The organism is Lysinibacillus sp. UBA5990 (assembly GCF_002429815.1).
Classification (GTDB): domain Bacteria; phylum Bacillota; class Bacilli; order Bacillales_A; family Planococcaceae; genus Lysinibacillus; species Lysinibacillus fusiformis.
In genome coordinates, this window is sequence record NZ_DJAY01000003.1 from 115,343 (window position 1) to 173,013 (window position 57,671).

Annotated in this window: 65 protein-coding genes, 1 riboswitch and 2 other annotated features (2 of these 68 running past the window's edge); of the genes, 53 read left to right on the top strand and 12 right to left on the bottom strand. The window is 37.5% G+C overall.

Translation table 11 applies throughout. The annotated features are described in order from the left end of the window. Positions 1-68, bottom strand: partial view of an SRPBCC family protein gene (locus B3D94_RS02020; RefSeq protein ID WP_291754162.1) — the start only. 418 nt of this gene lie to the left of the window's left edge; 68 of the gene's 486 nt are visible here — the first part of the coding sequence; the start codon lies at positions 66-68; its stop codon lies off the left edge, out of view. Positions 69-204: 136 nt separating this feature from the next. Here B3D94_RS02020 and B3D94_RS02025 point away from each other — a divergent pair, with 136 nt between their 5' ends. Beyond that, positions 205-573 (top strand): YybH family protein, encoded by a 369-nt coding sequence (locus tag B3D94_RS02025; RefSeq protein WP_069482941.1) that lies wholly within the window; start codon positions 205-207, stop codon positions 571-573. On the opposite strand, the gene B3D94_RS02030 is transcribed toward B3D94_RS02025, so the two are convergent. Further along, complete coding sequence (locus tag B3D94_RS02030) at positions 566-1,360, bottom strand: sulfite exporter TauE/SafE family protein (protein ID WP_291754165.1); 795 nt, start codon at positions 1,358-1,360, stop codon at positions 566-568. The two genes, B3D94_RS02025 and B3D94_RS02030, sit on opposite strands and share 8 nt — an antisense overlap. A gap of 151 nt (positions 1,361-1,511) precedes the next feature. Here B3D94_RS02030 and B3D94_RS02035 point away from each other — a divergent pair, with 151 nt between their 5' ends. The 12 genes from B3D94_RS02035 to B3D94_RS02090 all read left to right on the top strand — a co-directional run bounded on the left by B3D94_RS02035 (position 1,512) and on the right by B3D94_RS02090 (position 11,755). Continuing rightward, complete coding sequence (locus tag B3D94_RS02035; RefSeq protein ID WP_069482940.1) at positions 1,512-1,976, top strand: DinB family protein; 465 nt, start codon at positions 1,512-1,514, stop codon at positions 1,974-1,976. Between the two features lie 10 nt (positions 1,977-1,986). Continuing rightward, on the top strand, positions 1,987-2,817 hold the full coding sequence (locus B3D94_RS02040) for a helix-turn-helix domain-containing protein (protein WP_069482939.1): 831 nt from the start codon (positions 1,987-1,989) through the stop codon (positions 2,815-2,817). Positions 2,818-3,021: 204 nt separating this feature from the next. Continuing rightward, positions 3,022-3,999 carry an ABC transporter substrate-binding protein gene (locus B3D94_RS02045; RefSeq protein ID WP_069482938.1) on the top strand — a complete coding sequence of 326 codons (978 nt, stop codon included), beginning with the start codon at positions 3,022-3,024 and terminating at the stop codon, positions 3,997-3,999. 104 nt (positions 4,000-4,103) lie between these two features. After that, a complete protein-coding gene (locus tag B3D94_RS02050; RefSeq protein WP_069482937.1) occupies positions 4,104-5,111 on the top strand; it encodes a FecCD family ABC transporter permease in 1,008 nt (335 codons plus the stop codon). A gap of 28 nt (positions 5,112-5,139) precedes the next feature. Continuing rightward, positions 5,140-6,135, top strand: a complete 996-nt coding sequence (locus tag B3D94_RS02055) for a FecCD family ABC transporter permease (RefSeq protein WP_069483440.1) — start codon at positions 5,140-5,142, stop codon at positions 6,133-6,135. 29 nt (positions 6,136-6,164) lie between these two features. After that, positions 6,165-6,947 carry an ABC transporter ATP-binding protein gene (locus B3D94_RS02060; protein ID WP_069483439.1) on the top strand — a complete coding sequence of 261 codons (783 nt, stop codon included), beginning with the start codon at positions 6,165-6,167 and terminating at the stop codon, positions 6,945-6,947. Further along, a complete protein-coding gene (locus tag B3D94_RS02065; RefSeq protein ID WP_069482936.1) occupies positions 6,944-7,714 on the top strand; it encodes an alpha/beta hydrolase in 771 nt (256 codons plus the stop codon). The genes B3D94_RS02060 and B3D94_RS02065 overlap by 4 nt, the downstream gene beginning before the upstream one ends. Before the next feature lie 128 nt (positions 7,715-7,842). Then, a complete protein-coding gene (locus B3D94_RS02070) occupies positions 7,843-9,411 on the top strand; it encodes a BCCT family transporter (RefSeq protein ID WP_069482935.1) in 1,569 nt (522 codons plus the stop codon). Positions 9,412-9,504: 93 nt separating this feature from the next. Then, positions 9,505-9,780, top strand: coding sequence for a hypothetical protein (locus B3D94_RS02075; protein WP_254664337.1), 276 nt, complete (start codon positions 9,505-9,507; stop codon positions 9,778-9,780). A gap of 198 nt (positions 9,781-9,978) precedes the next feature. After that, the gene (locus B3D94_RS02080; protein WP_291754180.1) at positions 9,979-10,620 is read left to right on the top strand and encodes a hypothetical protein; all 642 of its coding nucleotides are present in this window, start codon (positions 9,979-9,981) and stop codon (positions 10,618-10,620) included. A 78-nt stretch (positions 10,621-10,698) separates the two neighbouring features. Next, positions 10,699-11,178, top strand: a complete 480-nt coding sequence (locus B3D94_RS02085) for a hypothetical protein (protein WP_069482933.1) — start codon at positions 10,699-10,701, stop codon at positions 11,176-11,178. Positions 11,179-11,218: 40 nt separating this feature from the next. After that, complete coding sequence (locus B3D94_RS02090; protein WP_069482932.1) at positions 11,219-11,755, top strand: YfiT family bacillithiol transferase; 537 nt, start codon at positions 11,219-11,221, stop codon at positions 11,753-11,755. Positions 11,756-11,853: 98 nt separating this feature from the next. Here the strand turns inward: B3D94_RS02090 and B3D94_RS02095 are convergent, their stop codons facing one another. Together B3D94_RS02095 and B3D94_RS02100 are read right to left on the bottom strand one after the other, a co-directional pair. Next, on the bottom strand, positions 11,854-12,468 hold the full coding sequence (locus B3D94_RS02095; RefSeq protein ID WP_069482931.1) for an exosporium glycoprotein BclB-related protein: 615 nt from the start codon (positions 12,466-12,468) through the stop codon (positions 11,854-11,856). A gap of 172 nt (positions 12,469-12,640) precedes the next feature. Beyond that, on the bottom strand, positions 12,641-13,822 hold the full coding sequence (locus B3D94_RS02100; RefSeq protein WP_291754184.1) for a hypothetical protein: 1,182 nt from the start codon (positions 13,820-13,822) through the stop codon (positions 12,641-12,643). Between the two features lie 235 nt (positions 13,823-14,057). On the opposite strand from B3D94_RS02100, the gene B3D94_RS02105 reads away from it, so the two are divergent. From B3D94_RS02105 to B3D94_RS02120, 4 genes are all read left to right on the top strand, one after another. Then, positions 14,058-14,696 (top strand): hypothetical protein, encoded by a 639-nt coding sequence (locus tag B3D94_RS02105; protein ID WP_069482929.1) that lies wholly within the window; start codon positions 14,058-14,060, stop codon positions 14,694-14,696. A gap of 86 nt (positions 14,697-14,782) precedes the next feature. Beyond that, the gene (locus tag B3D94_RS02110; RefSeq protein WP_069482928.1) at positions 14,783-15,361 is read left to right on the top strand and encodes a hypothetical protein; all 579 of its coding nucleotides are present in this window, start codon (positions 14,783-14,785) and stop codon (positions 15,359-15,361) included. Continuing rightward, positions 15,348-15,632 (top strand): hypothetical protein, encoded by a 285-nt coding sequence (locus tag B3D94_RS02115; protein WP_069482927.1) that lies wholly within the window; start codon positions 15,348-15,350, stop codon positions 15,630-15,632. The genes B3D94_RS02110 and B3D94_RS02115 overlap by 14 nt, the downstream gene beginning before the upstream one ends. Positions 15,633-15,643: 11 nt before the next feature. Continuing rightward, positions 15,644-16,363, top strand: coding sequence for a hypothetical protein (locus tag B3D94_RS02120; protein WP_291754189.1), 720 nt, complete (start codon positions 15,644-15,646; stop codon positions 16,361-16,363). 116 nt (positions 16,364-16,479) lie between these two features. Here the strand turns inward: B3D94_RS02120 and rpmG are convergent, their stop codons facing one another. Further along, positions 16,480-16,629, bottom strand: coding sequence for a 50S ribosomal protein L33 (gene rpmG, locus B3D94_RS02125; protein WP_291754192.1), 150 nt, complete (start codon positions 16,627-16,629; stop codon positions 16,480-16,482). Positions 16,630-16,804: 175 nt separating this feature from the next. Here rpmG and B3D94_RS02130 point away from each other — a divergent pair, with 175 nt between their 5' ends. Next, positions 16,805-17,992 (top strand): GTP-binding protein, encoded by a 1,188-nt coding sequence (locus B3D94_RS02130; protein ID WP_291754195.1) that lies wholly within the window; start codon positions 16,805-16,807, stop codon positions 17,990-17,992. A 19-nt stretch (positions 17,993-18,011) separates the two neighbouring features. On the opposite strand, the gene B3D94_RS02135 is transcribed toward B3D94_RS02130, so the two are convergent. Together B3D94_RS02135 and B3D94_RS02140 are read right to left on the bottom strand one after the other, a co-directional pair. Then, on the bottom strand, positions 18,012-18,554 hold the full coding sequence (locus B3D94_RS02135; protein ID WP_193833304.1) for an isoprenylcysteine carboxyl methyltransferase family protein: 543 nt from the start codon (positions 18,552-18,554) through the stop codon (positions 18,012-18,014). A 1-nt stretch (position 18,555) separates the two neighbouring features. After that, entirely contained in the window at positions 18,556-19,638 is a 1,083-nt protein-coding gene (locus tag B3D94_RS02140; protein ID WP_291754199.1) for a type III polyketide synthase, read from the bottom strand. A gap of 396 nt (positions 19,639-20,034) precedes the next feature. Between B3D94_RS02140 and rsgA the strand changes: the two genes are divergently transcribed. The 4 genes from rsgA to metG all read left to right on the top strand — a co-directional run bounded on the left by rsgA (position 20,035) and on the right by metG (position 24,274). Continuing rightward, positions 20,035-21,105 carry a ribosome small subunit-dependent GTPase A gene (gene rsgA / locus B3D94_RS02145; protein WP_069482922.1) on the top strand — a complete coding sequence of 357 codons (1,071 nt, stop codon included), beginning with the start codon at positions 20,035-20,037 and terminating at the stop codon, positions 21,103-21,105. 20 nt (positions 21,106-21,125) lie between these two features. Further along, positions 21,126-21,551, top strand: a complete 426-nt coding sequence (fosM, locus tag B3D94_RS02150; protein ID WP_291754201.1) for a FosM family fosfomycin resistance protein — start codon at positions 21,126-21,128, stop codon at positions 21,549-21,551. 15 nt (positions 21,552-21,566) lie between these two features. After that, positions 21,567-22,214 carry an HAD-IA family hydrolase gene (locus tag B3D94_RS02155; RefSeq protein ID WP_069482920.1) on the top strand — a complete coding sequence of 216 codons (648 nt, stop codon included), beginning with the start codon at positions 21,567-21,569 and terminating at the stop codon, positions 22,212-22,214. Between the two features lie 106 nt (positions 22,215-22,320). Next, positions 22,321-22,582: a binding site (T-box leader), on the top strand. A 57-nt stretch (positions 22,583-22,639) separates the two neighbouring features. After that, on the top strand, positions 22,640-24,274 hold the full coding sequence (gene metG, locus B3D94_RS02160; protein WP_291754204.1) for a methionine--tRNA ligase: 1,635 nt from the start codon (positions 22,640-22,642) through the stop codon (positions 24,272-24,274). Positions 24,275-24,320: 46 nt separating this feature from the next. On the opposite strand, the gene B3D94_RS02165 is transcribed toward metG, so the two are convergent. Next, a complete protein-coding gene (locus B3D94_RS02165; protein WP_069482918.1) occupies positions 24,321-25,892 on the bottom strand; it encodes a 2-isopropylmalate synthase in 1,572 nt (523 codons plus the stop codon). Positions 25,893-25,983: 91 nt separating this feature from the next. Then, positions 25,984-26,222: a binding site (T-box leader), on the bottom strand. Between the two features lie 197 nt (positions 26,223-26,419). Between B3D94_RS02165 and B3D94_RS02170 the strand changes: the two genes are divergently transcribed. Continuing rightward, positions 26,420-27,169: an HAD family hydrolase gene (locus tag B3D94_RS02170; protein ID WP_291754208.1), complete on the top strand. Its 750-nt coding sequence runs from the start codon at positions 26,420-26,422 to the stop codon at positions 27,167-27,169. A 65-nt stretch (positions 27,170-27,234) separates the two neighbouring features. On the opposite strand, the gene B3D94_RS02175 is transcribed toward B3D94_RS02170, so the two are convergent. Beyond that, positions 27,235-28,929: a methyl-accepting chemotaxis protein gene (locus tag B3D94_RS02175; RefSeq protein WP_069482916.1), complete on the bottom strand. Its 1,695-nt coding sequence runs from the start codon at positions 28,927-28,929 to the stop codon at positions 27,235-27,237. Between the two features lie 311 nt (positions 28,930-29,240). On the opposite strand from B3D94_RS02175, the gene B3D94_RS02180 reads away from it, so the two are divergent. The 5 genes from B3D94_RS02180 to B3D94_RS02200 all read left to right on the top strand — a co-directional run bounded on the left by B3D94_RS02180 (position 29,241) and on the right by B3D94_RS02200 (position 32,406). Beyond that, a complete protein-coding gene (locus B3D94_RS02180) occupies positions 29,241-29,735 on the top strand; it encodes a DUF1648 domain-containing protein (protein WP_069482915.1) in 495 nt (164 codons plus the stop codon). 149 nt (positions 29,736-29,884) lie between these two features. Further along, complete coding sequence (locus B3D94_RS02185; protein WP_069482914.1) at positions 29,885-30,535, top strand: YdeI/OmpD-associated family protein; 651 nt, start codon at positions 29,885-29,887, stop codon at positions 30,533-30,535. 34 nt (positions 30,536-30,569) lie between these two features. Beyond that, the gene (locus tag B3D94_RS02190; RefSeq protein ID WP_291754215.1) at positions 30,570-31,007 is read left to right on the top strand and encodes a DUF1801 domain-containing protein; all 438 of its coding nucleotides are present in this window, start codon (positions 30,570-30,572) and stop codon (positions 31,005-31,007) included. Beyond that, on the top strand, positions 31,004-31,381 hold the full coding sequence (locus B3D94_RS02195) for a VOC family protein (protein ID WP_069482912.1): 378 nt from the start codon (positions 31,004-31,006) through the stop codon (positions 31,379-31,381). Before B3D94_RS02190 ends, B3D94_RS02195 begins: the two co-directional genes overlap by 4 nt. A 44-nt stretch (positions 31,382-31,425) precedes the next feature. Further along, positions 31,426-32,406, top strand: a complete 981-nt coding sequence (locus B3D94_RS02200) for a GNAT family N-acetyltransferase (protein WP_193833297.1) — start codon at positions 31,426-31,428, stop codon at positions 32,404-32,406. Between the two features lie 49 nt (positions 32,407-32,455). Here the strand turns inward: B3D94_RS02200 and B3D94_RS02205 are convergent, their stop codons facing one another. Then, a complete protein-coding gene (locus B3D94_RS02205) occupies positions 32,456-32,893 on the bottom strand; it encodes an Rrf2 family transcriptional regulator (protein ID WP_069482910.1) in 438 nt (145 codons plus the stop codon). Between the two features lie 190 nt (positions 32,894-33,083). Here B3D94_RS02205 and hmpA point away from each other — a divergent pair, with 190 nt between their 5' ends. The 11 genes from hmpA to B3D94_RS02260 all read left to right on the top strand — a co-directional run bounded on the left by hmpA (position 33,084) and on the right by B3D94_RS02260 (position 40,730). Continuing rightward, positions 33,084-34,250 carry an NO-inducible flavohemoprotein gene (gene hmpA / locus B3D94_RS02210; protein ID WP_069482909.1) on the top strand — a complete coding sequence of 389 codons (1,167 nt, stop codon included), beginning with the start codon at positions 33,084-33,086 and terminating at the stop codon, positions 34,248-34,250. A 173-nt stretch (positions 34,251-34,423) separates the two neighbouring features. After that, positions 34,424-34,684 (top strand): metal-sensitive transcriptional regulator, encoded by a 261-nt coding sequence (locus B3D94_RS02215; RefSeq protein WP_008175248.1) that lies wholly within the window; start codon positions 34,424-34,426, stop codon positions 34,682-34,684. Positions 34,685-34,728: 44 nt separating this feature from the next. Continuing rightward, entirely contained in the window at positions 34,729-35,070 is a 342-nt protein-coding gene (locus B3D94_RS02220) for a rhodanese-like domain-containing protein (RefSeq protein WP_069482908.1), read from the top strand. Between the two features lie 11 nt (positions 35,071-35,081). Then, positions 35,082-35,381 carry a rhodanese-like domain-containing protein gene (locus tag B3D94_RS02225; protein WP_069482907.1) on the top strand — a complete coding sequence of 100 codons (300 nt, stop codon included), beginning with the start codon at positions 35,082-35,084 and terminating at the stop codon, positions 35,379-35,381. A gap of 63 nt (positions 35,382-35,444) precedes the next feature. Continuing rightward, complete coding sequence (locus tag B3D94_RS02230; protein ID WP_258269444.1) at positions 35,445-35,993, top strand: sulfurtransferase TusA family protein; 549 nt, start codon at positions 35,445-35,447, stop codon at positions 35,991-35,993. A gap of 16 nt (positions 35,994-36,009) precedes the next feature. Next, on the top strand, positions 36,010-36,405 hold the full coding sequence (locus B3D94_RS02235) for a DsrE/DsrF/DrsH-like family protein (RefSeq protein WP_291754228.1): 396 nt from the start codon (positions 36,010-36,012) through the stop codon (positions 36,403-36,405). Between the two features lie 82 nt (positions 36,406-36,487). After that, positions 36,488-37,615 carry an MBL fold metallo-hydrolase gene (locus tag B3D94_RS02240; RefSeq protein ID WP_193833294.1) on the top strand — a complete coding sequence of 376 codons (1,128 nt, stop codon included), beginning with the start codon at positions 36,488-36,490 and terminating at the stop codon, positions 37,613-37,615. A 144-nt stretch (positions 37,616-37,759) separates the two neighbouring features. After that, on the top strand, positions 37,760-37,987 hold the full coding sequence (locus B3D94_RS02245; RefSeq protein ID WP_069482904.1) for a sulfurtransferase TusA family protein: 228 nt from the start codon (positions 37,760-37,762) through the stop codon (positions 37,985-37,987). Between the two features lie 68 nt (positions 37,988-38,055). After that, positions 38,056-38,841, top strand: a complete 786-nt coding sequence (locus B3D94_RS02250) for a sulfite exporter TauE/SafE family protein (RefSeq protein WP_069482903.1) — start codon at positions 38,056-38,058, stop codon at positions 38,839-38,841. A 2-nt stretch (positions 38,842-38,843) separates the two neighbouring features. Then, positions 38,844-39,548 (top strand): DsbA family oxidoreductase, encoded by a 705-nt coding sequence (locus B3D94_RS02255; protein WP_069482902.1) that lies wholly within the window; start codon positions 38,844-38,846, stop codon positions 39,546-39,548. A 231-nt stretch (positions 39,549-39,779) separates the two neighbouring features. Next, positions 39,780-40,730, top strand: coding sequence for a c-type cytochrome (locus B3D94_RS02260; RefSeq protein WP_069482901.1), 951 nt, complete (start codon positions 39,780-39,782; stop codon positions 40,728-40,730). Positions 40,731-40,766: 36 nt separating this feature from the next. Here the strand turns inward: B3D94_RS02260 and B3D94_RS02265 are convergent, their stop codons facing one another. Then, positions 40,767-42,461: an FAD-dependent oxidoreductase gene (locus tag B3D94_RS02265; protein ID WP_291754236.1), complete on the bottom strand. Its 1,695-nt coding sequence runs from the start codon at positions 42,459-42,461 to the stop codon at positions 40,767-40,769. 249 nt (positions 42,462-42,710) lie between these two features. Here B3D94_RS02265 and B3D94_RS02270 point away from each other — a divergent pair, with 249 nt between their 5' ends. Continuing rightward, complete coding sequence (locus tag B3D94_RS02270; RefSeq protein ID WP_291754238.1) at positions 42,711-44,699, top strand: ABC1 kinase family protein; 1,989 nt, start codon at positions 42,711-42,713, stop codon at positions 44,697-44,699. Positions 44,700-45,047: 348 nt separating this feature from the next. After that, on the top strand, positions 45,048-46,184 hold the full coding sequence (locus B3D94_RS02275; protein WP_291754241.1) for a C40 family peptidase: 1,137 nt from the start codon (positions 45,048-45,050) through the stop codon (positions 46,182-46,184). An 84-nt stretch (positions 46,185-46,268) separates the two neighbouring features. Here B3D94_RS02275 and ytvI read toward each other — a convergent pair whose 3' ends face one another. Continuing rightward, the gene (gene ytvI, locus B3D94_RS02280; protein ID WP_069482898.1) at positions 46,269-47,327 is read right to left on the bottom strand and encodes a sporulation integral membrane protein YtvI; all 1,059 of its coding nucleotides are present in this window, start codon (positions 47,325-47,327) and stop codon (positions 46,269-46,271) included. An 89-nt stretch (positions 47,328-47,416) separates the two neighbouring features. Here ytvI and B3D94_RS02285 point away from each other — a divergent pair, with 89 nt between their 5' ends. The 12 genes from B3D94_RS02285 to B3D94_RS02340 all read left to right on the top strand — a co-directional run. Continuing rightward, the gene (locus tag B3D94_RS02285) at positions 47,417-47,968 is read left to right on the top strand and encodes a hypothetical protein (RefSeq protein WP_069482897.1); all 552 of its coding nucleotides are present in this window, start codon (positions 47,417-47,419) and stop codon (positions 47,966-47,968) included. Positions 47,969-48,055: 87 nt separating this feature from the next. After that, positions 48,056-48,601 (top strand): glutathione peroxidase, encoded by a 546-nt coding sequence (locus B3D94_RS02290; protein ID WP_069482896.1) that lies wholly within the window; start codon positions 48,056-48,058, stop codon positions 48,599-48,601. Positions 48,602-48,703: 102 nt separating this feature from the next. After that, positions 48,704-48,902, top strand: a riboswitch (cobalamin riboswitch). Between the two features lie 162 nt (positions 48,903-49,064). Further along, the gene (locus tag B3D94_RS02295; RefSeq protein WP_069482895.1) at positions 49,065-49,622 is read left to right on the top strand and encodes a hypothetical protein; all 558 of its coding nucleotides are present in this window, start codon (positions 49,065-49,067) and stop codon (positions 49,620-49,622) included. Further along, a complete protein-coding gene (locus B3D94_RS02300; protein WP_069482894.1) occupies positions 49,606-50,556 on the top strand; it encodes an ABC transporter substrate-binding protein in 951 nt (316 codons plus the stop codon). The genes B3D94_RS02295 and B3D94_RS02300 overlap by 17 nt, the downstream gene beginning before the upstream one ends. A 135-nt stretch (positions 50,557-50,691) precedes the next feature. Further along, positions 50,692-51,456, top strand: coding sequence for a tyrosine-protein phosphatase (locus B3D94_RS02305; protein WP_291754248.1), 765 nt, complete (start codon positions 50,692-50,694; stop codon positions 51,454-51,456). A 136-nt stretch (positions 51,457-51,592) separates the two neighbouring features. Continuing rightward, complete coding sequence (locus B3D94_RS02310; RefSeq protein ID WP_069482892.1) at positions 51,593-52,960, top strand: MATE family efflux transporter; 1,368 nt, start codon at positions 51,593-51,595, stop codon at positions 52,958-52,960. Positions 52,961-52,962: 2 nt separating this feature from the next. Further along, positions 52,963-53,796: a putative RNA methyltransferase gene (locus B3D94_RS02315; protein ID WP_069482891.1), complete on the top strand. Its 834-nt coding sequence runs from the start codon at positions 52,963-52,965 to the stop codon at positions 53,794-53,796. A 79-nt stretch (positions 53,797-53,875) separates the two neighbouring features. Further along, entirely contained in the window at positions 53,876-54,478 is a 603-nt protein-coding gene (locus tag B3D94_RS02320; protein ID WP_291754252.1) for a lysophospholipid acyltransferase family protein, read from the top strand. A gap of 61 nt (positions 54,479-54,539) precedes the next feature. Next, the gene (locus B3D94_RS02325; protein ID WP_193833282.1) at positions 54,540-55,001 is read left to right on the top strand and encodes a low molecular weight protein-tyrosine-phosphatase; all 462 of its coding nucleotides are present in this window, start codon (positions 54,540-54,542) and stop codon (positions 54,999-55,001) included. 202 nt (positions 55,002-55,203) lie between these two features. Further along, positions 55,204-55,923 carry a YebC/PmpR family DNA-binding transcriptional regulator gene (locus B3D94_RS02330; protein WP_008175214.1) on the top strand — a complete coding sequence of 240 codons (720 nt, stop codon included), beginning with the start codon at positions 55,204-55,206 and terminating at the stop codon, positions 55,921-55,923. Between the two features lie 70 nt (positions 55,924-55,993). After that, positions 55,994-57,289: an arsenic transporter gene (locus B3D94_RS02335; RefSeq protein ID WP_069482888.1), complete on the top strand. Its 1,296-nt coding sequence runs from the start codon at positions 55,994-55,996 to the stop codon at positions 57,287-57,289. Between the two features lie 76 nt (positions 57,290-57,365). Further along, positions 57,366-57,671: the 5' portion of a methyl-accepting chemotaxis protein gene (locus B3D94_RS02340; protein ID WP_069482887.1), read on the top strand. The gene runs 1,443 nt beyond the window's last position; 306 of the gene's 1,749 nt are visible here — the first part of the coding sequence; the start codon lies at positions 57,366-57,368; the stop codon falls past the right edge of the window.

A 57,671-nucleotide genomic window follows, 5' to 3' on the forward strand; every position in this document is an offset into this window, starting at 1 on the left:
GCATGGGGGAGCGGGCGTTTAAATGTAGCAACATGGTAATTGGATTGTTCTTCAATAGAAGCTAGCATAGTATCCTCCGTCTTTTATGTGATTTTTCCCTTATTATAGGTGTTCTTTATGAACTGTTCAAAGAAGAACATAAATAATTACATTATTTATATGATGTTAGATTTAGGATAATATTGTTAAAAAGGGGGCGTGAATATGACACATGAACAAGCATTAAAACGTTATATCCAAGCAACAAATACCCATGATTTTAATGAGGTAAAGGATATTTTGCACCCACAGGCTGTATATTGGTTTTCGGATAAAACATGTACAACTACAGAAGAAATTGGTGCTTACTTCAATCACGCATGGAATGTAATTCAAGAAGAGGTCTATTCAGCAACTGATATAACATGGCTAACCGTTGATGAAAAGACAGCTACCTGTCTTTATACATACCACTATGAAGGCCATCATAATGGAGAATTTGTATCAGGTAGCGGTAGGGCGACAAATATTTTTACGTTGATGAATGGTGAATGGAAGTTAATTCATGAACATTTGAGTGGTAATATTAAATGATTTTCCATAACATCTGAATAATCAACAACGGAATAATGACAGTTAGTAGTAACTTGGCTACTTTTACTGAAATATGTGGCAGCACTAAGAGGCCTAATTGAGAACCTATGATAGAGCCTAATGCTATGGCAATTGCAAAGTGCCATTGAATAAAACCAGTTTGATAAAAAACAATAAAAGCTCCTGTACAACTCCCAAAAAGCAGTACACGTGTGAGTTGTACGGCTTTTATGTAAGTTTGGTGGCAACGCAAATAATATAAAATACTAAAAGTTGAAGAACCAGGGCCAAAGCCACCATCATACATAGCGATAAAAAAGGGCTGCCAAAGGAAGGACGTTGTATGCTCTGTATGATTCTCAGTGTCAGTCCAAGCCTTATTTTTAAAAGTGACGACTAATGCGAAAATCAGTAGGATACAGGCTATAAAATTCATAGTTTGTTCAGATAGTGACACGGCTAGAAGTGCACCACAAACCCCTCCTATACCTGCAATAGCTATGTATTTTATAATAGCTTTCAAGTGTAGCTCCTTATGGTACAGTAAATAAAAAATGCTAGATAAAGCCGATATACCAGTTGAAAATTTATTTGTCGCAATACTAGTTTGAATGGGTATGCCGACCAGCATCATTGCAGGGAGTGTGATCAGTCCTCCACCTCCCACAAGTGTACCGATAAAGGCAGCTATCATACCAATACATATGAGTGTCAAAGAAATTTTTGTATAGTAAAGCCCCGCCAAACTAAGGAGTACAAAGAACGATACCAGCAAAATTTTTTTCATAAGCTACTCTCCTCACTTAAATAGCTTTAGGGTAAAGGTTTTTAATATATAAATCTAATATATTATTTTTGAGTATATATAAATTTATTTTATCTTTTGGAGGACTAAGGTGAGATTGCTATAAACTGAAGAAGAAAGAGGGGGAAATCCAATGCTGCGAGATAAAAAGTCGATTATTAAACATTATGAACAATCTCTTATTTGGGTAAAGGATTTGAGGAATTTATCTGAGGGGCAATGGCGTATGCCAATTGAATCTGGAAAATGGTCGGTTGCAGAGGTAATAGGGCATCTTACCCCATGGGATACATTTATATTAGAACATCGAATACCATATTTATTTAAAAATGCATCTTTACCAAAAGGGCCAGATATCGAGGATATGAACACGAAGGCAGCTCAGAAAAGTCGTGAACAGCATTTAGAAAAAACGATTACTGAGTTTGTTATGACAAGGCGTCAATTGCTACAGACCATTCAGCAATTTACAGATGAGCAATGGCACCAGTCGTTCAGTATTGGGCAGTCTAACATAACGATTGCGGCTTATTTTGGCGGATTAATTGAACATGATTTACATCATTTTTCACAAATTCAGAGGGTTTTACATGTATAGGAGCTAGCACATGGATATCAAGTATTTAATAGATTACTTTGCACAAGCATCTGTAAAATTTACTGATGTCTTTACGAAAAGAATGGAGCCAGGAGAAGTTGATCGAGGGAGAACTACTGCACCAGGAAAGTGTGGAATTATTGTGCCGCTTGCAGGCAGTGCTATTTTTAGCTTGAATGGAACGCCTTATGTGATGGAACCAGGAGTAATAGTGCATGCTGGCCCTCAAATGCCAATTGAAGTGGACGTAACGAGCCAGAAGGTTTGGGAATATGCTGTAGTCCATTATAATCTACCTATGGATGAGGCGGCACTTTATCCACTAGCTGAGCAACATTTTCTCATTAAAACAGGCCACAATACGCAAATTATTACCCAAGTTCAGCAACTGGTAGAAAGCTATTCCTTCCCAGGGAGTATGGCGGTATTTAAGTCCAAGACATTATTCATGAATTTGCTGGAACACATTCTTATAGCGGCAAAAGTGAAGGTTCTGGATAATGCTAATGAATTGATGGAGCAGGCTTTACAATATATACATGAGCACTACGCGGAGCAGCTTTCGGTATCAAATATTTCTAGTGAATTTGAAATTGAACGGCGTCGATTTGCCTATTTATTTGAACAGCATACAGGTATGAATCCAAGCACATATATAACGGAATACCGGATAAGACGTGCAAAGGACTTACTAGAATATGGTGGAATCACTATAGCTGAAATTGCAGAATGTGTTGGCTATATAGATTGTTTTTATTTTAGTAGGGTATTTAAAAAGTGCACAGGTTTATCGCCTTCAGCCTATCGAAAGTTAAAAATAGAGGAAGCCAAATACGTATAAATGACTGTTTCTTATAAAAAAGAAGCAGTTTTTTTATTGATTAAATCGGCAAAAGTCCATGTCGTTTTCGAAATCGTCCATTCACAATCTATTTTCACTTTGTTAGGATAGTATCCGTAAATGATAATGAGTATCAATTATATATTGACATACATATGAAAACGATTATCATTATCAATATGAGCTCGTTAGGAGAGAATATCAATGAATAAATATTTTAAAATGTGTGCGCCAGCACTTTTAGCACTATCATTAGCTGCATGTGGAACAGATAAGGCAGAGGAGTCTACGACAAATAATACAGCTGAAACAAGTGCAGCAGAATCACAGACAGAACAAGCTAAGACACAGACAATTACGTACTTAGGTGAGAAATATGAGCTTCCAGCAGAAGTGAAAAATATTGTCGCTGCAAGTCTTGAATCTATGGAAGACGCCGCAATGCTTGGAATTAAGCCAGTAGGTGTACTTGAAGTGGGTGGTAAAGTGCCGGCATATCTAGCATCTGATTTTGAAGGCGCTACACTTGTAGGAAATAAAATGGAGCCGAATGCAGAGGCCATTCTTAATTTGGATCCAGATGTCATTGTGGGTACTTCAAAATTCCCTGAAGAAACGGCTGAAAAGTTGAATAAAATTCAAACAATGATTCCTTATTCACATATTTCAACAAACTGGAAGGAAAATTTGACATTGCTTGCACAGCTAGCTGGTAAAGAAGAAGATGCTAAAAAAATTATCTCTGACTATGAGGCAAAAGTTGCTGATGCACAGGTGAAGTCGAAAGAGCAATTAGCTGATAAGGAAGTATTAATCATCCGTGTTCGAGGTGGTGTCATGTACATTTATCCAGCTGGTGTTTATTTAAATCCTGTTTTGTATGAAGATTTAGGTGCACCAGTTCCAGAAGTAATTACGACAGCTAAAGCGCAAGCAGAATTATCGCTGGAAACATTAGCTCAAGTAAATCCAGATGCTATTTTCCTTCAATTTGAGGAATCAGAAAATAAGGATACTCCAAAGGCATTAGAGGAGCTGCAAAAAAATCCAATTTTCACTAGCTTAAAGGCATCACAAAATAATGAAATTTATGTCAATGCAATTGACCCATTGGCACAGGGTGGTACGGCTTGGTCTAAGGTTAAATTCTTAGATGCCGCAGCTGAAAAATTACTTAAATAGTATACACTGGCTGGTAGTAGATTTGGTGATATCACCGGGCTATTACCAGCCTTTTGTTCAGTAGAAGTATGGATAAGAAAATGGTATAGAAAAAGGTGTGAAAGTTGAAAAAAACAAACATAGTGTCATTTTCAATATTAGCGGTATCTCCTGTCCTTATTGCCCTTGTTGCACTTGTTTCTGTTATGTATGGAACAAAGGATATTAGTGTAATCACTGTGTGGCAGGCAATAGCAGCATTTGATCCTGCCAATGTTGATCATCAAATTATACGGACAGGACGTATTCCTAGAATAGCCGCAGTATTGTTGGTTGGAGCATTTTTAGCAGTTGCGGGGGCAGTTATGCAGGGAATTACACGCAATTATTTAGCATCTCCGTCATTGATGGGTGTCAACGATGGCTCTGCATTTGTTATCACATTAGCTATTGTCTTTTTCCCAGGACTGCCGAATTATCAAATGATTTTATTGTCAATGTTAGGTTCTGCAATGGGGGCAGGTATTGTTTTTGGCTTTGGCTCATTAATTCGAAATGGTTTATCACCAGTAAGGCTAGCCATTATTGGAACCGTAATTGGGACATTTTTAAGCAGTATAGCTACAGCGATTGCGATGTATTTCCAAGTATCACAAACAGTCAGTGCTTGGTATAACACTAAGGTACATATGGTAGATTTGGATATGTTGATGCTTTCAATTCCCTTTGGATTAACTGGTTTATTTTTGGCCTTATTATCTGCAAGGGCCATTACGATTACCTCGCTAGGTGAGGATATTGCAATGGGACTAGGTCAAAAAACAAAAGCAGTACGGATTATTAGTATGCTAGCTGTCGTATGCTTGACAGGAACAGCTGTGGCTCTCGTTGGAAAAATAGCTTTTGTAGGGTTAGTTATTCCGCATATTACTCGTTTCCTTGTTGGGGTAGATTATCGCTATATCATCCCTTGTGCGGCGGTTATTGGTGCATTTTTCTTGGTGCTTTGTGATGTCCTTAGCCGTTTTGTCAATTATCCGTTCGAAACACCAATTGGAGTCTTAACAGCATTAGTTGGTGTACCATTCTTCTTATATTTAGTTCGTAAGCACGGAGGTGAAAAACGTGCGTAAAAATACCTCAAGTGTATTCTTTTTAACTATGTCGATGCTTTTACTTTTGATTTTAGTTGCAAGTTATCTACATATTACAAATGGTGTTTTTAATATGTCAGTGATGGATGTCATAAAAACATTATTACGTATTGAATCTAATCCAAAATTCGATCTTGTTATTTTTGAATTCCGCTTACCACGAATTGTCATAGCCGGACTAGTTGGTATTGGTTTAGGAATGGCTGGAGTTGTTTTACAGGGTATTACGCGAAATGGGCTCGCAGATCCAGGCATATTAGGGATTAATGCAGGAGCTGGTGCCGCGGTCGTAATTTTTATGTTTTTCTTTCAACTAAAATTAGTGAGTGCAGATATGAACAGCTGGCTATCCATTTTAATGATGCCATTGTTCGGTTTTATCGGTGGAACAATTGCGGCTATATTGATTTTTACATTTGCTTTGAAAAATGGTCATCTCGATATGCAGCGATTAATATTAACTGGGATTGCCATTAACAGTGGATTTGGCGCTTTATCATTGTTTCTATCTTTAAAAATGAGTGCGCAGGATTTTGAATCTGCTGCCATTTGGATGGCAGGTTCCATTTACAATGCGAATTGGATTTTTGCTCTTACTATGTTACCTTGGCTTTTAATTTTAGGAATTTATGTGCATAGAAAATCGTATTTACTTGATTATTTTCAGCTGGAAGAGGATAGCATTACAAGCTTAGGGATTGCTGTTGAAAAAGAGAAAATGAAGCTGTTATTAGCCAGTGTGGGACTAGTTAGTGCCTGCGTATCTGTATCAGGAAGTATTGGTTTTATTGGTTTAATGGCACCACATATCGCCAAGCAACTTGTTGGTATTCAGCACCGCTATGTCATGCCAGTAAGTGCATTGATTGGTGCAGGCTTGTTAATCCTAGCTGATTTTATCGGCAAAACGGTATTCGCACCGTCTGAGCTGGCTGTTGGAATAGTAGTGTCGATTATAGGAATTCCATATTTCTTGTATTTACTTGTAAAATCTAAGGCATAGGAGGAAACGGTGTGCAAACTGCATTTAGAATGGAAAATTTAGCTTCGGGTTATGAGCAGGTTCGAGTGTTTGAAGGTTTAAATTTAACGATTGAAGAGGGCAAGGTCACAACGATTATCGGACCGAATGGCTGTGGTAAATCAACGCTCCTCAAAACGATAGGACGAATTTTAAAAAAGCAACAGGGCACGGTATACTTGCAGGAGCAAAATATGCAAAATTTATCGACCAAGGATATTGCACAGAAGCTAGCAATATTATCACAGACACCCATCGCACCGGGGCAATTAAAAGTCGAAGAGTTAATTGCTTATGGCCGTTATCCACATCGCAACAATGTCAATCGTTTAACAAATAAGGATGAAGAAATGATTGAGTGGGCGTTAACGGTTACAAATACGGTAGAATATCGAAATCGAGAGCTGGCACAGCTTTCTGGGGGACAGCGTCAGCGTGTATGGCTCGCTATGGCATTAGCACAGGAAACAAATATATTGTTGCTTGATGAGCCGACTACATATTTAGATATGGCCCACCAGTTGGAAGTACTTGATATCGTGAAAAATTTAAATGAACAGCATCAATGTACAATTGTCATGGTTCTTCATGATATAAATCATGCTGCTAGGTATTCAGATCATCTTATCGCCATGCGGAAGGGTGTTATCATGCAAAACGGGACGCCACAGGAAATTTTGAGCGCAGAAGTGATGCGCCAAGTCTTTAACATCGACGCACGTATTATGGAAGATCCGGCAACGAATACACCTGTATGCTATGGCTATGACATATTGAAGGAGGAAAACAAATGAATCCAACAGAAATAGATTACTCAACACAGCAAATGACTTCAAAATTGGCAGACTATACGTATGGGATTAACGTTTATGTACCAAATGAGGAAGCGCCAATTGAAGGCTTTCCTGTCATCTATGTATTGGATGGTTCTTCTTATTTTTCTCTTGTTAAGGAAGCAGTTCGATTGCAAAGTCGTAATGCGCCAAAAACGGGTATTTTACCATCCATTGTTGTTGGTATCGGGCATGGTGAAGATATGCGTGAACGACGATTTTATGATTTTACAGCACCAGCAGAGACGTATATTTATCCCGCAAGATTTAAAGGTAAAGGGCATGAAAAGCTTGGTGGGGCGGTAAACTTTAGTCGATTCCTAGAAGAAGAACTAAAGCCAATGATTGAAGCCAATTATCCAGTAAATAAAGCACAGCAATCGATATTTGGTCACTCATTAGCTGGTTATTTTACGCTTTGGCAATTATTTCACCATCAAACAAGCTTTCAACATTACCTGGCTATCAGTCCCTCTATTTGGTGGAATGAGCATGAATTAGTCCCATGTGCCTCAGCATTTTTACATGAGCACCAGGCTATGAAGGAAACATTGTTTATTAGTGCTGGTGAACTGGAAACCTTTATGGTGGATGATGCACGACAAATGGCAACGATGCTTGAAAAAATAATGAAGGTTGATTTTTATGAAGCTTTAAACGAAAATCATGCATCCGTTGTGCCTACAGTTATGAGTAGAGCCATACGTTTTGCTTTTAAAAATGAATAAATAATAGCCGCATTATCTATTGGTAATGCGGTTTTTTATTTTCAGGGAGTTTTGATTTATAAAATACTTGAATGAAACTCATAATAAAGTAAATTTGGTAAAACGTCTGGGATTAATGGAGGCGCTGTATGCAAAAAAATAAAAATTTAATCAACCCAGTATTTATTATTTCTAGTGGAGCCATTTTACTTTTAGTCATTATTGGGGCAATAATACCGGAACAGTTTAAGAATGTAGCGAACAGCATCTTTCATATGACGACGGATTTTTTTGGTTGGTTTTACTTAATGGCGGTCTTTATAATCGTGGTTTTTCTATTTGGCTTGGCGATTAGTAAGTATGGCACTATTCGATTAGGAGCAGAAGATGGTCGCCCAGAATTTAGCTTTCTCACATGGATTTCTATGCTCTTTTCTGCAGGGCTAGGGGTTGGACTAGTCTTTTGGGGAGTAGCTGAACCAATGAGTCATTACTTTTCACCACCTTTTAGTGACACAAAACCTCTAACGACAGATTCCGCCCGACTGGCAATGGGTTATTCATTCTTTCATTGGGGAATCAGCCAATGGTCTGTTTATGCGATATTGGGGCTCGTTATGGCGTATGTGCAATTTAACAAAAAAAGAAATATGCTCATCTCTACCGCCTTAGAGCCTGTAACGGGAACAAATCGAGTCGTGAAGGGCACGATTGATATTTTAGCGGTTATTGCAACAGTGATGGGGGTAGCTACTTCTATTGGCTTGGGCGTGCTCCAAACAAACGGAGGTTTAAGCTTTGTCTTTGGTTTACCTAATACATTTTTCTTACAGGTAGTCATTATTCTTATCATGTTTATTGGCTATATGTTATCTGCGACTACGGGCCTTCAAAAGGGAATGAAAATCTTAAGTAATGTCAATATGATGCTAGCGATTGTTTTACTGCTATTTGTTTTTATAACAGGTCCAACGGTATTTATAATGGAAACCTTTACACTAGCGATAGGCGATTACATTTCAAACTTTATTCAATATAGTTTAAGGATGCAACCGTATGTCGGGGGGACGTGGGTGAAGGATTGGACTATCTTTTATTGGGCGTGGGCGATAGCTTGGTCACCCTTTGTTGGTTCTTTTATTGCTCGTGTATCAAAAGGAAGGACCATTCGAGAATTTATTGTTGGCGTATTAATCATTCCTCCTCTTATTGCATGTTTTTGGATTGCTGTTTTTGGAGGTACTGCCTTATGGTTCGATTTGCATAAAGAAGCACAAATTGCACAAACCGTTCATAACGATGTAACAGTGGCCTTGTTTCAAATGTTAGAGCATTTGCCCCTTTCAACGATAGCCTCTTTTATTGGTATTTTGCTCATTATTATCTTCTTAATTACGTCAGCCGATTCTGCCACTTTCATTATGGCTAGTATGACGACAAGGGGGTCCTTAAACCCTACAGTACTGTCGAAGTTAGTTTGGGGTATATTGATGGCCTCTATTTCAGGTGTTTTATTGTATACGGGTGGGCTAGATGCATTACAAACGGCCTCGTTAATTGCCGCTTTACCATTTACGGTAATATTACTGTTGTTAATGATTTCTTATATTAAAATGATGAAGGATGAGATTATTCCGCTGAAGAAAAAAGACATTCAACGATTGAAGATAGCAAGAAAGCATCTTGAAAAAGAAGCAAAAGCTAAAGAAAAAAAATGAAGTCGTAAGCTGTATTATTCTTTCATGAGTAATACAGTTTCTTTTTGTATATATACACTAAAATGTATTGAAAATCATTCGTGGAGGTTAACAATGGAGCTAGTATTAGCAGAAATAAAAGATGTGCCCATTATACATAAGGTAATGATTCAGGTATTTCAAGAGTATGCAACAGCGCCGCCACCATCTAGTGCATTGAGTGAAACGGTAGAATCCATTGAACAGGGTATACAGGCTGGTGAGCAGGCTTTTATCGGCTATATGGAGCGGGTGCCAGTTGCTATGGTAAGATTTAAGCTTAGCACACAGGGTATATATTTTTTCAGATTATCGATAATTCCTGAAAGACAAGGGGCAAGGGCTAGCTAAAGTTTTGCTCGCTAAGTTTGAACAATTTGCATGAACGAATGAAAAATGTAAAGTACGCTTGAATGTTCCATGAAATATGGAATTACATTGCTCTTTAGGCTATGTCGTAACAAAAAAGGAAATGGGCGAGAATCATCATGGCATTTCTTTGGCTATAGTCACAATGGAAAAAAGACTTATAAATGAGGGGGAGTTTATTTGAAAAAAAAGCTAGGCTGCTTGCATGCTCATCATTCCAATATAGAGTACATAGAAGAGGTTTTCCAAAAAAATAAAGAGATAGAGCTAATTCATTTTGTAGATCCCGGGCTTTTTCATCAAGTGTCAAAAGGAGTTACAGAGCTAACATGTAGGATTGTAGAGCAAATTCAATGGATGGTGAGCTGTGATCTAGATGCGATTTTAATAACATGCACAAATTATATCGTTTTGTTAGACGATTGTAATGTTCGTACCTCATCTATCCCTATCATAAAAATGGATGAACTTTATTTTGAATTGATATGTAACGAGCGACAGCCTCAAATCATTCTATTTACAAATCCTGCAACTGTCGAGGGAACGATGACCAGACTCCATCAATATGCAAGCAAGCAAGGCAAATCAATAGACGTTACAGTGAAAGTTATCGAGCATACATTTGATCTCATTATGCAAGGGAAAAACAAGGCCTATAATGAAGCTATATTACGAACTCTGTATCAAGAAGCGAACGAACAAAGGCTACTCTCAGTGGGGCAGCTCTCGATGGTGAGTGCGGCACAGCAATTTGAAGAAAGCACAGCTATCCCTATCATACATCCATTAAAAGCATTAGGCACTGTAGTTGAAAAACTTTAGCTATGTAGCATTTAAATTAACAGAATTATCTGTGATAATTGAATAGTAGAATGTATTTTATAGGGAATGGGGGATGTCGTGAGAAGATTTGTCCTTTTATGTGCGATGCTGTTAGTGGTAGTAGGCTGTACAAATAAAGAAAAGGTTACAATGCCAGAGAATGCCCCAGATTATTTGCAAGAAAATGATTTTACCTCTATTAATTGGAAGGATAAAGCAGTGGAGTTTGGGGATCGAGCCATTATAGGGAATGCCAATAAATCGGGTGTTATTGGTGCTAACATGCCAAGTTTAAACACACAAAAATGGATATGGCATCTTTGGGGAATTGAAGGAAATGGAAATACAGAGTTAACAGTAGTAGGCTACCATAGAGATACTGAAACTATTCAGCCGATTTTAGTGGATGGATGGAGTACAGGCCTTGGCGGGCCGGCCAACGGAGCAGATGCACATAGCCCTTCAAGCGTAAAAATTCCTAGTTCTGGAGAATGGGCAATTTTACTGTATACAAATGGTAAATACTTTGATACGTTGATTTATGATATTCAGGAATAATAGTGACCTAAAACACTTTTTGAAAAGTAAGAGGATAGAAATGGAGGAGAGCAATTTGATCGATTTCGATTTACGATATCCAATTGGGGAGTTTCAATGTCCAAAAGAAGTGACATCACAGCAAGTAAAAGAATGGGTGGAAGATATTCGTTTATTACCACAGCAGCTTGAAGAAGCATTAAGTGGAGCAAGTGAGCAGGAATTGGCAAAATCCTATCGTGAAAATGGCTGGACTGTAACACAGCTAGTCCATCATATTGCTGATAGTCATATGAATAGCTATATCCGCTTTAAGCTAGCCTTAACAGAGGACGAGCCAACTATTAAGCCATACAATGAAGCTGAGTGGGCACTGCTACCAGATTCAGAAATGCCAGTAGCTACTTCTCTTACATTAATTGAAAGTTTACATGGACGTTGGGTTTACTTATTAACAGGCTTAAAAGATGAACACTTAAAACGAGCATTTAATCATCCTGATTTAGGTCTAACAACATTGGAACAGGCAATTGGTTTATATGCTTGGCATGGCAAACATCATTTGACGCATATTCAGAATGCTTTATCATTAATTTAGATACTTAAAAAGTAGGCGATTTAGTTAAAATCGCCTACTATAATTTAATTATCAGGTTTGAAATGATGCTTATAACTTTAAGAGTTAGCATTACTCACTTATACAATAGTGATTCCCGCACTTGCATTACCAGTAAGAGTAACCAGAACAGTAGCTCCTGAAGTAGTCATGGAGAACACCATTAATAAACGATCACCAGTAGTTACTGGTACTGAAACGTTTGCACTACCGCTTGCAATTGCACCAGCTAATAATGCTGCTAATGGTAAAGCTGGAGTTAAATCAACAAATGCTGCAGTAGGGCTGAAAACATTGCTTCCTTGAACTGCACGGTAAATTTGTGCTCTGACTGTAGCTGTTCCTGTTAGTGTTAAAGCGGCAGTTGCTGAAATTGTTGCAGCAATAGATGTAATTGTTCCTGGACGTGGAACAGTAAAAGCTTCTGTGGCAAGAGAACTTGTTAAATCAATATTAACGCCAGCAAGAGCTACACCTGGAACAGATGTACCAAATCCAACAAGGCTTACAGTACTAACTAAACCAGTAGCAAGAGATACTAATACAACAGGAATTGTTCCTGAAGAAAATGGGATAATGGAACCTGTAGCTGCTGGTGGAGTAATACACGCCGCATCAATACCGATAAATGGTCCAAGCGCAGTACATTCACCATTGCGGTTAGAGCAACCACACATTGAATTATTCAAACACATTTTTACACCCCCTTTCTTCATTATTCTATTCATTTCAGATTGGGGGTTAAGGGCAAATATCTACTTCGCTTATAAATTCAATGACTTCTTAAAGCCAGCTTTATTTGAAACATAAAGACATCCACTATGTACTTCCATACATAGTGGATGTCTTATTATCGAGTGATAAATTTTAACTCCATCTTTTAAAGAAATCGAAAAATGAATTTTTTACCTTTTTATTTTCTTCCTCGATCGGTGTGTTTACGGGATCAGGTTGCTTATTCTCTTCTTCCAGGGACGAATGAACCTCATAAACTGCTTCAGAATTATACACTTCGACATACTCTTCTGTTTGCATTGAAGGAGAATGATGTGTGTTAGCAGGTTGTGCTACTCCTTCTAAAATGACTTGATTGAGAGGCTCGTTAGCTATTGCTTCACTAACTGGCTCGCTAAGTATCCCCGAATTAACCTGTTCAAACGATTCTTTAGATACTTCGGAAATCTCATGGGTGTTACGTTCATTTTCCGTTTGCACAATCTCTATAGGATCATCTGATTTTTCGGTTCCAGTACTCGATTCATGAACAATAGTTGATGGTAAATGATCATTCTCGATGTTTTCCTCACTTAAAGTGGGCTGTACAGCAGATGGATCATAAACACTTACTGGAACTTCCTTTGCATCCGTGGCATTTTTAAAATGGAAGGTGGATTCAACTGAAGTGTTTCTGAATAAACCATTGTATATATGGCTTGGATGCGTATTAATGGATTGAAAATATTGCTGATTAAAATGCCGCTCTTCAGGTTTAGCTATCTGTTGATCATTGTGAGGAGGTGGAGCCCCATTATTATTGACATTTTGTTGGTGGTTTATGGCTTTACCTGCCAAACTTTGTAATAGTCTATAAGATGGTTGTGCTGATGTTATCGTAGTTTTATCTGCTGTCTGTGTCATTCTAGGTTGTTGTCTAGGTAAATGAGTAGGCGATGTTTGAGAAGGCAATTTTATGGAGGGAGAAATGGTTGTAGTATCATTTCCTTCAACAGTTACTAATTTCTTTAAAACTGCTAAAATTTCTTGATTCATTTCTTCCATGGTTTGATTCAGAGACTCAATCTGTATGGAAAGAAGCCTTATTTGATCATCATATCCTTTTATATAGGAATTTTGCTTAGTATCCAATGTCTCTGTAATCCCCTCTAAATGAGCTATCTGTGTTTTCAGTCCATCAAACCCTTGCTTCATATAAAGGAAATCTTCAATCGACGATCCCGTTTTTAATGAAGATAACGATTCCCTATAGGCTTCAATTTTTTGCTTTAAATTTTCAATTTCTTGAGTGGTATACAATTTTGACTCTTCCATTGTAGTTCACCCCTTTCAGTCCATTATTAGTTTATTAAAAATATTGACTTTCTGTTACAAATATACCGGTTCCTTCAACATTTTAGTTCTTATTATAAAGAAAGAACTGTAAGAAAAAATGATTGTCGTTGATTTTTATAAATATCCAATGTAACTATTTATTAGCCCATGCACTTATAGCTGAAAAACATATGCTACAAACGAAAGATAAAAAACTTATGGAGGTGTCAAAAGGATGCAAGAACATATGCCATCCCAGGCGCAGGAACTGATTTGTATAAATGTTGATAAGGTATATGACTGGATTGTAAAGGAAATGTCATTTGATATTTCACCAACTGGAGCAATTACATTCCCAGGCGTAACAGCAACTACTGACTTAACTGGTGCTATTGTTACTTGTCGAGTAATTCCAGCAGCTACAAATCCAATTGTGATCCTAAACCGTGAGAATCGCCAATTCTCTATCGATGGATCAACTGTTTGTCTACAACATTTGAATATTCAAAAGAATTTCATTCTTACGATCGTTGTTACATTACCAAATGGAACAATGTTCACAAGCACTGAAATTCCTGTTTCACGCTGTGAGCAAGTGACATTATGTGCACCTAAGGGTACAGATGTAGAAATTCTATATACAGATTTAGATTGCTTCGTTTGTACAACTGGTACACTTACAGCTGCAGCAGGTGTAATTACGTTTTCTGCGTTAACAATTACTGTTGCTGTTTGCCAAAGCATTCAATCAACATTCCCAGTTACTGTGGAATTCTTAGCAACTTTCTGCGAGCCAAGAGCAGATCTACCATTCACATGTCCAACTGCGGTTCGTCCACAACAATGCCCAGTTATTTTCCCAACTGTTGGTTAGTAGTGCTAATAAATAGAGGAAAGTCATATCATGAAGAGAGGGTTATCCTCTCTTTTTTTTTATGAACCATAGTAAGGGGGCATTAAGTGATAACACGGATAGAAGACAAGATACAAGCGGTGAAAGAACAGACAAACACGTATGTTCAGGAAATTAAAAAGCTGGTAGAAGAGCTAGCGGTTCAAAATAAGATTAGTCTTATCAGTTATTTTACATCCTCGTTCAATATATCCTATGACTCTGAGCAAGAAAGTCTATGTTTAGGATCCTATCATATTCGCAATATTGGGCATACAACCGTGACAAATCCATATTTATGTATTAAATTACCGAAAGATTCTCCGTTTTATTTCTCAGGAAGGTATGTCCATGAAAATTTCACACCTACTTTAAAGACGCAGGGGCAAAGTAATTGGGAGCGTTTTAACGATAAATCGAGCAAAGAGGAATACTGGCTGAGACCAGTAGGGAAGTCCACCATCGAACCAAATGAAACGATTTCATTTACCAATTTTCAAATTAAATGGTCCCATAATTTATCGTATTCTGGCACTATTATGGGTTTTACATACTGTGATCAGCTAACTGATGGTGTGGTAGTGTTAAATCCAATTAATCTCAATGGCATTAGTTCAACGCGGGAGGAAAATAATGGTGGATCATGAAAAACAAGAGCTTAGTAGCGTAATTCAACAATTGCTGAAGGACCAGCTTAACCGCCGTAATGTACAAGATAATAGTTTTGCCTTTCTTGAAAAAAATACATTACAACAATTAATTACTTATCTTGTCTCTGGGGAAAAAAATAAAAACTTTGAACAACATGATCATCCAGAACTACAAACAAAGTGGTTAAAACAACTTGATGAGGTGTTAGAAGACAGTAAAGCACAGTTTGAAGAAGTCATTGAAATTTTAAAAAGTTTTTCAGGCTAGGGGGTGCAAGGATGGACAACGATATTGTCAAAAACAATGATCCTCTACAGCTCCAACAAATGATTATTTTTTTAAGGGCCGAATTAGCCAAATATAAAAATGAAGTGAAAAGGCTTAGGGATAGTGATTATTATGCATTAGTGCTACGTCTTGAACGAGAGAATATACAATTAACAAGGCTCAGAAAAGATCTTTCGATGGAACTATTAAAGTTGAAGAGAGATTTTGATAAGGAATTGGAAGCATATGATCAAGAGATACAAAAGCGAGAGCTCCAAAGAAAAAAACAAATTGCTTCGATAGAGTCTTTATTAAAGGAACTAAATGAGTTGCGAGCAGAAAATAAGTTATTAAAGGAAAACATTGACGTATCTATTGAAGAAACAAATTATAAGTCAATGATTGATAGGTTAGATAAAAGATTAAATGACTTTACCATTGTTACTGGTGAAAAAATGGAACATATCGTAGAGACGATAGAACAATCATATAGAAACAAAGTAGAGGCGGACAGCCTTTATGAACAAATAGTAAAAGAATTAGAAACGAAAAATCTAGAAATTGAAAAACTCACTAATGAGATAAAAGGCTATAAAAATCAATCTTATAATAGTAAAGTAAAAATGAATGAGTCTATAAATATAGACGAGCAGATTGATTATCGATTACGAATGCTTGATGAACTCGATCAAAAATTGAACGAGCTCGCGTTCGAAATAAATAGAGAATAGATGGTATACAAACGCTGTTTCAAAAGAGGGTAAGTCTACCCCTTTTGAAACAGTTATTTTTTTAGGGCATGTTGCTTGGTCCAAGAAACACTCAAATTCATTAACTACTGCCTAAATTACTTTGTTTCACGATGTAAAGTAACTCGTTTTAAGCGAGGGGAATACTTTTTAAGCTCTAATCTCTCTGGATAATTACGTTTATTTTTCGTGGTGATATAGTTTTTATCACCAGTTTCCGTGCAGGCTAGTATTATTTGTACACGCATAAATATGCCTCCTTATAAATAGTAATAATTACGATTTAAACAATATATTTTAGGTTGTAAATTGTCAAGTTTATTTTCGCATGTAATAAAAAGCTTTGCATTTTATCAATGTATATGTTTTAATTACAAAATGTAAATAGTAATTATTACGATTTAAGGAGTTGGAGAGAGAACAATGAAAATACCTGTAACTGTATTAAGTGGATATTTAGGTTCTGGTAAGACCACAATGATGAACCATGTATTGCAAAACGAAAAGGATTTACGTGTTGCTGTTATTGTGAATGATATGAGTGAAATTAATATTGATGCTGAGCTTATTGCAAATGGCAGCGGGATTTCACGAACAGAAGAGAAATTTGTGGAGTTATCGAACGGCTGTATTTGTTGTACATTGCGAGAAGATTTATTACAGGAGGTGGAACGTCTTGCGAAGCTTGGCAATATTGATTATATATTGATTGAATCGACAGGAATTAGTGAGCCGATTCCAGTTGCACAAACATTTAGCTATTTAGATGAGGAGCTGGGCATAGATTTAACGAGATTTTGTCAATTGGATACGATGGTAACGGTTGTAGATGCGCATCGCTTTTGGCATGATTTTCAATCAGGAGAGAGTTTATTAGAGCGTAAGGAAGCAATTGGTGAGCTAGATGGACGGGATGTAGCAGACCTTCTTATTGATCAAATAGAATTTTGTGATGTCCTTGTATTAAATAAGTGTGACTTAGTTTCAATAGAAGAGGTAGAACGGTTAGAGCTTATACTACACGCACTACAGCCCGATGCAAAAATAATCCGAACGGTTAATGGTGAAATTGATCCTGCTGAAATTTTAAATACAGGTCGTTTTGACTTCGAACGTGTCTCAGAATCAGCTGGCTGGTTAAAAGAATTAGAGCTTGGTCATGAAAACCATATGCCGGAGACGGAAGAATACGGGATATCTTCATTTACCTATACAAGTAGAAAACCATTCCATCCAATGCGCTTTGTCGAGTGGTGTGACCAAATGCCACCATCAATTGTGCGAGCAAAGGGAATTGTTTGGAGTGCAAAGCATCAAGATGTCGCATTATTGCTATCACAGGCTGGTTCATCTGCAAAAATTGAACCTGTTTCTTATTGGGTAGCGGCACTACCAAAAGCTCAGCAGGAAGATGTCTTCCAACAAAGTCCGGAGGTGTTGGAAGATTGGGATAGTGAGTTTGGAGATCGCATGACCCAGCTTGTTATTATTGGTATAGACTTAGATAAAGAACGTATTATCAAACAGTTGGACAGTTGTTTATTAACAGATGAAGAGTTTCATAACCCGTGGGAACGACTACAAGATCCGTTTAACTGGGAATGGCATTAATAAAAAAAGAAGATTTCGGCTACGATTCCGAAATCTTCTTTTCAAACACACGATTATAATTAGTTGCATCTCGTAATGCCTTTTCTTCTATCGGGATTCGTACAGAAAGCATTGTAATATTTAATAGTGTAAAACAAAACGCCGTGAAATATGCCTGAAACATAAGAGGTAGAAGGAGAATTTCCAAACAAACGACGGCATAATTAGGATGGCGCATAATTTCATAGGGACCTTTACGCACAACTTGTGCATGAGGTAAAATGAGAATCTTTGTATTCCAAAATGTGCCTAAAGAACGGATACACCATATACGCAATGCCTGAACGGCTACAAACAAAATAAAAAATAATGGGAATAAGGGCGATATACCATTGTTATTTGTTACTACTTCAACAATTAGAAACAAGAAGAAGCTAATATGCATAGTGACCATATAAGGGTAGTGAGAGTTTCCAACCTCAAAAGCTCCCTGAGCAATCATCCATTTCTCATTTCGTTTAGCAATGACAACCTCTGTCAATCTTTGTAGAATGACAAGTGTTACAATTAGATAGAAGATCATGCTACCCCCTCCAGTTTAGTAATACAGCTTCTGCACAAAAACCAGGGCCAAGAGCGACGAGTAAACCTGTATCCTCCACTTGTCCTTCATGTAACATAAATTGTTCTAACGCATATAACACGGTTGGCGATGACATATTACCATGCTGACGTAATATTTCCCGAGAAATGTCGGTTTTTTGAGAAGAAAGATAAAGCGTGTCCTCATAGGCTTTTAATACTTTTTTTCCTCCAGGATGTGCAATGAAATGAGTAAGCTGTTCACTGTAAATTCCTTGTTCCAGTAAAAATTGTTCAATATATGGTCCAAGCCAACTAGTAATAATAGCCGGAATGCTTTTTTGGAAAATGACGTGAAGACCATTATTTTTAACTTCCCATCCCATAACATTTTCTGAATCTGGCATCCATTTAGAGCCTGTCGCCAGAATAGCTGGTGATGGTTTTTTTGTATCAATAATGATTTCATCCCCACATACGAGAATACAGGCGGCACCGTCAGCAAAAAGTGAAGCACCGATTAAATTACTTTTAGAATAATCATTTGGCTGAAAAGTGAGGCTACATAATTCTACACAAACAACAAGCACCTTTGCATTAGGATGTGCTTTACAAAAATCATAGGCTCTGCTAACACCGGCTGCTCCTCCTGCACAGCCTAAACCCCATAGCGGAATTCGTTTCATTTGATCGGAAAAAGAAAGCTTGTTCATCACACGTGCATCAATACTAGGTGTAGAGATCCCCGTACTGCTTACAAATATGATGGCGTCGATTTCTTCAGGAGAAATGGGTGAATGTAAGAAGGCTTCATTTTGTAAGCATGCCTGAATGACGCTTACGCTGTATTGTGTAGCTAGTTCGATATATAAATCATTACGTTCCTCAAAGGAATGGTTTGTACGATGCCACTCAGGTGGAACACAAAAATGACGTGTTTCAATTCCACCATTATCGAAAACCTTTAAATAGCGCTCTAGTTTTGGGATTTTTTCATAGAAAAGCTCTTTCGTTAGCTCCTCCGCATTTGATTGCTGTAATGTGTAAGGTGGTTGATGTGTGCTAATAGAAATGATTTTAGGCAATTCAACATCTCCTCGCATTTATTGGTCTTGTACATTCTATGCGTTGAGGAAGGAGATACATGCTAATAATATTTTATTTGACAATTTCCTAAATTTTATATATATTGGTAACAACTAAATGGAAAGTAGGTGATGTGACATGATGAATAAATCTATTTTTAGCGAACTGCAATTCGGTTTGTTACATTTCACACGCCTAAAATATACAAAGCGACGTCGTGCATAGCTCGAGGTATTTGTATATCCTTTAAACGTGCGTGTGAAACCTTGTAACTGCCGAATTGCGCAGATACAAGGTTTTTTTATCATGGTTCAAATTTGCTGAATCAAGATAATTGCTTCTGGCAGAAGTCTGCAAGAAGCGTAATGGAAACGCACCTTTAGGAGGAAATTAATTTGAATTTAACAACATTAGGTTTTACAAAATATTTTGAAGAGCAAATGTTAGAAATGAAGAAACAGTCTAAGTTTAAAAATTGTGTGCCTGCAAGGGTTACTTTAGAGCATAAGCATTCCTATCGAGTGTTAGCTCAGGAAGGGGAATGGCTTGCAACAATCGCTGGTCATTATGCCTATACATCTTTAAATCGTGAAGACTATCCGGCAGTTGGCGATTGGGTGCTGGTAGAGAAAATGCCTGGTGAGGAACGAGCAATTATTCATCAATTATTCCAACGAAAATCTGTTTTTTCTCGAAAAGTTGCTGGTCTGGAAATCCAGGAACAGATTGTTGCATCGAATGTGGATATTGTGTTATTAGTCATGAGCTTGAATGCTGATTTTAATATTCGCCGTTTGGAACGATATTTAGTAGCTGCCTGGGATTCAGGTGCAAAGCCCATTATTGTTCTAACAAAGGCAGATTTATGCGATGATGCATCAAGCTTAGTGAAAGAAGTTGAGTCAGTAGCATTTGGAGTAGATATTTTCGTAACGAGTGCCATTTCTGGAGAAGGGTTAACGGAAATTCAGGCCTTATTTACAGAAGGGGTCACTGGAGCATTACTGGGCTCCTCCGGTGCAGGGAAATCTACATTAACAAATGCTCTGTGTGGCGAGATGCTGATGAAGGTATCAGACATTCGTGAAGACGATGCTAAAGGACGTCATACAACGACTCACAGAGAGTTAGTGATGTTACCTTCTGGTGGCTGTTTAATTGATACGCCAGGAATGCGTGAGCTACAATTATGGAATCAAGGTGATAGTTTATCATCTAGCTTTCAAGATGTTGAGGAATTAGCGAAAGCTTGCCGTTATCGTGATTGTACCCACCAAAAAGAGCCGTATTGTGCAGTACAGCAAGCTATTACTGATGGTGAACTTAATCAAAACCGTTTACAAAGCTATTTTAAGCTACAAAGGGAATTGGCTTATATGGAACGTAAAACAAATGTGCAAGCAAAGCTCGAGGAGCAACGTAAGTGGAAGCAAATTTCTAAAGGCGCTAAAAAGGGTAAAAAATAAAGAGGAGCACACATACACATATGACCGTACAAAGCATAAATCATCTACTATTTTCAGTGTCTGATCTAGAGCAATCCATTGCATTTTATGAAAATGTTTTCGATGCTAAGTTACTTGTAAAGGGAAACAGCACAGCCTATTTTGATGTAAATGGGCTGTGGCTTGCCCTCAATGTTGAAAAAGATATACCGCGCAATGACATTCATTATTCCTATACACATATCGCTTTCACGATCCCTGAGGATGAATTCGATAAAATGTATGATAAGTTGGTACAATTGAAGGTTCATATTTTAGATGGCCGACAAAGAGAAGAAAGAGATAAAAAATCAATTTATTTTACTGATCCAGATGGACATAAGTTTGAATTTCATACGGGGACTTTACAAGATCGTTTAGATTATTATAAGAAGGAAAAGTTACATATGGAGTTTTTTAATCATTAATCAAGGAGTGATTTTATGACGAAAGCTTTTATTTTTGATATGGATGGCACTTTATTTCAAACAAATCTTATTTTAGAACCTGCGCTGGATGCCACATTTGATGTGTTGCGTACAAAAGGCTTATGGCAGGGAGAAACACCCATTGAAAAATACCGTGAAATTATGGGCGTTCCTCTACCGGTTGTATGGGAGACTTTATGTCCAATGCATTCAGTAGACATACGTGAAGAGAGCAATGCGCTATTTCATGTAAAGTTGACGGAACAAATCCGTAGTCGTAAAGGTGCGCTTTATCCACATGCTGAGCAAACTCTTGCCACATTGTCAAAAAGCTATCCGTTATACATAGCGAGTAATGGACAGGTTGACTATTTACAGGCCATTGTTGAAACCTATCAATTAAAGCAATTTATAAAGGGGACTTACAGCATTCAATCCATTGCAAGCGGGCATAAATCAGACTTAGTTAAAAAAGTGATGCAAGAGAATGGAATTCAGGACGGGGCAGTAGTTGGAGATCGTTCATCCGATATTCAAGCTGCCCGCGATAATGAACTACTCTCTATAGGTGTTCGTTTTGACTTTGCTCAGGACCACGAATTGCAACAGGCACATATTGTAATAGATGATTTAACGGAGTTATTAAACATAGAGATAGGCTAATCATGATAAATCCATTAACATTTGTACGTTTTGAAAAAATGGAATCGACTTAACGACAATTATTGCATTTCATCGCAATAAAGCGTAAAATAGTGCCAATCCTATAGATAAGGCATTGAAAAGGAAAAGTAAATAGGAACAGCATTTTGTAGAGAGCCTCTGTTGGTGGAAATGAGGTAAATGAATCCTTTTGAAAATGACCTTTGAGCTTCGTACCGAAAGCTATTGAGCAAGTAGATTACGACGAGATGGGCACTCGTTACAACAGCGGCAGTATCTCTTATTTAAAAAAAAGACGTACTGAATGAGGCAAATAGTGTGAGCTATTTGTAAATATAGGTGGTAACACGGGTAGACTCGTCCTAATCAGATTTGATTAGGGCGATTTTTTTTTACCATTTTTTATGTGAGGGGAGCAATTTAGAATGACTATTGTTATTGGAGGCGCTTGGCCATATGCAAATGGCTCTTTGCATTTAGGACATGTAGCCGCACTATTACCAGGTGATATTTTGGCTAGATATTACCGTCAAAAAGGTGAGCAAGTATTATACGTATCGGGTAGTGACTGTAATGGTACACCAATTTCTATTCGTGCAGCACAGGAAAACACAACAACTGAGGCGATTGCTAATCATTATCATGAAGAATTTACAAAATGTTTTAATGAGCTAGGATTTACTTATGATTTATACACAAGAACAGACGCAGAGCACCATCATGAATCCGTTAAGGGCTTATTTTTACAGCTACTTGCCAACAATTTTTTATATAAAAAGAAAATTGAACAGGCTTACTGTGAGGCAGATCAACAATTTTTGCCGGATCGATTTGTAGAGGGCATATGCCCAAATTGTGGTGCAAAGGCGAGAGGGGATCAATGTGATAACTGCTCGGAAATTTTAGACCCACTGGATTTAATCGATAAGTGCTGTAAAATATGTGGGAATGAACCAGTAATTCGAGAGACAGAACATTTTTATTTTACCTTTAGTCAATTTCAAGGGAAATTAGAGACCTTTTTATCCGAGGCAAAGGCAGAAAAACGTTGGAGAGACAATGCATTAGGTTTGACAGAGCGTTACTTAGCAGAGGGCGTTCCTGACCGAGCGGTAACGAGAGATTTGCCAAATGGAATAGATGTTCCAGTTCCTGACTTTGAGGGTAAGAAAATATATGTGTGGATTGAAGCAGTTGCAGGGTATTTAACAGCTAGCCTAGAATGGGCAAAGCAACATCATATGGCGATTGAAGACTTATGGAATGAAGAAACCATTTCGTACTATGTCCATGGGAAGGATAATATCCCTTTCCACACAGTTATTTGGCCAGCCATTTTGATGGGACTAGGTGCGAAAGCTTTACCGACACATATTGTATCTAATGAATATTTAACATTAGAAAAACGCAAATTATCGACGAGTCAAAACTGGGCTGTATGGGTTCCTTATATTTTAAGTCGTTATGATGCTGACTCTATTCGCTATTTCTTAACGACTAATGCACCGGAAAATCGCGATACTGATTTTTCATGGCGGGAATTTATTTACAGCCATAATGGTGAATTACTTGGTGCCTATGGTAATTTTGTGAATCGAACATTGAAATTTATAGAGAAATCCTTTGCTAATCAAGTACCTCAGGCTGAGGTGGATAGTACTATTCGCAAACAAACTATTCAGCTATTTAATGAAGTGGGTATTCTTATTGAGAGTGGTCATTTCAAGCCAGCATTAGAGTCCATTTTTGAGTATATTCGTGGCGCTAATCGTTACTTCGATGAACAACAGCCATGGTTACAAGTAAAAGATAATGTAGGTGCAGGCAATCATACACTAGCAACCTGCGTCTATATCATTGCCAATCTCGGACAATTACTACATCCATTCCTACCGTTTTCAGCAGAGAAAGTAAGAAATATGCTAGGTATAGATGAAATGATGTGGCATGAGCAAGTGGAGTTACCTAAAACTATTCAAGACGTAACACCCTTGTTTGAACGACTGGACATCGAACTAATAGAAGAAGAATATCAAAAGTTAGTAAGAGATAGTCGATAGCATCTAAAAAGCAGTATGGCTTATGGGCCATACTGCTTCTCTTGTTTTAATTCATGACAGGTGTTAATTTTGCCACCACTATGCTATTGATGGCATTAATATAGGCTAGGGCACTGGCTTTTAGAATGTCAGTATCTGCAGCTTTAGCCATATACTTTTCACCTTCATGCTCAATCGTGATTTTTACTTTTCCTAATGCCTCTTTGCCACGCGAAACACTATTAATATTATATTCCACTAATTTTACATCCATGTTTGTAATTTCTGCAATGGCAGAATAGAGAGCATCAATTGGACCTGAGCCGACTGCGCTAGCCTTTAATACTTCATTACCTTTGCGTACTTTAACGCTCGCAGAAGGGAAGCTTGTATTGCTGACGACTTGTAGATCTTCGATATCAAAGAATTGGTCACTATAATGTGTTGCATTCTTGTGAGAAGCATCATGTTTTTCATAATAGCTTTCAACGATCACGTATAAATCATGATCGTATACTTCCTTTTTGGCATCCGCTAGCTTTAAGAAGCCTTCAAAGATTCCCTCGAATTCGTCTGTAGAAAGATTCGAAAACCCTAATTTCTCAAGTGCATTTTTCACGGCATGTCGACCAGAACGCGCTGTCAGTACTAGCTCCATATCATCAAGACCAACGTCTTCAGGATGCACAATTTCATAGGCATCACGAGATTTTAGTAATCCGTCCTGATGGATACCCGATGAATGGGCGAATGCATTATCTCCCGTAATAGCTTTATTAACTTGAACATCTAAGCCCATAAAACTAGAAACAAGACGTGACGTATTAATAATTTCTTTTGTGTTAATACGTGTATCAGCATTGTAGACAGAGCTACGCGTTTTTAGTGCCATAACGACTTCTTCTAAGGCCGCATTACCTGCGCGTTCACCGATACCATTAATTGTACATTCGACTTTATCGGCACCATTTTTTATCGCAGCAAGCGTATTGGCTGTGGCCATTCCAAGATCATTGTGGCAATGAACACTAAGAAGAACACTGTCGTCTAAGTTTTTCATACGGTTGTTTAATTTAAAGATCATTTCACCGAACTCTTCTGGTTCTGCAAAGCCGACTGTATCAGGAACGTTAATCATAGTAGCACCAGCCCTCATAACAGCTTCAATCGTTTTCCAAAGATACTCAAAGTCTGAACGGGATGCATCCTCTGTAGAATATTGAACTTGCGGCAATAGAGTTTTTGCATACTTTACAGCATCTACACCAATTTGCAAAATTTGATCTTTTGATTTACTAAATTTTTTCTCCACATGTATATCGGATGTCCCAAGAACCATGTGAATCATAGGATTTTCAGCGTATTTCACAGCATTATAGACGGCATCAATATCTGCCTTTACAGCCCGTGCTAATGCTGTAATCATAATATCGCTAGTAGTACCGACCTTCTCAGCTACAGCTTTGACGGCATTAAAATCACCTTGTGATGAAGCGGGGAATCCAGCTTCGATAATATCGACACCTAATTTTTTCAGTTGCTGTGCTATTTCTACTTTTTCATATAAATTTAGCTTGGCGCCTGGCACCTGTTCACCATCACGTAATGTTGTATCAAATACCCAAATTTTTCTTCCCATTTTTTAACACTCCTCTGTAGTTATCAGTATTTAAAATCTACACGTAGGCCAATGATTCATTAAAAAATAAAAAAACCCATCTCTATTTAAAAATAGAGACGAGTTTATGCTCGCGGTACCACTCTAATTGACCTTCTCTATACAGAAAAAGTCCCCTTATCGACAGCTATCACTGTCTATCCTGTTAACGGGGGAAACCGACATCCCTTACTAGACTATTCAGGGAGTAGCTCATGGACGAGTTCAAAATGTGTGCCTACCGATTTTCACCAACCATCGGCTCTCTACAAGTACATCACCATTTTTACTATTTCCAATCTTGGCCTGCAATGTGTTGTTGAAAGCAATATTACTTGGATATTAATTGCCTGTCAATAATTTTCTAAAAATTTTTTTAATTCTGTCTAAAGTAATGTTTATTTTGTTAAATATTTGATAGTTGTGAAATAAATAATCGTCCACTAAAAAAAGTCATTTCTGTGAGATAATAAAGGTTGTCAATGAACGTTGGAGACGTAGGAGGAAACATGAAATTTGTCTTTGATTTAGACGGTACAATTTGCTTTAAAGGAAAGCCTTTGAGTGTGGGTATTATCAATGCGTTAGAGGCATGTATACAAAGTGGGCATGAAGTTATTTTTGCCTCCGCAAGACCAATACGTGATCTATTACCTGTATTGCCGGAGACGATGCGAGAATATTCAATGGTAGGCGGAAACGGAGCATTCGTCGCTTGTAATGGAGTAACGAAGGAGGTTACAGCATTTGAGACGGAGATAGTTGGGGAGCTTGTGCAGATCATTACAGCATTTCAAATACCATATCTAGTAGATAGCCAGTGGGATTATGCGTATACAGGCAGTGAGGGTCATCCCATTTATCAAAATCTAGATCCTCTAAAAATAGCTAAAAAAGTAGCGTTGCAAGATCTTCATGATATTGTAAAAATAGTTTTATTTCCGGGGGAGAATAGAGACGCAGTGTTATTTGAGCTACAACAGCTTGCTGTTACTCTTTATGAACATGCATCAGAAAATATTATTGATATAAGCCCTAAAGGTATTGATAAGTGGAATGGCTTAACTAAATTAGGTGTCATCGAAGGGGAATATATTGCATTTGGAAATGATGCGAACGATGCCTCGATGTTTTTGAAGGCAAAGGAAAGTGTTTGTGTAGGGAATCATCAGGTTGGTGAGAGGGCTACTTTGCAAGTTCCTAGTGAGGAAGCAGCCATTATAGAAATGCTCAGCCATTTAAGCGATAAATATAAGTGAGTAAAGCCTATACATATATAGAAAAAAACTGCTCGTTTCCTAGAGGGAATCCGAGCAGTTTGCATTTATTCTAATTTAAAGCGTGAGACTTCTGTTTGAAGCTCCTCAGCCATATTTGAAAGTGTTGCTGCGGAAGCAGCGACTTCCTCGATAGTTGCTAATTGCTCCTCGGAGGCTGAAGCAACATTTTGCAAGTTACTAGAAGACATTTGAGCGATTGTTGCTATTTCATCGAAGGATGCATAAATTTGTTCTGCACTAGATGACATTTCTTCCGAAACTGTTGTAGCTTCTTGGATTTGCATGGACACTTGTTCAATAAGCTCTACAATTTTAGAGAAGCCTTCTTCAGCTACTTGTACCACTTGCATACCAATTTGTACTTCTTGTGTACCAGTATCCATCACCGTTACAGCACGGTTTGTATCTTGTTGAATTTCTGCAATCAACGTAGCAATTTGTTCAGCAGATTTTTTAGATTGCTCTGCTAACTTTTTCACCTCGTCTGCCACGACGGCAAAGCCCCGCCCATGATCACCCGCACGAGCTGCCTCGATAGCGGCATTGAGCGCTAATAAATTTGTTTGCTCCGCAATATCTGTAATAATGCCGATAATGTTACCAATTTCTATAGAATGCCCGTCTAAGTTCTTTACAACACTTGCAGATTCTAATACAGCAGTATTAATAGTAGTCATTTGTGAAATCACTCGATGTAATGATTCATTGCCCTTTTGAGCCTCAGAATTCGTTTCCATCGCTAGTTCCGAAACCGCCGCCGTAGTAGATGCTAATTGCTGTATGCCCTTTGTCATATTCTTCATCGCTTCGGAGCTTTCTGTAGCATTTTTACCTTGAGCCTCAGAGCCACTAGCCACTTCTTGAATCGAAGAAGTGATCTGCTCTGTCGCTTGGATGGTTTGGTCAGCACTTGCTGTTAATTCAGCAGCAGAGCCACTAACTTGGACAGTGTTGTGACGTACATTTGTAATTAAATCTTTCAAATTAACGGCCATTTGATTAAATGCTTGGGCTAAATCACCCACTTCATCACGATTTTTGATACGAATCTGTTCAGCCGTTAAGTCACCTTCTGCTATTTTTTTAGCTGCCTTGGCCATACCGTTAATTGGACGAGACATTAGACTACCAACTACCATTGCAATTATCAGACTTATGACGACAGCAAACACTCCAAGAAGTAACATTTGGAACTTAATATCTTGAATTTGTTTAGAGGTAGCGGCAATTTTTACTTCAATATACTCATTTTGATAATCGGAAAGGTTTTCAACGCGTTCGTCAAATTGTTTAATAATCAGACGCCCTTGTGTACTATCAAGCTTTTCATACTTTTCCGTTTCACCTGCAGCCTTTAATTCAAACATACGGTCCGCAAACTGTTGAACATTTTGCTCACTTTTATTAATAGCTTCTAGAAATTTAATAGATTTTTCCGTCGTCAAAGATGACATTAGCTCTTCAGATTTTTGTTTAAATTCTGTTCGAGAGTCTTGATTGCTTTGAAGATTTTGTTTATCTCCAAGCAGTAAATAGCCACGCAAACTAACTATCTCTTGTTTGGCAATAACGCGTAATTCCTGAATAGCAATAGATTTAGTTGTTTGCTCCTCCAATAATGTACGATAAGTTTTGTTCACCGAATCAAGCTGCTTTATATTTAAGCCGATAGTAGCAACTAGAACTAAAATAACTATAAAAAAACCGAGTAATAATTTCTTGTAGATAGTAAATCGCATAGATGAAATTTCCTTTCTCAGTATTTAGTAGAAATGTTACAAATTAATGAAATATGTATATATATCATTTATATCAGAAAATATGAATTTTACAAAGTATTATGAGTATTTTTACTGTAATAAATAGTTTAAAGGTGGCAGAAATTTGTGATTGAAGTAATAAAAAAAAGATATTTTCTGCTAAAGTATGCTAGAAATAAAGCGATAATTAATGGTGTGTATTGAATATTAAGCCAATATTCATAAATTTTGAAACTTATAGAGTAGTCAAAACGTAAATTATTTATGAAGATGAACTGAGGTGGTACGAAGTGTATAGACCCATTTTAAAAATCCCTAAAACAAAATCTGAAAAGGTTTGGGATTATATTGGAGTTATAATATTCCTATTATCTATCTTTTATATTGCAGTGATGTGGGGGAAATTGCCTGAAGAAATTCCTGTTCATTTTAATGGTAAGGGTGAGGTTGATCGATGGGGTTCAAAAATAGAGCTCATTATTCTTCCGTTTATAGGTGTGTTTCTATGGATAATAATGAGTCTTTTTGAAAAAGCTCCACATATGCATAACTTTCCGGCTCGTTTGAATGAACAGAATGTAGAAGCATTTTATTTAAATAGCAGAAAAATATTGAACGAAGTAAAAAATTTCTGCCTTATTTTATTCGCATTTATATCACTCCAGATGGTCCGCATTGCTCTAGGAGAGACTACTTCCATAGGATGGTGGTTCTTGCCAATTGTCATGATTGGGATCATTATACCGATTATTAAAGGCATAGTAGTTACTCACAAAATAAAATAGAGCTGAACCGTAAACGTTTGAGATATTTTCAAGCGTTTATTTTTTGTTCCCAAGCTCTCATTTATTCAGTATACTATCAAAACTAAGATACAAATGTATGAGCCGATTTTTAGTCGCTAAAAATGAGTGAAAGAAGAGGTGTTTAATTGATGCAAAAGAAATTTAAACTAAAGGATGATTTATCCATTGCCATCCATAACCAGCCACTTGATTCGATATTAGATGGAGTATTTCATTCTGGAGAGGCACCGTATGACCGTATAATTTCTTTTGCGTTTTCCTTAGATGCCATGGTAACTTATTTACAAAAAGTGTTAAAAGATAATAGTCTAGTGGAGCAAGGCTATTTATTTTTTGTTTATCCTAAAAAGGGTAATAAAAAATATGAACAATTTATTCACCGAGATGAGATTTTTCCAGCGATTCATGTGGACGAGGAAAAGTATATTGACGCTAGTGATTTGAAGTTTTCTAGCCTAATGTCTTTAGATGAAACATTTTCAATCTTAAGTATTAAAAGAGATGGTAAAGGAAGAGGTAAGAAAAAAACAGCCAATAGTCAATGTGTGAGGGACTATGAAAGTATGATCCATCCATTACGGGACTTACTTTCCGAAAATCAGGATGATTTAGCATTTTATGATGGACTCACTCCGGGGTATCAAAGGGATTGGGCACGTTATATCTATAGTGTGAAAAAGCAGGAAACACAGGAAGTGCGCTTACAAGAGATGCGTCAAATTATTCGACTAGGCTATAAAACAAAGGAATTGTATCGCAAGGCACAAATAAATGAGTGAAGTAGGGAAAATAATGACGAAATGAGGCTAAGGTATGAAGAGCATTTATATGGAGCAAGTAGATGAAAAATGGCGTGATGCCTTTAGTAAGCTTGTTGATGTTTTAGAAGCCAATTTGCCAGAGGGTTTTGAACAAACTATGCAATATAACATGGTCAGCTATGTTGTGCCATTAGAAACTTATCCATGTGGCTATCATGTGAAGCCAAATACACCCTTACCTTTTATTAGTCTTGCAGCCCAAAAGCGTCATATTGCACTCTATCACATGGGCATATACGCAGACCAAGCATTACTTTCTTGGTTTCAAGAGGAATATGCGAGGCGAGTACTAACAAAATTAAATATGGGAAAAAGTTGTATTCGTTTTACAAGTACGAAGCATATTCCCTTTGATTTAATTAGTGAGCTTGCTGCAAAAATGACACCAGCAGAGTGGATTTCACATTATGAGGGAGCGAAAAATAGATGAAAAGCGCGACAACTTTTTTAATGTTTCAAGGACAAGCGCATGAAGCGATTGAAAAATATCAGCAATGGTTTACAGATTTAGAAGTTATACAGATAGAATATATGGAAAATTCTCAGCAGGTAGCGATGGCCATCCTACAATTAAAGGGGTTAAAACTAATGGTGAATGATAGTGTTATTGAACATAACTTTTCGTTTACGCCATCAACGTCTATCTTTCTAGAGTGTGAATCTGAAGAAGAAATAAAGAATTTAGCAAATCAAATAGTGGAAAGTGGACAAGCATTAATGCCACTTGATCATTATGGGTTTTCAAAGCAATTTGCGTGGATTCAGGATCGCTTTGGCGTCTCCTGGCAACTATCGTATAGTTGAGAATAGAATACGACAATAGAATGTTAATAAAAGGGGAATAGAAGATGACGGTAACTTTAGTGAGACATGATATCAAATATGCTGAGGCCATGCATGAGTTGTCTTCTATGCCACAGGTTCGAGATGCACTTGGGTTACCTGTTGGTAAAGTAGAAGATACTATTCATTTTATCAAGCGTGAATGCATCGATGAAGAAGAAGGGAAGACCGTTCCTCGAGTTGTTTTAAATGAGGAGGGACAGTTTATCGGTGTGACCGCATTGATGTTTATAGACCAACATAAAAACAGTTGTCATATCGGTTCTTGGCTCGGCCATCCATTTTGGGGGAAAGGTTATAATCTTGAGGCTAAAACAGCTATTTTAGATATCGCCTTTTTTGAGCTTGGGTTAAAGCGAGTTTTTGCGGGAGCTAGGAAGGTGAATATCCGTTCACAAAAGGCACAAGAAAAGCTGAGCTTTATTCGATTAGGGGTGGAAGAAGATTATCCAGAAGAGCATTCATGGTTAGAAGCTAAAGAGAAACAACCATGTGTTTTAAATGTTTTTGAACGTGAGGATTTTGTACAATATCGAACATCTCTAAAAAAAGTAAATGAGAGCCGAGAGTCCTTTTTACCACAGCTTTTACTTGCAGATGAGAGTGAAGAGGCTATCCTAAAATACCTAAATGAGGGTACTTTATTTGAAGTGAAGTGTGGAGAACAGCTTGCGGGAGTGGCATTATTAATCCCTCAATCTAAAACAACCATCGAATTGAAAAATATTGCGATTGTGCCAAAATTCCAAGCGAAGGGGCTCGGAAAAGAGGTATTGCGACAGCTTACGGCATTTTGCCAGAAGGAAGGCTATCAAACGCTTTTAGTTGGAACAGCAAACTCAAGTATTGATAATATAGCTTTTTATCAAAAGGCAGGTTTTCGCATGGAGTCCATTGAAAAGGATTTCTTTCGAGACTATCCGGAGCCAATATATGAAAACGGCATTCGTGCATTAGATATGATTTTCTTTACTAAGCAATTGTAGATGTTTTCCATAAAAAAATACCCGTCCAACAGATGTTGAGCGGGTATTTTTATTTACCTAGCAAGAGGGCCATTAATTTTTCCTTTGAATGTAAGAAGTCATCTAATGTGTAGCGATCTAGTACAGCCAGGTAGGCCTGTAAAGCTTCATATAAGACACCCTTTAGCTGACATTCTGGAGCTATTTTACATAGATTATTCTCTTTATCGAAACATTCTACTAAATGAAAATCCTCTTCTGTATGACGAACAATTTCACCAATGGTGATGGTTTTTGGATCGATGGCTAAACGAATACCGCCACCTCTTCCGCGAATTGTTTCTATATAGCCTAACAATCCAAGTTGGTGCGTCACTTTCATTAAATGGTTTTTCGATATATTATAAGCCTCTGAAATCTCTTGAATAGTTGATAATTGGCCCTCTTCTTTTGCACCTAAGTAAATAAGCGTACGAAGAGAATAGTCTGTGTATAAAGTTAAGCGCATAAGAACACCCTACTTTCTATAATTCAAAATAATTATAGCATTTTTACAATGAAGTATAATATTTTGAAACCACTTTTAAAGATGTATTTAAAATACATTAATTATGTCTATTTTGTTAAAGATGTATTTTACATATTGCTTTAAAAAAATGAAAGCGTTATATTGTAATCACGAAAGGATGGTAAGCGATATGTTAAAACAAGAAACTATTCAAATCATTAAGGCAACAGTCCCTGTATTAGAAGTTCATGGTGTAGAGATTACAAAGACGTTTTACAAAAATATGTTTCAAGCTCATCCAGAATTATTGAATATTTTTAACCACACTAACCAAGAAAAGGGTCGTCAGCAAACAGCATTAGCAAACACAGTTTATGCTGCTGCAGTTCATATTGAAAATTTAGAAGCTATTTTACCAGCAGTCATGCTTATTGCGCATAAACACCGTAGTTTAGGTATTTTACCTGAGCATTATCCAATTGTTGGTGAAAACTTATTAAAAGCGATTAAGGAAGTACTTGGCGATGCGGCGACAGACGATATTATTAATGCATGGGCTGAGGCATATGGCGTTATTGCAGATGTTTTCATTCAAGTAGAAGAAGAGTTATACCAAAAAGCTGAAAATAATGGTGGGTGGCGTCTATTTAGACCATTAAAAGTGGCGAAAAAAGTGGTAGAAAGCGACTTAGTTACATCTGTTTATTTTGTTAATGAAGATGGCTCATCATTACCAGCTTACGAGCCAGGACAATACATTAGTATTCGCGTGAAAGTTCCTGGTGAAGAGTATTTAATGAATCGTCAATACACACTTTCACAAGCAAGCGCAGAAGATGGTTACCGTATTTCAGTGAAACGTGAAAGTGATCATACGCCAAACGGCAAAGTGTCAAACTTTATTCATGATGACTTACAAGTTGGAGATTTAGTAGATGTAAGTGTGCCAGCAGGATTATTCGTTTTAGAAGAAACAACTTCTCCTATTACATTTGTTAGTGGTGGTATAGGTGTAACACCATTAAACAGTATGCTACAATCTCTAAAAGATGATGCAACGAATAAAGTTAACTTTATCCAGTGTGCACGCAATGAAAAAGTTGTAGCGTTTAGCGATGATATTCAAGGAAAAGTAAATGTGTTACCTAATGCATTGTATACGGCTCTATATTCTGATGAAGACAAGCAAATTACAAAAGAATTATTAGCAGAAAGAGTAGCTGATAACGCTGATGTTTATGTATGTGGGCCTGTAGGCTTTATGGAAACAGTTATTAAAAACTTACAAGAAATTGGCGTGAAAGACGAGAAAATTCACTATGAATTCTTCGGACCAGCCATGCAATTAGCTAAATAAAATCATAGAAGTCCCTGTTATGAGTTACAGCTCATAGCAGGGGTTTTTTGATAAGTCGAAAGACTTTCAAGAAAAAGAGTTGAAGCTTTCATGTTGACAATATACCTATTGGGGTATATTATGAATCACGTAAGCGAGTTCAATCTATCGTTTTGAAGGGAGGCTGGAACAGAATGGCTTATGACTCTAAAACAGCTAATCGAGTGAAGCGGATGGAAGGTCAATTACGCGGAATTTTACGCATGATGGAGGAGGGGCAAAACTGTAAGGATGTGATTACACAGCTATCTGCCGTGCGTTCAGCAGTTGATCGGACGATAGGAGTTATTGTTAGTGAAAATTTATTAGATTGTGTAACTACTGCTGAAGGCAATGCTGAAAAAATGAATTCAGCCATCCGAGAAGCCATGGATTTAGTGGTGAAAAGCAGATAGTTTTTATATACCCTTTATCGTATGAAAAAAGGAGAGGTGATAACTTGGAAACATGGATTATTATTGCGATTATCGTAGCATTTTTCATTTGGCGAATGAAACCAACAAAGGGCGTTCAATCGATTTCTACAACCCAATTAAAAAATATGCTGAATGATAAGGATAAGATATTTATCGATGTACGCACGCCAGCGGAGTTTAAAGGGCGCCATATCTCGCAATTTAAAAATATGCCTCTCGGGTCAAGCTTTGACAAACTACCGAAGGATAAAGAAGTGGTAGTGATTTGCCAAAGTGGTATGCGTAGTAGTCAAGCATGTAAGCAACTGAAAAAGCAAGGCTTTGAGCGTGTTATAAATGTTCGTGGTGGAATGAGTGCATATTAGGAGGAAAGAAAATGAAGGAAATTACAGCAAAAGAAGTAGAGCAAGCTATCGTGCAGGGCAAAGAGCTGAGTCTGATTGATGTAAGAGAGGTAGATGAAGTAGCGGCTGGTCATATTCCGGGTATTATCCATATTCCACTTGGTTTATTAGAGTTCCGCGTACAGGATCTGAATAAGGATGAACCATATATTATGGTTTGCCGATCAGGTGCTCGTAGTAGCCGTGCCACCGAAATATTAGAAGGTAAAGGCTTTAATGTCTCGAATATGGTTGGTGGAATGTTGTCCTGGGAGGGCGAAGTACACTATTAGCATATAGCTATATTTTTTTATTAAAAATAATACCCTTATAGGTATAAGGAGGTTGTAATGAGGATGAAGGCAGATTTTCAGCTAGATGCCAAGGGCCTTTCTTGCCCATTGCCCATTGTGAAAACGAAAAAAGCAATGGCCGATCTGGAAGATGGCCAAATTTTAGAAGTGTCTGCGACAGACAAAGGATCAAAAGCTGATATTGCAGCATGGGCAGAAACTGTAGGACACCAATATATTGGCACTTTAGAAAATGAAGACGTGCTCAAGCATTATATTCGCAAATGTACAAACGATCAAATAGAAGAAATTTCTTTTGACCCAACGATTGATCTAGAGCAAATTAACAATCGTGATGGATTAATTCTTGATGTACGTGAGGAAGCGGAGTTTGCCTTTGGGCATATTGAGGGCGCTAAATCTATTCCGATGGGTGAATTGGAAGCACGACTCTCCGAGCTCGACAAAGAGCAAGAGATTTATGTTATTTGTCGTACTGGAAAGCGTAGTGATATGGCTGCGCAGAAGCTAGCTTCACATGGTTTTATAAAGGTCTTTAATGTTTTACCAGGAATGACATCTTGGAAAGGTAAATTAACAAAAAACATTTAATAGGAGGAATTTTATTATGTCTAACAAGGTAGCAATTATTGCAAGTAACGGTGGTTTATTTGATGCGTATAAGGTTTTTAATATCGCAACGGCAGCTGCAGCTTCTGAAAAGGAAGTAGCAATCTTCTTCACGTTTGAAGGATTGAATCTCATTCATAAGCAAGGGATGCATGCATTACCAATGCCTGCTGGAGCAGAGCATTATGCGGAAGGGTTTGCGAAAGCGAATGTTCCTGCCATTCCTCAATTAGTGGACATAGCCCAAGAATTAGGCGTTAAATTTATTGCTTGTCAAATGACTATGGATGTAATGGGTTTATTGACAGATGATTTTATTGATGGAATTGAAGTGGGTGGAGCTGTTACTTTCCTTGAATTTGCAAAAGATGCAGCACCATCACTAACTTTCTAAAGAGTTTTTGTTCAAGAAAGGCGGAGAGGTAAAGGCTCTCCGCTTTAAAAACTTCAAAATTATACCTATGGGGGTTATATTTATGCCAATGCAGAAATGGAATGCTTCACAAATTGCTAAAAAGGTCATTAATAATGAAGAGTTGTTTATTTTAGATGTTCGGAATGCAGATGCGTTTGAAGACTGGAAAATTGACGGTCATCGATTTGAGTATTTAAATGTACCATATTTTGAACTGTTAGATGGTGTTGAGGAGATCTTGCCGCAAATCCCCTCCAATAAAGAAATTCTAGTCGTTTGTGCTAAAGAAGGATCATCATTGATGGTCGCTGAAATGTTGTCAGAAGCTGGTAGAGATGTTGCCTATTTAGCAGGCGGTATGAAATCTTGGAGTGAATATTTAGAACCTATTAAAATTGGTGATTTAACGGGAGGAGGAGAGCTTTATCAATTTGTCCGTTTAGGGAAGGGCTGTCTTTCTTATATGGTGATATCTGAAGGGGAGGCAGCGATCATTGATGCTGTTCGCTTTACAGATGTATTTTTAAGTTTCGCCGAACAGAAGAATGTGAAAATTACACATGTTTTTGATACACATTTACATGCCGATCATATTTCAGGTGGACGTCATATAGCTGAGGTAACAGGTGCAGTCTATTACTTGCCGCCAAAAGATGCAGAAGAGGTTGTCTTTTCATATAGACCGTTAGTTGATGGAGTGACTGTTCAAATTGGAACATCAAAAATAGATGTAGGAGCTATCTACTCACCAGGTCATACAATTGGCTCTACATCATTTGTTGTCGATAGCCAATATTTGTTAACAGGGGATATTTTATTTGTTGATTCTATTGGGCGCCCTGATTTAGCAGGCCTTGCTGAGGATTGGGTTGGAGATTTACGAAATACACTTTACAAACGTTATCGAGAATTGTCCGATGAGCTTATCGTGTTACCAGCTCACTTTATGATCATCGATGAACTTAATGAAGATGGGACAGTAGCGAAACGACTAGGCGATTTATTTTTACAAAATCATGGTTTGAATATTCATGACGAAGTAGAATTTAAACGTGTCGTGACAGATCAATTGCCACCACAACCTAATGCCTATCAAGAAATTCGTCAGGTAAATATGGGGAAAATAACCCCTACATTAGATGAACAAACGGAAATGGAAATAGGGCCAAATCGCTGTGCTGTTCGATAAAATTTGTTAAAAGTACAATGGATAGGTCTGTGTACTATAAATGTGGATCGTCCAGAAAATGAAGGTGCTCATCCTTCCTGAATCTAAAATAATAAAAAAACAGGCAAATCGCTTACAACCTTTGCCATGTTGAAGGGGATCAATATGAAGTCAAATTTACAATTAGATGCAACAGGTCTTTCGTGTCCGATGCCTATTGTGAAAACAAAAAAGGCGATAGACACATTAAATACAGGAGAAATTTTAGAAGTTCAGGTGACAGATAAAGGGGCTTTAGCGGATATTCCTGCTTGGGTAAAAGCTGGAGGTCATAATATATTGGATCAATCCGAAGAAGCTGGTGTCATAACGTTTTTAATTCAGAAAGCTTAAGGATAATGGAGGGTTGTCTATTAAATAGAACAACCCTTCTTTCACTTTTCGGAAAGAAGGAAGAATACATGGATATTACATGGATATTAACGATCTTTTTAATTGGTTTTCTCGGCTCGTTTGTATCAGGGATGTTAGGTATCGGTGGTGCAATTATTAATTACCCGATGTTACTGTATATTCCACCGTTATTAGGATTTATGGCCTTTTCGGCTCATGAAGTTTCCGGAATTATTGCCATACAAGTATTTTTTGCATCCATTGCTGGTGTATGGGTATATCGCAGGGGTGGATATTTAAATAAATCACTCATTATCTATATGGGGGGTGCTATTTTAACGGGAAGTTTTGTTGGTAGTTTTGGCTCCAAATTTTTATCCGAATCAGGCATCAATATAGTTTATGGTGTGCTAGCCTTAATAGCGGCAGTCATGATGTTTATTCCAAAAAAGCAAATTGATGATCAACCCATGCAGGATGTCACATTTAATAAAACATTGGCAATTTTATTGGCCATAGTTGTTGGTATTGGATCAGGCATTGTGGGAGCGGGTGGTGGGTTCTTATTAGTCCCTATTATGTTAGTGGTTTTAAGAATTCCTACGCGTATGACCATTGCTACTAGCTTAGCGATTACATTTATCTCCTCAATAGGTGGAATGGTTGGGAAATTAATGACAGGACAAGTTGAATATTTCCCAGCGCTTATTATGATTATTACTAGTCTTATAGCGGCCCCACTTGGTGCGAGAGCTGGAAAAAAATTAAATACGAAAAGCTTGCAAGGCATTTTGGCAATGCTTATATTGGCGACTGCCATTAAAATTTGGATAGATATTATTGGAGGGGTATAACCATGAAAATCGAAATTTTCACGGATTTTACTTGTCCGTTTTGTTATATTGCCAAGCGAGAATTGGAACGTGCGATTGATACAAGCGGCTATAAAGGACAAGTAGAAATTGAATACAAGGCTTATCAAATAGGTCCGGAAACGCCTAAAGTAAATGCACCGACTTTTTTAGATGCATTGGCTAAAAAGTATAACGCAACACGTGAAGAAGTACGTAGCATGACAGAGAATATGGCATCAAGAGCTGCAGAAGTTGGGTTGTCTTATAATTTTGAAAAGATGACAACAGCTCACACAGAAAAGGCTCATCGATTAGCTAAATGGACGCAGCAATTTGGCCAAGCATCGGCATATACTGAAGCACTGATGGCAGGTTATTTTATGGCTGGCGAAGATGTGAATGATGATTCCTTTTTATTAAGGGTAATTGAACAATTAGGTTTAGATATAGAGGAGGCGCAGGACATTTTAGCTACTAATGTCTTTCTTGAGGCATTAGATCAGGATCGATATGATGCACAGCAACTTGGTATACAAAGTGTGCCATTCTTTGTATTTGAAAATCGTTATGGCATTAAAGGGGCTGAGCCAATTGAAGTATTTGTGCGAACGTTACATCAGACAGCAAAAATAGTGGGGATCCAGCCAACCATTCAATTAATGGGAAATGGTGAGGATACGTGTACGGATGGAGCATGTAACCTGTAAACCGATGGATAAGTGTCGAGTACTTAAAGTACTCGGCACTTTTTTGATTCACCCACATACTATAAGAGGTATTAAGTCATGATTTCAGTGTTGTAGTACAATAATTTGTGGATAATTTATCCATTTTTATCATCTGAATGGTTCTATTTTACGGTAGTGTGAGAAAAATCACATCCAATTAAATGTTATGTTGCTAAAATATAAGTGAGTATACAAAGGGGGGTATTATAGATGAAACCTATAGTAGCAGGAGTAGCAGGGACAGTACTGTTAGTAGGCACAATTTTTGTAGCAACAATTATTAGTGACAAAATTACAGTTGATTCGATTGTGGAGGAGAATGAAACGACAGTGCAGACGCAATTACCAACGACAGCAGCTGCTCAGTCAGTTGTCTATGCTCCACCAAGTATTGATGAAGTGCCAGATGGACCAATGAAAGAAGCAATATTAAACGGCTATGAGCTTGTTAATAACACGCATGTTGCCGCGGACGAATATGTAGGGAACCAATTATCATGCACAAGCTGCCATGCTGGGGCTGGCTATGACGAGCAAGCATCATCATTAGTAGGAGTAATGGCCAATTATCCACAATATATTGGACGCTCAGGTGGTGTAGTTACAATAGAAGAGCGTATTAACGGCTGTATGGTTCGTAGTATGAATGGTAAAAAATTCGAAATGAATAGTGATGAGCTAGAGGCTATGGTCGCTTATTTTGCATATATTTCTGAAGGTGTTCCAATTGGAGCAAAACGTGAATGGGCAGGTACTAGTGATATGAAGAATGTACCGATTCCGAATGTGGATAATGGCGAGGAGCTATATGGTCAGTCCTGTATAGCATGTCATGCAGCTGATGGTTCTGGGACTGGTGCCAATACTGGTCCAGCATTATGGGGTGATAATTCCTTTAATGATGGTGCAGGTATGGCGCGTATGTCAAAAATGGCTGGCTATATTCAAAATAATATGCCAGTAGGTGCAGCAGGGACTTTAACAGATCAAGAAGCGGCTGATTTAGCAGCGTTTATTTTATCTCAAGATCGTCCTGAATGGCCAAATCATGATAAAGATTGGCCAAAAGGCGGAAAACCAAATGATATTATGACTAAAGAAATACGTGAACAAGTTAAAAATGGTACGATTGATTGGGAAAAGGTACTATCTACAAACTAACGAAAAGGGATGCTGTTTATGGGCATCCCTTTTAAGTTATTTAAAATTATAAGCAGTTACAATTTTATCTCTGTTTGTTGTGAGATCTGTAAAATATTCATATAGGCTAATACCGAGGAATGACCCACTTACGTTAAAGACGTTAGAAAAACCGCTATTTTGAAGGGCCATAACTGCATTATAGCTACGCTGACCAGATCGACAATGTACATACACTGGTTGATCCTTAGGTACCTCATGCATTCTTTCTCGAAGTTCACTTAGAGGAATATTATGTGCATGAAGGAGATGACCAGATTCAAATTCATTCTTTTCGCGTACGTCTAAGAAGTAGGCTTGATTTTCAATAAGTGTTCTCACTTCATCAACTTTTACTTGTTTGAAGTGTCCATGTAATTGATTTTGAGCTACAAGAGCTGCTAAATTGACAATATCACGGGCAGTGCTAAACATTGGAGAATAGGATAGCTCCAGCTCCTTCAAATCTTCTAAAGTACCACCCATTGTAATGAGGGTAGCTATTACATCAATTCGTTTATCTGCATTGCCTTTACCTATAGCTTGAGCTCCAAGGATTTTACCCGTTGGTGTTTCATAAACGAGCTTAAAGTGAAGCGGATTACTATTTGGCATTAAGCCTACTTTATCAGGAGCAATCAGATAAACACTTTTCGCCTGAACGCCATTTGCTAGAGCTGTTTTTTCGTTCAAACCCGTTGAAGCACACACGAGGTCGAAAATTTGTACACTTGAAGATCCGATAACCCCTTTATGGTGATGAGGGATGTTATACATATGATTAGCTGCAGCACGAGCTTGTCGCTGAGCGGGTCCAGCTAAAGCAAGTCGTGTCTGTTTATGGGTAAGTTGATGGAATACTTCAATCGCATCTCCCACGGCATATATGGAAGGATCGGATGTCACGTAATTAGCATCAACCTGAATGCCTCCGAGCTTACCGATAGTTAGCCCGGCTTCTTTGGCTAATTGGATTTCAGGACGAACGCCAATCGCTAATACCACTGCTTGTGCCTTCAATTGCTTGCCAGAATTTAACGTCACATAATTTGGAGTAACCTTTGCAAGACCGTCATTGACAATAACTTGAACCCCCTTATCGGTCATTTCCTTGTGCAATATTTGAGCCATATCATAATCAAAAGGAGCCATAATTTGTTGGCCGAATTCAACTAAAGAGACATTATAGCCCGCTAGCTTCAAATTTTCCGCTACCTCTACACCAATGAAGCCTCCACCGATCACAGCAATATCCTGTACATGATCCGTTTGTAGATAATGATTTAAACGGTTAATATCTACGACGTTTCTAATGGTAAAGACATGGTTTGAACGGATACCCTCTAAGTCAGGGACGATGGGGCTTGCTCCTGGTGATAGAACTAATGTATCGAAACTTTCCTCATAATCTCTACCCGTTATTAAATTCTTAATGGTAATGGTCTTTTGCTCTCGGTTAATGTGTACAACTTCTTGCTGTACACGAGCCTCGATATTGTATTTTGTTTGAAAGGCTTGAGGTGTCATTAAGATCAATTTGTCACTATTTTCAACAATCCCGCTTAAATGAAAGGGGAGAGAACAATTGGAGAATGAAACATTTGGTCCTTTTTCAAACATAATAATTTCTGCCTTTTCATCGAGACGACGAATGCGGGCAGCAGTGGATGCTCCACCTGCAACGCCACCTACAACTAAAAATTTTTTACTCAATTGTCAACACTCCTTTTTAATTAATACATATAAGGGTATATAAAAGCTTTTAAATAGAGGATTTTATTACTAAAATCGATAAATTATGTAGTATAAGTACTACATATAAAATAATATACCCTTAAGGGTATATTTTCAAGGTGAAAGACTTAATTAATTTTCTAAGGTGTCCTTGTGAAAGAAAGTTAATGTATAAATTTGCTATACTAGCAGTAGTAGGAAATGGAAATGACGTTGGAGGTGACACGGTTGATTTTTTTGAAATTTTTAATCCAAATCATTATAGTATCGGGTTTGATTTATATTGTGAGTGGACGATTAATTGGCTCTAATATTAATTTTGTACGAAGAGTGCTTTCAGTCGTAATTAGTGTGACATTAACCTCTTTTGTTTACTGGTACTCTTATTTACGTCATACAGATTTTTTGTCAGAAACCATGATGCAAACTGTGACAGAGGTCAGCACATTAATTTGGATTGGGAGTATGCTACTCATTTCTATGTTGCTGTATTTGGTTTTTGAGCTCTTTGACCCAAGTGGCATTACTACTGGAGATCGCCGAAATGGTCAAAAATCTTTGCTTTTACGACTGCGGAGCTATTGGCGACAGCAGAAACGATTGCGACAGGTTTTAAAAATTGCAGTTACAAATGGTGTCGTACAAACGATTAAATATGCGAGGCAACGTGAAAACGAAAAAGAGCTGGCGATTGCATTGCGTGTAACATTAGAGCAATGTGGTGGGATTTTCATTAAATTTGGACAAGTACTGTCTACACGTAAAGAATTATTTTCACCCATCTTTATAGATGAGCTAGAGAGGCTACAACATCGTGTGAAGCCTTTACCAGCAGAGCAAGTGACAAGTATTTTAGAGCGTTCACTTCCTCAATCAATGGATGAAGTATTTAGCCAATTTCAGATGGAGCCTATTGCAGCAGCCTCTATCGGTCAGGTGCACAAGGCACGGCTTAAAAATTATGAAGCTGTTGTCGTCAAGCTTCTCCGTCCAGAAGTAAAAGGGATTATGCGCGATGATCTTGAAATTTTAGAGGAATTTGCAAATTGGCTTTCATCCAAATCTACTTGGGCAGAGTCACTAGGCTTTCGTGAGCTAGCTGGTGGATTTGCAGATGGGCTACGTGAAGAGATTCATCTAGATATTGAGGTACGTAATACGTTACAGGTAAAGAACGCATTATCGAAAAGTGATTATAAGGTCCGCATTCCGAAAATTTATACAGCTTTCAGTAATGAAAATATTATAGTGATGGAATATATTCGTGGACATAGTGTGGCGGATGGGGGATCAGAATTCGATCGTCTGTCCATTGATCGAAGACAATTTGCAAGAACAGTATTATATTCTTTTTTTGAACAGATGCTTTTTTCAGGTATTTTTCATGCTGATCCTCATCCGGGAAATATTCACATTGATGAGAAGGATGGTACGCCCGTATTGCTCGATTTTGGAGCAGTTGGACGATTGGGGGCCACACAACAAGAGGGTTTAAAGCTATTTTTGATGGGAATTCAGCTCAATGACTCCAGTGTCTTGTATGATGGCTTAACACTATTAGTGGAAAATGCCCACCATGCGGAACGTGCAAGAATGGAACAAGCAATCGATCAAATTTTACTAAAAATCTCGTATGTTGACCGCATACCAACAGAAGAATTAATACATGCTTTATTTACAGTGGTGCGGGATTTTGGGCTAGCCTTTTTCCCAGCGGTAGGTTTAGCACTCCGCTCGTTGGTGACATTAGATGGAACATTAAGGGTAATTGATTCACGTTTTGATATTTTTACGGAAGCTAAAGATTTCTCTGCTACATATATGCGTGCTTCTTTCCTAAAACCATTTAAAGAACCAATGGCCACAAAAGAACGGCTGCAAGAGGAATTATCTATGCTGATACCAACATTGCGTAAAATGCCAAGAAGAGTGGACCAACTAATTCAACGTGTAGAGAGCGGGAAAATTATTTTACATCACGATATATTCTCTGATGAGCATAATGCCCGATTCATTACCAACTTGTTTTCCCGATTTGTACTACTTTTAGTAGGGATTACATTTGGAGTTATATCTGTTGCCCTTTTAGCAATCTCACAATTTATCCATGATTCTTATGCAGTGTATTTAAACACAGCTGCTTATTTAGGTTTATTTTTATGTGCAATTTTGTTAGTAAGGTTATCGATACAGGCATTGCGTTCCATGAAGCAGTAGGTAGGGATTATTCCCCTACCTCTTTTTTTTGAAACATTTCCAAGTAATATTACAAAAACATTACAAAGTAGGTAGTGTGACTATTGTCGAATTAGCTAATGACAGATATATGTAGAATATAAATGTGTATTGTAGAATAATCGGTATTTTACGCGAATGTTACAGAAATGTTTCGAGTTTTACTAATGTATTAAATAGATAGGAAATAGTATAAAAGTTATGCTGAAAATGCTAAACTTTAAAAGGCTAAAACAAATATATAAGAACAATTGATTAAATATAGAATCGTTCAACAGATTACATAGAGTATCCAGAGCGAAATTGATAAATGAAGGGAATTGAAGGTACGTGGGTAAGCGCAATAAATGGCGTAAGTCGATGGTGCTCGCTTTAGCACTAGCAGGCGGCTTATTATTTAATACAATTCAACCAACAGAAGTACATGCTGAAGAAACTTCTCAACAAATGATTGAGAAAAAGGCTGAAATAGATGCACAGGTTAAAAAATTACAAGAAGAACTAACGAATTTACAAAAAGAGATCGACGAAAAAGTAAAAGTTTTTAAACAAGTACAAGCGGAAATTAAAGAAGTGGATGCTAGTATTGTTGAAACAAAAAAACGTATTGAGCAACGTTCTAAAATCTTAAGTGAACGTATGGCTGCATATCAAGCACAAGACAACACAGTGGGTGTTTATTTAAATGTAGTTCTTGAAGCAAAAAGCTTTGCTGATTTAATGGACCGTGTCGTAGCGGTTAAAACATTAATGGATGCTGACCAAGAATTAGTGGATCAACAAGAAGCTGACAAAGCAAGCTTAGAGCAACAAAAAGCCATACTAGATGAAAAACAAAAAGAGCTTCAAAAACAATTCCAAGAGCTTCAACAAAAGGAAAGCGAAATGGAAGTGAAAAAGGCTGAAAATGAAGCAAAATCATTAGCCCTAAAAGCTCAAATTGCTACAAAACAGGAAGAAGAACGTTTAGAAGCAGAGCGTAAGGCAGCTGAAGAAGAAGCGGCTCGTTTACGTGCTCTTCAAGCAGCAACGCCAGTAGTACAAGCTACTCAAAATAACGGTGATGGTCAACAACCACAAAAAATTATCGTTGGTTCAGGCGCTGGTACTGCCTCTTCAGGTGATGCTATTTCTACAGCAAAACAATTCCTTGGTCGTCCATATGTTTGGGGTGGTAGTAACCCAAGTTCAGGGTTTGACTGCTCAGGTCTTGTACAATGGTCTTACAAACAAGCAGGTGTTTCTTTACCACGTACTGCATCACAACAATATTTAGCAACACAACGTATTTCTGCTGGGGAAGCACGCGTTGGTGACTTAGTATTCTTTAGCTATGGCTCAGGTGTAGCGCACGTAGGTATCTACTTAGGTAATAACACAATGATTGATGCTCAAAATAATGGTGTTGTCATTGAATCACTTGATTGGTGGAATCAATATTTAGTAGGCTTTGGTCGAATTCAATAAGCCTCTATATTATATAGACGATTAACATGATAAAAAGGTCATCTTTGTGAGGAAAAAATACAAAGATGACCTTTTTTATTGGTATCAAATTTTGAAGTTTACTTTTATGATGCCTGTTTCCTTTAAGGCGATAAAAAAAATAATGACAAATGGCCCGACAAGTAAACCGATAATTCCAAATAACTGTAGACCAATAAACATGGCAATTAATGTTGGTAAAGTTGATAACCCAATATGGTCTCCCATTAGTTTTGGCTCGACTACACGACGAATAATGAGTAAAATAGCAGCTAAGATGAATAATTTTACAGCAATAGATGTGTTTCCCATTAAAAGGTGATAAAGCCCCCATGGTGCTAATATAATGATGGAGCCTAAAAAAGGGACAATATCTATTAGCCAAATAATAATGGTCATGGTTATGGCATATTTCGGCTGGATTAATAAAAGTCCAATAAGTGTAACGCCTCCAATAATGAAGCTTACAAATAAATGTGCTTTCATATAGCCGAATGTTGCATCCTTTAAACGGTTTAAAATAATTTTTATTTTCTTTGCCGTGTTAGGCTTTAAATACTTATAAGTAATGCGCTTCAATTTAGGCAGATCTAGCATAAATAGGAATAGGGCAATCATATAGACGAGAAGACTGATAAATAGCCTTGGAATCTCTGAAAAGAAAGCTGAAACTTTGCTATAATTAAAGAAGCTTAAAAACGTTTCTTCAATTTTCTTTATGAAATCCATTGTGGTTTTTTGAAGCGAAGTACTTACTTCGGGTGGAAAATCCTCCGTGTATTTAGAAATATTTTCTTGCATATGAAGCCACATATCTGATAGCTTGGAAATATAATAGGGAGCTTGCTTAGACAATAAAATTATTTGCGTCATGATCTGCGTAATTGAAATATAGCAAATAATAGAAATTATAATGACACTCACTATGTATATAAAGGCAACTGCAATTTTTCGAGACATTTTCCAGCGCCTTTTAAAGAACATGACGATTGGTTCAAGGAAAAATGCGCTGATAGCTGCTAATATTAATGGCATAGATACCGGAATAATAAAATAAGCGGCTATAATTAGGGACAGAATCACTAGCAATCGAAAAATCAATTTCCTAGCATTAAATTTATTCATAAACTCACCTTCTTTGCGAAAAAATTAAGTTAAGTGTAACATAAATCAAGTTTTATGACGTTCTGAAACAATAAAGGTAGGGATAAATTATGGAAAAAGAGATTTTGCAACTTTTTAGTAATCTAACAGAGCGTGATCGAGATATTCAATATGAATCTTACGAGGAACTGATGAAAATTATGCAGGAGCCCGTAGATTGGACATATGCAGTGTGGGAACAGCTTGTACAAGCACTTACATATAAAAATGGACATGCACGTGCACTTGCCGCACAAATTTTATGTGCTTTAGCTGCAAAAAGTGATCCCGAAGAAAGAGTATTAGAAGATTTTTTAAAGATTTGGGCTGTGACTTATGATGAAAAGCCCGTCACGGCAAGGCATACATTACAGGCTATTTGGAAAATTGGTTTAGCAGGCCAAGTACAAAGCGATTTAGTCGTATCTTATTTAGCCAAGAGATTTCAAACTTGTTTAGATGAAAAGCATCCTACTCTCATTCGCTATGATATTATTGTATCTTTAAAAAAATTATATGATCAAACGAGTGATCCTAAATTATTAAACATAGCCCATCGCTTAATTAATGAAGAGCAAAATGTTAAATATAAAAAGAAATATAAGTCAGCCATCCGTTCCTAGTAACGAGATGGTGTTTTTTGTGCAAACTCTTTGGTTATTAGGAGATTAGTCAACTATAATATATGAAAAAACAAAAGGGGTTAGGGAATGAGTATTTATAATTATTTAGTACGGAAGCCGAATGGTGAAATTTTATCAATGGAAACTTTTCGAGGAAAAACGATGCTAATTGTTAACACGGCCAATCAATGCCGATTTACATATCAGTTTGAAGACTTACAAAAAATGTACGATAAATATGGAAAAAATAATTTTGTCGTTTTAGGATTTCCTTGTGATCAGTTTGGCCATCAAAATCCTGAAGATGGAGAGGAAACTGCGCATCTTTGTAAGGTAAACTATGGAGTTACGTTTCCCATTTTTGAGCTAGTCCAAGTAAATGGGGAGACGACACACCCTTTATTTAATTATTTAAAACATGAAGTTGATTTTCGTGAATTCGGAAAAGCAAGCATGCAGGAGAAAATGCTTGCTGAGGCAATCATTCAACTTGCTCCAAGCTTTTTAGATGGTCGTAATATTCGCTGGAATTTTACTAAATTCCTAGTAGATGCAAGTGGAAAAACCATAGCTCGCTTTGAGCCTACAGACTCACAGCTTGATATTGAGCAAGCAATTGAAAAAGTATTGTAGTAGAGTAATTTTATAGAAATGAAAATACTTCTAAAACGGCTATCATTTTTGTACGCAACTATTTTTTCCTATCAATCTATGATAAACTGCTTTACAAGTGAATTATTCTTGCAGAATAAAGGTGCTAGCTAGCATAATCGGGAATTCGGTATAAGCCGAAGCTGTTTCCGCAACTGTAAGTACAGCTATTATAAAGATGTGCCACTGTTTCATAGGAAATGGGAAGGTTCTTTATAGCTCTTATCTATTTATATAGGAGCGTTGTACAAGCCAGGAGACCGACCTTTATTTGAACGTATAACAACTCTTCGGAAGCTAAGAGGATATACGGCAAATACATAGGCAGTGTCGTGTTTCTATGACAATCATTATGGTATTTTCGTCGTTCCTTTGTGTGAGGAGCGATGTTTTTTTATGTTCTAAAAAAGTGAGGATTTTCATTATGAAAAAGGGGGACAGTAGGTTGAAAAAAGATGCACGTTATTCTTGTTATCCTTTTATGCGAGAGAAGGCTTCAACTGTCGATTTTGAGATTCGCACAGATAGTTTAACAACGCATTTAGGGGTCGCGCTAGCTATAGTAAAGAAAGAGAATGTCCAGGTTGTTGTAGATGATTTAATCCAGATTTTACCTATGGCTTATCATGTGAATGGCTCGGTTCGTGGAAAGCTAGCAGTTACAGATGAGGATCTATCTTGGTTAAGTGAGCGCTATGATTTTTATGTAAGTCATGTGAAGGAAGAGATTCAAAATTTTGTTTTACCTCAAGGAACAGAGGCGGCTGCTGCTTTACATCTTTGTCGTAGTGAGGCGAAAAAATCATATCGAACTTTACACACGGTTTCGGAAGAACGAGAGGTACCTAATATTCTCTTCGATTATTTAGGCTTATTAGCCAATGTATGTTTTGTAATGGCTGTCTATACGAATCAACAAGCTGAAATAGCTGAAATTCCGTTTATGAGTAAATCATATCCAATGAAAAAGAAAAAGGTGAATAATAATGAAGAAACTATTTAATTTACAATGGCTATCGGTATTATTGCTAGTGCTCGTTTTAGCAGGTTGTGGTACCGCGGAAGATACAAAAAATAAAGATGTATCCGAAGATGAACAAAAGATTGAGCAAACAAGTTATAAAGTAACAGATGATCGTGGTGTCGAAATAGAGTTTAAGGAAGTGCCAAAAACAGTTGTGTCTTTACAGCCTAGTAACACAGAAATTCTATTTGCACTAGGGGTTGGCGATAAAATTGTAGGTGCCACTGAATATGATACATATCCAGAAGCTGCCCAAAAAATCGAACGTGTTTCTGATACTGTGAATTATAACAGTGAGCGAATTTTAGCGTTAAAGCCAGATGTTGTTATTGCGTATACGATTGGTGAGAAGGATGCACTTAAGCCACTCGAAGATGCAGGAATTAAAGTGTTTGTTATTCAATCAGCGGGTACATTCGATGATGTATATGGAGATATCGAACAAATTGCAGCTGTTATGGATGTTAAGGATAAAGGAAAGGCATTAAATGAGGAAATTAAAGCAAAAATCGCTGATGTGCAAACAAAGGTTAAAGAAGTAAAAACACCAAAAAATATTTATTTAGAAATTAGTCCAAAGCCTGAAATATATACAGCAGGCTCTGGCACTTTCCAACAAGAAATATTAAATGCGGCAAATGTAAAGAATGTGTTTGAAGATTTAGATGGCTGGAAGCAAGTATCTGAGGAAGATGTTATTGCGAGAAATCCAGACGTCATTTTAACAACAGTCAATTATACAGAAAATCCAATTGGAGAAATCCTTGCTCGTGATGGGTGGAATACGGTAACAGCTATTCAAAACAAGGCAGTTCAGTCCCTTGACACAGATATCTCAAATCGCCCAGGTCCGCGTATCGGTGAAGCAGTTGAGCTCGTTGCTAAAGCTGTGTATCCAGAGTTATATAAATAAAATCGTAGAAAATGTTAGTTGTTTATTACAGCTAGCATTTTCTATTTTATTACCTAGTGTGAAAATTGGTATTCATGTAGTTTGTTCGATAGAATAAAGGTAAGAACGCTAATTAATATAGGGAGGTGTAGTTCAATGAAGCAAGTACAAAAAAATATTCAGTTTGAGGCCGTTTATAATTTCCGAGATATGGGGGGGTATCAAACGAAGGATGGGCGCGTTATAAGAAATGGCTTATTTTATCGCTCTGCCGCACTTGGTAAAATGACAGCGACAGATAAAGAATTATTTGAAACATTAGGTATTAAAACAATTTTTGATTATCGTGACACAAATGAAGTACAACATAATCCTAATCCTGTGTTTCCACAAACTCGATATATTCAAATCCCTGCGAAGGGAAAGCATGCTTTTGAAATGCCAACCAATACAGGTGGTAGAGAGTTTTATAAAGTAGTTAACGCTGATATGTTCAAGGACTTTTATGCACAAATGCCTTTTCATAATCCCTCTTTTAAGGAATTAATGATGACTATACAAAACCCTAATAATTTAGGGCTAGTCCATCATTGCGCAGTTGGAAAAGACCGAACAGGAATTGGTGGAGCTCTTATTTTATTGGCTTTAGACGTTCCTGAAGAGACCATTATGGAAGATTATTTAGATACGAATATTCATTTGCTTCCCATGGTAGAAAGAATGGCTCAAACGATCCAGCACCAATATAATGAACAAGAATTACAGCAATTTTATGCTTTAATGTCCGCTCGTGAAGACTATTTACAGGCAGCACTAGATGCTATGGATTATCGTTATGGCTCAAAGACAGCTTTTTTGGAGCAGGAGTTTGGTCTAACGCTTGATAAGCGTGAGCAATTACAGTCACATTGCTTAATCTAAATAAAATCCCTTTCACAAATTAGTGAGAGGGATTTTTTATGTGGAAGCGTTGTCTTCCTATAAATCTCTTTACAGTCTGCAAATTTATGATAAGATACAATAGATTTTTAAGAAAAGTATAGGAGAAGTGAAGTTATTGGCAGACACAATAAAAGAAACAAATAAGTTAAGTCTATTCCATTTAACATGGCCTATCTTTTTAGAAGTATTTTTATTTATGTTGATGGGACTAGCCGATACTTTTATGCTTAGTGCTCTATCAGATAATGCTGTGTCAGGAGTAGGTGCAGCCAATCAATATATTCATATCGCTATTTTAATTCTTGAGGTAGTCGGCAACGGTGCGTCCATTGTTGTATCACAATATTTAGGTTCGAAACGTTTTTTTGAAGCGGCTAAAATATCGGCTCTAGCAGTCACAATGAATTTGGCAGTTGGACTTATAATGAGTGTTCTATTTTTCTTCTTTGCTAGTCATTTAATGTCGATGATGAACTTGCGAGGTGAGGTACTTCATTATGCTCAAAGTTATTTAGTTATTATTGGAAGTTTTATTTTCCTTCAAGCAATCATTAATGCCCTTGCAGCCATTATTCGTGTTCATGGTTGGACGAAACAGACGATGTATGTATCACTTGGCATGAATGTACTGCATGTTGTACTTAATTACGGCCTGATCTTTGGGAATTTTGGTTTACCAGAGCTTGGTGTAAAAGGTGCAGCCATATCTTCAGTGATTAGTAGAGGATTAGCGATGATCGTGTTTTTCTGGTTGCTTTATCAAGTAATGGAAGTACGTGTAAAGCTACACTACTACTTTGAGTATTCCAAGGAATATGTAAGAAAAATTTTAAACATTGGTTTACCGTCTGCCTTTGAGCAGGTTCTTTACCAGTTTTGCCAGATCATATTTTTATATTATGCCACATATTTAGGGGCAGAAACTTTGGCGGCGAGACAATATGCTATGAACATATCTATGTTTACCTATTTATTCGCTATTGCGATTGGGACAGGAACGGCCATCATTATCGGTAGGCATGTAGGTGCTGGAGAAAAGGATGAGGCTTATCATCAGCTGTGGACAAGTGTCCGAGCAGCATTTATTTTTACCATTATTATGGTTGGTGTAGTGACCATTTTCCGCAAGCAGCTTATGCATGTTTTTACAGATAACCCCGAGGTGATGGCTATCGGAGCATCTGTCTTGGCATTAAGTATAGTGCTAGAAACTGGTCGGACGATGAATATAGTCGTCATTAACTCTTTACGTGCCTCAGGAGACGCAAGGTTCCCTGTTAAAATCGGTTTTCTGTCGATGGTTTGTATGAGCCTCCCATTAGGTTACTTTTTAGTATTCGTCCTCGATTGGGGTTTAGTAGGTATTTGGTTAGCTATCTCTGCAGATGAATGGGTAAGGGCAATTATCGTATACTTTAGATGGAAAAGCCGAAAATGGGAGCGTTTTGCCCTCGTTTCACCGAATGAACGGAAGGAGGAATAGCAATGGGAGCACTTTCAAAACGTGCAATAGGAGCAGCATTGATCAATCAACATATTGCGCATTTTGCATGTCCGTTATGTCAGCAATCTATGCATGTCTATGAACAGGGGAGACTCGTTTGTTCTGCCAATCACTCTTTTGATATTGCCAAGCAGGGCTATGTCAATATGCTGACACATGGCTCTACTTCTAAATATAGTAAAGATCTTTTTGAATCTCGCAAAGCTGTTATTGATAGCGGGATTTATGATGTTGTAGAAGCAAAGATTGTGGAGCTTATTAACTCTGCGAATACAGTGCTCGATACGGGTTGTGGAGAGGGATCGCATTTAGCCCGTATTATGAATGAGAAAAAGAATGGGGTAGGCATCGGTATTGATATAGCTAAAGAGGGTATTTTGGCTGCGGCTCGACATTATCCACAGCAAATTTGGTGTGTTGGCGATTTAGCTAAGAGTCCTTTTGCACAAGGTAGCTTTGACGCTATTTTAAATATTTTATCACCGGCAAATTATGAAGAATTTAAAAGGCTTCTTGCGCCTAATGGCTGTATTGTGAAGGTTGTGCCACAAAGCGGCTATTTACAGGAGCTGCGTGCTCAATTATATGCCGATTCGAGTAAGGAAACATATTCTAATGAACAAATTGTTGCTCGTTTCCAAGATAGTTTTGGCGAAGTGAATATAGAACGAGTAACTTATACATTGCCACTTGCTCAGGAGCTTGCCACTGCTTTATTGGAGATGACACCGATGGGCTGGCATAAAAAAGATGAGACAGACATTGTATTAAGTGAAATTACGATTGATGTAGATCTGTTGGTTGGAAAGATGTAAGATGGTCACCTACAATTGCAGTATACTAGTCTTTTCGATTACAATGGTAATAACTATTGAATAAGGTAGGAATGTGACAGTGTATAAATTAGTAGCAAATATTGTTAAAGTAATATTAAAACTTATGGGTTCAAAGGCCCGTGTGTATGGAGAGGAAAACTTGCCAAAAGAAGGTGGATATATTATAGCTTGTACACATACAGGCTATGTAGATATTTTAAACCTCGGCGTTGCCATGTACCCTCAGGAAATTCACTTTATGGCGAAGAAGCAATTATTTGAAATGAAGGGTCTTGGCTGGCTTATTGAACATTTAAATGCCTTCCCAGTGGACCGTGATAATCCAGGTCCGAGCGTTATTAAAATTCCCTCACAGTTATTGAAAGAGGGAAAAGTAGTGGGGATATTCCCATCTGGAACACGTAATTCAGAAGGAACGGACTTAAAGCAAGGAGCCATTACAATTGCTCAATTGGCAAAGGCGCAAATTGTTCCGGCTGCCTACGTTGGTGCACGTAATGCAGGAGATGTCATGAAGCGCGGTAAAGGCTATTTGATTTATGGCGAGCCGTTTTATGTAACGGGTAAAGGAAAAGAAGGTCGGGAGCAATTTACTCAGCACCTTGAACGTGAACTAGTCGCTTTAACAGAAGAATTGGAAAATCGTATTTCAGAAAAATAAAATGAAGTAGCACTCAGAATCAAATTGATTTTGGGTGCTTTGTTGTAGGAGGATAATCGTAATGATTCAAGTACTTTTTGTTTGCTTAGGCAATATTTGTCGCTCGCCAATGGCGGAGGCGGTTATGCGTGAGCTGGTGAGAAAAGAGGGTTTAGACGATAAAATTGCTGTGGATTCTGCTGCAACAAGCTCATGGCATATCGATGAACCACCTCACCGAGGCACACAGGATAAGCTTAGAGAATATGGTATTTCTACAATAGGAATGGTAGGTCGACAGCTACAAAAGGCTGATTTAGAAAAATTCACATACATTATTGGTATGGATGAGAGCAATATTCGCAATATCAGAACGATCTTAGGAAATCCTACTTCACCAAAGATTTTTCGTTTTTTAGATTTAACAGAACATCGTAAAGACGTTCCTGATCCTTATTACACAGGGGATTTTCAAGAAACCTATGATTTAGTGCTAGAAGGCTGTACGGCATTACTAGATAAAATTAAAGAGGAATGGTTATAGAAGGATGCTAAATAGCGTAAATTTTTACAGCTATTGCTACAGAAAAAATAAGCATAAACATTGGTATATCTAGCTTTGTAAGCATCATTATGTTATTATTTGCAGAGTAAAGATACGATAAGTATTTAATTACCATTTTAAGATGTGCAACTGCATATCTATTATTTTTTATAAATCTATCCTTTGAAAGAGAGTGGAAACAATGGGTCGTAAGTGGAATAACATTAAAGAAAAGAAAGCGTCTAAAGATCAAAGCACTAGCCGTATCAATGCTAAATTTGGGCGAGAAATTTATGTGGCAGCTAAATCAGGCGAACCAGATCCAGAGTCAAACCGTGCACTTAAAGTGGTGCTTGAACGTGCAAAAACATATAGTGTTCCTAAACATATTATAGAAAAAGCCATCGATAAAGCAAAAGGTGGCGGTGACGAAAACTTTGATGAATTACGTTATGAAGGCTTTGGTCCAGCCGGCACAATGATTATCGTAGATGCTTTAACAAACAATGTAAATCGTACCGCATCTGATGTGCGCGCAGCATTTGGTAAGAATAACGGAAATATGGGTGTTAGTGGATCTGTTGCGTATATGTTCGATTCTACTGCAGTTATCGGTTTAGAAGGTAAAACAGCTGATGAAGTACTAGAAATTTTAATGGAAGCAGATGTAGATGCTCGTGATATTCTGGAAGAAGAGGAAGCGGTTATTATTTATGCAGAACCGGATCAATTCTTTGCTACACAAGAGGCATTAAAGGCTGCTGGCATACAAGAATTCACGGTAGCTGAGCTTTCTATGCTACCGCAGACTGAGGTAACATTAACTGGCGACGATGTTGCAAAGTTCGAAAAATTAATCGATGCATTAGAAGATTTAGAAGATGTGCAAAATGTCTTCCACAATGCTGATTTAGGTGAATAAACCAATATTTTATTGATTGAGTAAACCAGTAGCACATAAAGCTACTGGTTTTTATTTAGGGAGGAAAATCATGCAGACTGCATTAGCGATTATTTTGTTTTTAGTGACTTTATTTTTTGTTATTGTACAGCCACGTAAATTATCGATTGGTTGGTCAGCCTGTATAGGAGCTGCCATCGCACTCATAATTGGAGTAGTTACATGGCAGGATGTGCTGGAAGTAACAGGAATTGTTTGGAATGCTACTTTATCGTTTATTGGTATTATTTTAATTTCCCTAATTTTAGATGAAATCGGCTTTTTTGAATGGGCTGCCCTGCATATGGCACGACTTGCTAAAGGAAGTGGTATCCGTTTATTTGTTTATATTACTTGCTTAGGAGCAATAGTATCAGCGCTATTCGCTAACGATGGGGCGGCTTTAATATTAACACCAATTGTTTTAGCGATGGTTAGAAAACTGAATATGACAGAAAAAATGATTTTCCCATTTATTATTGCTAGTGGTTTTATAGCAGATACAACATCCTTACCCTTTGTTATTAGTAATTTAACAAATATTGTATCAGCAGATTTTTTTGAGATAGGCTTTATGGATTATGCGATTCATATGGTTGTACCAAACTTCTTTTCTTTAATTGCAAGTATAGCTGTACTGTATGTGGTTTTTCGTCGTTCCATACCACAGTGCTATTCTCTCGATGCAGTTGAACAACCTAAGCAGGCGATTAGAGACCCGAAGTTATTTGCGATATCTTGGTATGTAATAGTAATTTTACTAGTGGGATTTGTAATCGGCGAAATGTTCCACGTTCCAGTGTCATTTATTTTATGTAGTGTAGCCGCTATTTTCTTATGGCTGGCAAATCGTAGTTCTTTTGTAGATACAAAGAGAGTTGTCAAAGGGGCACCGTGGAATATAGTGTTCTTTTCCATTGGTATGTATGTGGTTGTTTACGGCCTGAAAAATGTAGGGATGACAGGTATACTAGCTAGTTTACTAGAACATGCTGTGCAGCAAGGATTCGTTGTAGCGACTATGACTATGGGATTTGTAGCTGCCGTTTTATCAGCAGTCATGAACAATCTACCAACAGTCATGATTGATGCATTAGCAATCTCTGAAACAAGCGCAACAGGTATGATGAAAGAGGGACTCATTTATGCCAATATAATTGGTACTAATCTTGGCCCAAAGATGACTCCAATCGGTTCACTTGCGACATTAATATGGCTTCATATTTTAGCTCAAAAAGGGATTAAAATTAGCTGGGGGCAATATTTTAAGTTCGGCATAATTCTTACCATTCCGACATTATTCGCTACTTTAATTGCTTTAGTTATTTGGATAACGTTATTAGCATAGTTTTATTGTCGAAATAGTTAAAATAATAGTACAATAGTTAATAGATTAACTTAGTAGTATGTTAAAGGAGGTAAGCATGCGAGCAACAGGTAAATTAAGTAATAGAATCGTGTTGATGTCATTTGTTATGTTAGTAGCTTTGTTAGCATTTTTTATTATCACAACGATCTACACAGCGAAATCATCCGTCAATAAAACAATGGGTGCACAGGCTGTCGCGGTAGCAGAAAACATTGCGAAGCAATTAAACCCAGAGGACTATGAACAACTATCAAAGGACCCAAGGGAATCAAATTTATATTGGCAGCTAAGAGAAGAACTGAATGAATTGCGTGAAATAAATGGGGTCCTGTATGCCTATACGTTTGCCGTTCCACAGGAA

Excerpts from the sequence above, each read along its gene's own strand:
- B3D94_RS02290 (WP_069482896.1), top strand. The coding sequence starts at position 48,056 with ATGAGTATTTATAATTATTTAGTACGGAAGCCGAATGGTGAAATTTTA.
- B3D94_RS02205 (WP_069482910.1), bottom strand. The coding sequence starts at position 32,893 with ATGCGCTTAACTTTATACACAGACTATTCTCTTCGTACGCTTATTTAC.
- B3D94_RS02260 (WP_069482901.1), top strand. The coding sequence starts at position 39,780 with ATGAAACCTATAGTAGCAGGAGTAGCAGGGACAGTACTGTTAGTAGGC.
- metG (WP_291754204.1), top strand. The coding sequence starts at position 22,640 with ATGACTATTGTTATTGGAGGCGCTTGGCCATATGCAAATGGCTCTTTG.
- B3D94_RS02130 (WP_291754195.1), top strand. The coding sequence starts at position 16,805 with ATGAAAATACCTGTAACTGTATTAAGTGGATATTTAGGTTCTGGTAAG.
- B3D94_RS02315 (WP_069482891.1), top strand. The coding sequence starts at position 52,963 with ATGGGAGCACTTTCAAAACGTGCAATAGGAGCAGCATTGATCAATCAA.
- B3D94_RS02235 (WP_291754228.1), top strand. The coding sequence starts at position 36,010 with ATGTCTAACAAGGTAGCAATTATTGCAAGTAACGGTGGTTTATTTGAT.
- B3D94_RS02200 (WP_193833297.1), top strand. The coding sequence starts at position 31,426 with ATGACGGTAACTTTAGTGAGACATGATATCAAATATGCTGAGGCCATG.
- B3D94_RS02195 (WP_069482912.1), top strand. The coding sequence starts at position 31,004 with ATGAAAAGCGCGACAACTTTTTTAATGTTTCAAGGACAAGCGCATGAA.
- B3D94_RS02165 (WP_069482918.1), bottom strand. The coding sequence starts at position 25,892 with ATGGGAAGAAAAATTTGGGTATTTGATACAACATTACGTGATGGTGAA.
- B3D94_RS02305 (WP_291754248.1), top strand. The coding sequence starts at position 50,692 with ATGAAGCAAGTACAAAAAAATATTCAGTTTGAGGCCGTTTATAATTTC.
- hmpA (WP_069482909.1), top strand. The coding sequence starts at position 33,084 with ATGTTAAAACAAGAAACTATTCAAATCATTAAGGCAACAGTCCCTGTA.
- B3D94_RS02055 (WP_069483440.1), top strand. The coding sequence starts at position 5,140 with ATGTCGATGCTTTTACTTTTGATTTTAGTTGCAAGTTATCTACATATT.
- B3D94_RS02040 (WP_069482939.1), top strand. The coding sequence starts at position 1,987 with ATGGATATCAAGTATTTAATAGATTACTTTGCACAAGCATCTGTAAAA.
- B3D94_RS02105 (WP_069482929.1), top strand. The coding sequence starts at position 14,058 with ATGCAAGAACATATGCCATCCCAGGCGCAGGAACTGATTTGTATAAAT.
- B3D94_RS02115 (WP_069482927.1), top strand. The coding sequence starts at position 15,348 with ATGGTGGATCATGAAAAACAAGAGCTTAGTAGCGTAATTCAACAATTG.
- fosM (WP_291754201.1), top strand. The coding sequence starts at position 21,126 with ATGACCGTACAAAGCATAAATCATCTACTATTTTCAGTGTCTGATCTA.
- B3D94_RS02245 (WP_069482904.1), top strand. The coding sequence starts at position 37,760 with ATGAAGTCAAATTTACAATTAGATGCAACAGGTCTTTCGTGTCCGATG.
- B3D94_RS02035 (WP_069482940.1), top strand. The coding sequence starts at position 1,512 with ATGCTGCGAGATAAAAAGTCGATTATTAAACATTATGAACAATCTCTT.
- B3D94_RS02070 (WP_069482935.1), top strand. The coding sequence starts at position 7,843 with ATGCAAAAAAATAAAAATTTAATCAACCCAGTATTTATTATTTCTAGT.
- B3D94_RS02075 (WP_254664337.1), top strand. The coding sequence starts at position 9,505 with ATGGAGCTAGTATTAGCAGAAATAAAAGATGTGCCCATTATACATAAG.
- B3D94_RS02225 (WP_069482907.1), top strand. The coding sequence starts at position 35,082 with ATGAAGGAAATTACAGCAAAAGAAGTAGAGCAAGCTATCGTGCAGGGC.
- B3D94_RS02065 (WP_069482936.1), top strand. The coding sequence starts at position 6,944 with ATGAATCCAACAGAAATAGATTACTCAACACAGCAAATGACTTCAAAA.
- ytvI (WP_069482898.1), bottom strand. The coding sequence starts at position 47,327 with ATGAATAAATTTAATGCTAGGAAATTGATTTTTCGATTGCTAGTGATT.
- B3D94_RS02335 (WP_069482888.1), top strand. The coding sequence starts at position 55,994 with ATGCAGACTGCATTAGCGATTATTTTGTTTTTAGTGACTTTATTTTTT.
- B3D94_RS02030 (WP_291754165.1), bottom strand. The coding sequence starts at position 1,360 with ATGAAAAAAATTTTGCTGGTATCGTTCTTTGTACTCCTTAGTTTGGCG.
- B3D94_RS02300 (WP_069482894.1), top strand. The coding sequence starts at position 49,606 with ATGAAGAAACTATTTAATTTACAATGGCTATCGGTATTATTGCTAGTG.
- B3D94_RS02250 (WP_069482903.1), top strand. The coding sequence starts at position 38,056 with ATGGATATTACATGGATATTAACGATCTTTTTAATTGGTTTTCTCGGC.
- B3D94_RS02060 (WP_069483439.1), top strand. The coding sequence starts at position 6,165 with ATGGAAAATTTAGCTTCGGGTTATGAGCAGGTTCGAGTGTTTGAAGGT.
- B3D94_RS02170 (WP_291754208.1), top strand. The coding sequence starts at position 26,420 with ATGAAATTTGTCTTTGATTTAGACGGTACAATTTGCTTTAAAGGAAAG.
- B3D94_RS02155 (WP_069482920.1), top strand. The coding sequence starts at position 21,567 with ATGACGAAAGCTTTTATTTTTGATATGGATGGCACTTTATTTCAAACA.
- B3D94_RS02230 (WP_258269444.1), top strand. The coding sequence starts at position 35,445 with ATGAAGGCAGATTTTCAGCTAGATGCCAAGGGCCTTTCTTGCCCATTG.
- B3D94_RS02215 (WP_008175248.1), top strand. The coding sequence starts at position 34,424 with ATGGCTTATGACTCTAAAACAGCTAATCGAGTGAAGCGGATGGAAGGT.
- B3D94_RS02330 (WP_008175214.1), top strand. The coding sequence starts at position 55,204 with ATGGGTCGTAAGTGGAATAACATTAAAGAAAAGAAAGCGTCTAAAGAT.
- B3D94_RS02185 (WP_069482914.1), top strand. The coding sequence starts at position 29,885 with ATGCAAAAGAAATTTAAACTAAAGGATGATTTATCCATTGCCATCCAT.
- B3D94_RS02025 (WP_069482941.1), top strand. The coding sequence starts at position 205 with ATGACACATGAACAAGCATTAAAACGTTATATCCAAGCAACAAATACC.
- B3D94_RS02100 (WP_291754184.1), bottom strand. The coding sequence starts at position 13,822 with ATGGAAGAGTCAAAATTGTATACCACTCAAGAAATTGAAAATTTAAAG.
- B3D94_RS02175 (WP_069482916.1), bottom strand. The coding sequence starts at position 28,929 with ATGCGATTTACTATCTACAAGAAATTATTACTCGGTTTTTTTATAGTT.
- B3D94_RS02120 (WP_291754189.1), top strand. The coding sequence starts at position 15,644 with ATGGACAACGATATTGTCAAAAACAATGATCCTCTACAGCTCCAACAA.
- B3D94_RS02285 (WP_069482897.1), top strand. The coding sequence starts at position 47,417 with ATGGAAAAAGAGATTTTGCAACTTTTTAGTAATCTAACAGAGCGTGAT.
- B3D94_RS02325 (WP_193833282.1), top strand. The coding sequence starts at position 54,540 with ATGATTCAAGTACTTTTTGTTTGCTTAGGCAATATTTGTCGCTCGCCA.
- B3D94_RS02255 (WP_069482902.1), top strand. The coding sequence starts at position 38,844 with ATGAAAATCGAAATTTTCACGGATTTTACTTGTCCGTTTTGTTATATT.
- B3D94_RS02240 (WP_193833294.1), top strand. The coding sequence starts at position 36,488 with ATGCCAATGCAGAAATGGAATGCTTCACAAATTGCTAAAAAGGTCATT.
- B3D94_RS02095 (WP_069482931.1), bottom strand. The coding sequence starts at position 12,468 with ATGTGTTTGAATAATTCAATGTGTGGTTGCTCTAACCGCAATGGTGAA.
- B3D94_RS02045 (WP_069482938.1), top strand. The coding sequence starts at position 3,022 with ATGAATAAATATTTTAAAATGTGTGCGCCAGCACTTTTAGCACTATCA.
- rpmG (WP_291754192.1), bottom strand. The coding sequence starts at position 16,629 with ATGCGTGTACAAATAATACTAGCCTGCACGGAAACTGGTGATAAAAAC.
- B3D94_RS02190 (WP_291754215.1), top strand. The coding sequence starts at position 30,570 with ATGAAGAGCATTTATATGGAGCAAGTAGATGAAAAATGGCGTGATGCC.
- B3D94_RS02135 (WP_193833304.1), bottom strand. The coding sequence starts at position 18,554 with ATGATCTTCTATCTAATTGTAACACTTGTCATTCTACAAAGATTGACA.
- B3D94_RS02090 (WP_069482932.1), top strand. The coding sequence starts at position 11,219 with ATGGAGGAGAGCAATTTGATCGATTTCGATTTACGATATCCAATTGGG.